Source organism: Mesorhizobium sp. CNPSo 4688, assembly GCF_057784295.1.
Genome location: NZ_JBWLUY010000005.1, coordinates 337,951 through 393,361, shown reverse-complemented (window position 1 = coordinate 393,361; position 55,411 = coordinate 337,951). Strand labels below are relative to the sequence as shown.

General features: G+C 61.6%; 55 protein-coding genes, 1 tRNA gene and 2 pseudogenes (2 of these 58 running past the window's edge). 27 read left to right on the top strand and 31 right to left on the bottom strand.

The genetic code is table 11. The features are described 5' to 3' along the window. The 3 genes from AC04SH_RS12130 to AC04SH_RS12120 form a co-directional block, all read left to right on the top strand. On the top strand, window positions 1-215 hold the 3' end of the coding sequence (locus tag AC04SH_RS12130; RefSeq protein WP_488575174.1) for an efflux RND transporter permease subunit. It extends 2,887 nt beyond the left edge of the window; the window shows 215 of its 3,102 coding nt (coding positions 2,888-3,102); its start codon lies beyond the left edge, outside the window; its stop codon occupies window positions 213-215. 74 nt (window positions 216-289) lie between these two features. Further along, window positions 290-703: a hypothetical protein gene (locus tag AC04SH_RS12125; RefSeq protein ID WP_488575173.1), complete on the top strand. Its 414-nt coding sequence runs from the start codon at window positions 290-292 to the stop codon at window positions 701-703. A gap of 25 nt (window positions 704-728) precedes the next feature. Further along, window positions 729-1,061 (top strand): hypothetical protein, encoded by a 333-nt coding sequence (locus tag AC04SH_RS12120; protein WP_488575172.1) that lies wholly within the window; start codon window positions 729-731, stop codon window positions 1,059-1,061. On the opposite strand, the gene AC04SH_RS12115 is transcribed toward AC04SH_RS12120, so the two are convergent. Further along, a complete protein-coding gene (locus AC04SH_RS12115) occupies window positions 1,037-2,566 on the bottom strand; it encodes a winged helix-turn-helix domain-containing tetratricopeptide repeat protein (protein ID WP_488575171.1) in 1,530 nt (509 codons plus the stop codon). The two genes, AC04SH_RS12120 and AC04SH_RS12115, sit on opposite strands and share 25 nt — an antisense overlap. Window positions 2,567-3,350: 784 nt before the next feature. Then, window positions 3,351-3,590, bottom strand: coding sequence for a YjiS-like domain-containing protein (locus tag AC04SH_RS12110; protein ID WP_488575170.1), 240 nt, complete (start codon window positions 3,588-3,590; stop codon window positions 3,351-3,353). Between the two features lie 171 nt (window positions 3,591-3,761). On the opposite strand from AC04SH_RS12110, the pseudogene AC04SH_RS12105 reads away from it, so the two are divergent. Continuing rightward, window positions 3,762-5,755 (top strand): annotated as a pseudogene (locus AC04SH_RS12105) (BTAD domain-containing putative transcriptional regulator); the annotation flags it as partial. Between the two features lie 684 nt (window positions 5,756-6,439). On the opposite strand, the gene AC04SH_RS12100 reads toward AC04SH_RS12105, so the two are convergent. Further along, window positions 6,440-8,302: an adenylate/guanylate cyclase domain-containing protein gene (locus tag AC04SH_RS12100; protein ID WP_488575169.1), complete on the bottom strand. Its 1,863-nt coding sequence runs from the start codon at window positions 8,300-8,302 to the stop codon at window positions 6,440-6,442. A gap of 488 nt (window positions 8,303-8,790) precedes the next feature. Here AC04SH_RS12100 and AC04SH_RS12095 point away from each other — a divergent pair, with 488 nt between their 5' ends. Continuing rightward, the gene (locus AC04SH_RS12095; protein ID WP_488575168.1) at window positions 8,791-9,528 is read left to right on the top strand and encodes an SMP-30/gluconolactonase/LRE family protein; all 738 of its coding nucleotides are present in this window, start codon (window positions 8,791-8,793) and stop codon (window positions 9,526-9,528) included. Between the two features lie 487 nt (window positions 9,529-10,015). On the opposite strand, the gene AC04SH_RS12090 is transcribed toward AC04SH_RS12095, so the two are convergent. Continuing rightward, window positions 10,016-11,773: an adenylate/guanylate cyclase domain-containing protein gene (locus AC04SH_RS12090; RefSeq protein ID WP_488575167.1), complete on the bottom strand. Its 1,758-nt coding sequence runs from the start codon at window positions 11,771-11,773 to the stop codon at window positions 10,016-10,018. 163 nt (window positions 11,774-11,936) lie between these two features. Between AC04SH_RS12090 and AC04SH_RS12085 the strand changes: the two genes are divergently transcribed. From AC04SH_RS12085 to AC04SH_RS12075, 3 genes and pseudogenes are all read left to right on the top strand, one after another. Beyond that, complete coding sequence (locus tag AC04SH_RS12085; protein ID WP_488575166.1) at window positions 11,937-12,347, top strand: hypothetical protein; 411 nt, start codon at window positions 11,937-11,939, stop codon at window positions 12,345-12,347. A gap of 39 nt (window positions 12,348-12,386) precedes the next feature. Next, window positions 12,387-13,277: an ankyrin repeat domain-containing protein gene (locus AC04SH_RS12080; protein ID WP_488575165.1), complete on the top strand. Its 891-nt coding sequence runs from the start codon at window positions 12,387-12,389 to the stop codon at window positions 13,275-13,277. Window positions 13,278-14,015: 738 nt separating this feature from the next. Next, window positions 14,016-14,180 (top strand): annotated as a pseudogene (locus tag AC04SH_RS12075) (JAB domain-containing protein); the annotation flags it as partial. Window positions 14,181-14,253: 73 nt separating this feature from the next. Here the strand turns inward: AC04SH_RS12075 and AC04SH_RS12070 are convergent. Both AC04SH_RS12070 and AC04SH_RS12065 read right to left on the bottom strand, forming a co-directional pair. Beyond that, window positions 14,254-15,033, bottom strand: a complete 780-nt coding sequence (locus AC04SH_RS12070) for an alpha/beta hydrolase (RefSeq protein WP_488575201.1) — start codon at window positions 15,031-15,033, stop codon at window positions 14,254-14,256. Window positions 15,034-15,229: 196 nt separating this feature from the next. Then, window positions 15,230-16,165, bottom strand: coding sequence for a LysR family transcriptional regulator (locus tag AC04SH_RS12065; protein WP_488575164.1), 936 nt, complete (start codon window positions 16,163-16,165; stop codon window positions 15,230-15,232). Between the two features lie 173 nt (window positions 16,166-16,338). Here AC04SH_RS12065 and AC04SH_RS12060 point away from each other — a divergent pair, with 173 nt between their 5' ends. The 7 genes from AC04SH_RS12060 to AC04SH_RS12030 all read left to right on the top strand — a co-directional run bounded on the left by AC04SH_RS12060 (window position 16,339) and on the right by AC04SH_RS12030 (window position 22,610). After that, complete coding sequence (locus AC04SH_RS12060; protein ID WP_488575163.1) at window positions 16,339-17,265, top strand: DMT family transporter; 927 nt, start codon at window positions 16,339-16,341, stop codon at window positions 17,263-17,265. Window positions 17,266-17,414: 149 nt separating this feature from the next. Further along, window positions 17,415-18,299, top strand: a complete 885-nt coding sequence (coxB, locus tag AC04SH_RS12055; protein ID WP_488575162.1) for a cytochrome c oxidase subunit II — start codon at window positions 17,415-17,417, stop codon at window positions 18,297-18,299. 19 nt (window positions 18,300-18,318) lie between these two features. Next, a complete protein-coding gene (ctaD, locus tag AC04SH_RS12050) occupies window positions 18,319-20,088 on the top strand; it encodes a cytochrome c oxidase subunit I (RefSeq protein ID WP_488575161.1) in 1,770 nt (589 codons plus the stop codon). Beyond that, on the top strand, window positions 20,085-20,789 hold the full coding sequence (locus tag AC04SH_RS12045; RefSeq protein ID WP_488575160.1) for a cytochrome c oxidase subunit 3: 705 nt from the start codon (window positions 20,085-20,087) through the stop codon (window positions 20,787-20,789). Before ctaD ends, AC04SH_RS12045 begins: the two co-directional genes overlap by 4 nt. Before the next feature lie 13 nt (window positions 20,790-20,802). After that, complete coding sequence (locus tag AC04SH_RS12040) at window positions 20,803-21,525, top strand: heme-copper oxidase subunit III family protein (RefSeq protein WP_488575159.1); 723 nt, start codon at window positions 20,803-20,805, stop codon at window positions 21,523-21,525. A 9-nt stretch (window positions 21,526-21,534) separates the two neighbouring features. Continuing rightward, window positions 21,535-21,939, top strand: a complete 405-nt coding sequence (locus tag AC04SH_RS12035) for a cytochrome C oxidase subunit IV family protein (RefSeq protein WP_488575158.1) — start codon at window positions 21,535-21,537, stop codon at window positions 21,937-21,939. Window positions 21,940-22,136: 197 nt separating this feature from the next. Further along, on the top strand, window positions 22,137-22,610 hold the full coding sequence (locus AC04SH_RS12030) for an aminoacyl-tRNA deacylase (protein WP_477231222.1): 474 nt from the start codon (window positions 22,137-22,139) through the stop codon (window positions 22,608-22,610). A 54-nt stretch (window positions 22,611-22,664) separates the two neighbouring features. Here the strand turns inward: AC04SH_RS12030 and AC04SH_RS12025 are convergent, their stop codons facing one another. The 4 genes from AC04SH_RS12025 to tig all read right to left on the bottom strand — a co-directional run bounded on the left by AC04SH_RS12025 (window position 22,665) and on the right by tig (window position 26,929). After that, window positions 22,665-23,483 carry a DUF2189 domain-containing protein gene (locus AC04SH_RS12025; protein ID WP_112564858.1) on the bottom strand — a complete coding sequence of 273 codons (819 nt, stop codon included), beginning with the start codon at window positions 23,481-23,483 and terminating at the stop codon, window positions 22,665-22,667. A 341-nt stretch (window positions 23,484-23,824) separates the two neighbouring features. Then, on the bottom strand, window positions 23,825-24,757 hold the full coding sequence (gene cyoE / locus AC04SH_RS12020) for a heme o synthase (RefSeq protein WP_488575157.1): 933 nt from the start codon (window positions 24,755-24,757) through the stop codon (window positions 23,825-23,827). A gap of 51 nt (window positions 24,758-24,808) precedes the next feature. Then, window positions 24,809-25,189 carry a c-type cytochrome gene (locus AC04SH_RS12015; RefSeq protein WP_488575156.1) on the bottom strand — a complete coding sequence of 127 codons (381 nt, stop codon included), beginning with the start codon at window positions 25,187-25,189 and terminating at the stop codon, window positions 24,809-24,811. A 264-nt stretch (window positions 25,190-25,453) separates the two neighbouring features. Beyond that, window positions 25,454-26,929: a trigger factor gene (tig, locus tag AC04SH_RS12010; RefSeq protein ID WP_192257266.1), complete on the bottom strand. Its 1,476-nt coding sequence runs from the start codon at window positions 26,927-26,929 to the stop codon at window positions 25,454-25,456. Window positions 26,930-27,269: 340 nt separating this feature from the next. Between tig and AC04SH_RS12005 the strand changes: the two genes are divergently transcribed. Continuing rightward, window positions 27,270-27,352, top strand: a tRNA-Leu gene (locus tag AC04SH_RS12005). Between the two features lie 99 nt (window positions 27,353-27,451). On the opposite strand, the gene AC04SH_RS12000 is transcribed toward AC04SH_RS12005, so the two are convergent. The 3 genes from AC04SH_RS12000 to AC04SH_RS11990 form a co-directional block, all read right to left on the bottom strand. Then, the gene (locus AC04SH_RS12000; protein ID WP_488575155.1) at window positions 27,452-28,900 is read right to left on the bottom strand and encodes an aromatic amino acid lyase; all 1,449 of its coding nucleotides are present in this window, start codon (window positions 28,898-28,900) and stop codon (window positions 27,452-27,454) included. 81 nt (window positions 28,901-28,981) lie between these two features. Further along, window positions 28,982-29,563 carry a GDYXXLXY domain-containing protein gene (locus AC04SH_RS11995; protein WP_488575154.1) on the bottom strand — a complete coding sequence of 194 codons (582 nt, stop codon included), beginning with the start codon at window positions 29,561-29,563 and terminating at the stop codon, window positions 28,982-28,984. Further along, entirely contained in the window at window positions 29,560-30,672 is a 1,113-nt protein-coding gene (locus AC04SH_RS11990) for a DUF2157 domain-containing protein (protein WP_488575153.1), read from the bottom strand. The genes AC04SH_RS11995 and AC04SH_RS11990 overlap by 4 nt, the downstream gene beginning before the upstream one ends. A gap of 233 nt (window positions 30,673-30,905) precedes the next feature. Between AC04SH_RS11990 and AC04SH_RS11985 the strand changes: the two genes are divergently transcribed. Continuing rightward, a complete protein-coding gene (locus AC04SH_RS11985) occupies window positions 30,906-31,046 on the top strand; it encodes a DUF1127 domain-containing protein (RefSeq protein WP_006335194.1) in 141 nt (46 codons plus the stop codon). A 51-nt stretch (window positions 31,047-31,097) separates the two neighbouring features. Continuing rightward, on the top strand, window positions 31,098-31,241 hold the full coding sequence (locus tag AC04SH_RS11980; RefSeq protein ID WP_112564748.1) for a DUF1127 domain-containing protein: 144 nt from the start codon (window positions 31,098-31,100) through the stop codon (window positions 31,239-31,241). 370 nt (window positions 31,242-31,611) lie between these two features. On the opposite strand, the gene AC04SH_RS11975 is transcribed toward AC04SH_RS11980, so the two are convergent. Beyond that, a complete protein-coding gene (locus AC04SH_RS11975; RefSeq protein WP_488575152.1) occupies window positions 31,612-32,511 on the bottom strand; it encodes a LysR family transcriptional regulator in 900 nt (299 codons plus the stop codon). 134 nt (window positions 32,512-32,645) lie between these two features. On the opposite strand from AC04SH_RS11975, the gene AC04SH_RS11970 reads away from it, so the two are divergent. From AC04SH_RS11970 to AC04SH_RS11955, 4 genes are all read left to right on the top strand, one after another. After that, complete coding sequence (locus AC04SH_RS11970) at window positions 32,646-33,125, top strand: carboxymuconolactone decarboxylase family protein (protein WP_488575151.1); 480 nt, start codon at window positions 32,646-32,648, stop codon at window positions 33,123-33,125. 58 nt (window positions 33,126-33,183) lie between these two features. After that, complete coding sequence (locus AC04SH_RS11965; protein ID WP_488575150.1) at window positions 33,184-33,936, top strand: SDR family oxidoreductase; 753 nt, start codon at window positions 33,184-33,186, stop codon at window positions 33,934-33,936. 63 nt (window positions 33,937-33,999) lie between these two features. Then, window positions 34,000-34,425, top strand: coding sequence for a cupin domain-containing protein (locus tag AC04SH_RS11960; protein ID WP_488575149.1), 426 nt, complete (start codon window positions 34,000-34,002; stop codon window positions 34,423-34,425). Between the two features lie 66 nt (window positions 34,426-34,491). Beyond that, the gene (locus AC04SH_RS11955; RefSeq protein ID WP_488575148.1) at window positions 34,492-35,508 is read left to right on the top strand and encodes a mechanosensitive ion channel family protein; all 1,017 of its coding nucleotides are present in this window, start codon (window positions 34,492-34,494) and stop codon (window positions 35,506-35,508) included. Here the strand turns inward: AC04SH_RS11955 and AC04SH_RS11950 are convergent. Beyond that, window positions 35,491-35,979 (bottom strand): RrF2 family transcriptional regulator, encoded by a 489-nt coding sequence (locus AC04SH_RS11950; protein WP_488575147.1) that lies wholly within the window; start codon window positions 35,977-35,979, stop codon window positions 35,491-35,493. The two genes, AC04SH_RS11955 and AC04SH_RS11950, sit on opposite strands and share 18 nt — an antisense overlap. 168 nt (window positions 35,980-36,147) lie before the next feature. Between AC04SH_RS11950 and trmFO the strand changes: the two genes are divergently transcribed. From trmFO to AC04SH_RS11935, 3 genes are all read left to right on the top strand, one after another. Next, window positions 36,148-37,557, top strand: a complete 1,410-nt coding sequence (gene trmFO, locus AC04SH_RS11945; protein WP_488575146.1) for a methylenetetrahydrofolate--tRNA-(uracil(54)-C(5))-methyltransferase (FADH(2)-oxidizing) TrmFO — start codon at window positions 36,148-36,150, stop codon at window positions 37,555-37,557. Between the two features lie 71 nt (window positions 37,558-37,628). Further along, window positions 37,629-37,919, top strand: coding sequence for a type II toxin-antitoxin system ParD family antitoxin (locus tag AC04SH_RS11940; protein ID WP_488575145.1), 291 nt, complete (start codon window positions 37,629-37,631; stop codon window positions 37,917-37,919). After that, on the top strand, window positions 37,903-38,235 hold the full coding sequence (locus AC04SH_RS11935) for a type II toxin-antitoxin system RelE/ParE family toxin (RefSeq protein ID WP_488575144.1): 333 nt from the start codon (window positions 37,903-37,905) through the stop codon (window positions 38,233-38,235). The genes AC04SH_RS11940 and AC04SH_RS11935 overlap by 17 nt, the downstream gene beginning before the upstream one ends. Before the next feature lie 2 nt (window positions 38,236-38,237). Here the strand turns inward: AC04SH_RS11935 and AC04SH_RS11930 are convergent, their stop codons facing one another. The 7 genes from AC04SH_RS11930 to yajC all read right to left on the bottom strand — a co-directional run bounded on the left by AC04SH_RS11930 (window position 38,238) and on the right by yajC (window position 45,189). Next, the gene (locus AC04SH_RS11930; protein ID WP_488575143.1) at window positions 38,238-39,188 is read right to left on the bottom strand and encodes a sterol desaturase family protein; all 951 of its coding nucleotides are present in this window, start codon (window positions 39,186-39,188) and stop codon (window positions 38,238-38,240) included. Continuing rightward, window positions 39,188-39,622, bottom strand: a complete 435-nt coding sequence (locus AC04SH_RS11925; protein ID WP_488575142.1) for a hypothetical protein — start codon at window positions 39,620-39,622, stop codon at window positions 39,188-39,190. The genes AC04SH_RS11930 and AC04SH_RS11925 overlap by 1 nt, the downstream gene beginning before the upstream one ends. A gap of 82 nt (window positions 39,623-39,704) precedes the next feature. Continuing rightward, window positions 39,705-40,526, bottom strand: a complete 822-nt coding sequence (locus tag AC04SH_RS11920) for a phytoene/squalene synthase family protein (RefSeq protein WP_488575200.1) — start codon at window positions 40,524-40,526, stop codon at window positions 39,705-39,707. 25 nt (window positions 40,527-40,551) lie between these two features. Then, window positions 40,552-40,941, bottom strand: a complete 390-nt coding sequence (locus tag AC04SH_RS11915; RefSeq protein WP_488575141.1) for an Mth938-like domain-containing protein — start codon at window positions 40,939-40,941, stop codon at window positions 40,552-40,554. An 11-nt stretch (window positions 40,942-40,952) separates the two neighbouring features. Continuing rightward, window positions 40,953-43,505, bottom strand: coding sequence for a protein translocase subunit SecDF (gene secDF / locus AC04SH_RS11910; protein WP_488575140.1), 2,553 nt, complete (start codon window positions 43,503-43,505; stop codon window positions 40,953-40,955). A 185-nt stretch (window positions 43,506-43,690) separates the two neighbouring features. Beyond that, window positions 43,691-44,785, bottom strand: a complete 1,095-nt coding sequence (locus AC04SH_RS11905) for a SecDF P1 head subdomain-containing protein (RefSeq protein WP_488575139.1) — start codon at window positions 44,783-44,785, stop codon at window positions 43,691-43,693. Between the two features lie 56 nt (window positions 44,786-44,841). Further along, the gene (yajC, locus tag AC04SH_RS11900) at window positions 44,842-45,189 is read right to left on the bottom strand and encodes a preprotein translocase subunit YajC (RefSeq protein WP_112564772.1); all 348 of its coding nucleotides are present in this window, start codon (window positions 45,187-45,189) and stop codon (window positions 44,842-44,844) included. 270 nt (window positions 45,190-45,459) lie between these two features. Between yajC and AC04SH_RS11895 the strand changes: the two genes are divergently transcribed. After that, window positions 45,460-46,335 carry an ATP-binding protein gene (locus tag AC04SH_RS11895; RefSeq protein WP_488575138.1) on the top strand — a complete coding sequence of 292 codons (876 nt, stop codon included), beginning with the start codon at window positions 45,460-45,462 and terminating at the stop codon, window positions 46,333-46,335. A gap of 3 nt (window positions 46,336-46,338) precedes the next feature. Here the strand turns inward: AC04SH_RS11895 and AC04SH_RS11890 are convergent, their stop codons facing one another. Next, complete coding sequence (locus AC04SH_RS11890; protein WP_488575137.1) at window positions 46,339-47,154, bottom strand: helix-turn-helix domain-containing protein; 816 nt, start codon at window positions 47,152-47,154, stop codon at window positions 46,339-46,341. Window positions 47,155-47,265: 111 nt separating this feature from the next. Here AC04SH_RS11890 and AC04SH_RS11885 point away from each other — a divergent pair, with 111 nt between their 5' ends. Next, window positions 47,266-48,156, top strand: coding sequence for an NAD-dependent epimerase/dehydratase family protein (locus AC04SH_RS11885; RefSeq protein WP_488575136.1), 891 nt, complete (start codon window positions 47,266-47,268; stop codon window positions 48,154-48,156). Window positions 48,157-48,283: 127 nt separating this feature from the next. Here AC04SH_RS11885 and AC04SH_RS11880 read toward each other — a convergent pair whose 3' ends face one another. From AC04SH_RS11880 to scpB, 8 genes are all read right to left on the bottom strand, one after another. After that, window positions 48,284-49,789, bottom strand: a complete 1,506-nt coding sequence (locus tag AC04SH_RS11880) for a peptidoglycan DD-metalloendopeptidase family protein (protein ID WP_488575135.1) — start codon at window positions 49,787-49,789, stop codon at window positions 48,284-48,286. Between the two features lie 117 nt (window positions 49,790-49,906). Further along, window positions 49,907-50,560, bottom strand: coding sequence for a protein-L-isoaspartate(D-aspartate) O-methyltransferase (locus AC04SH_RS11875; RefSeq protein WP_488575134.1), 654 nt, complete (start codon window positions 50,558-50,560; stop codon window positions 49,907-49,909). 26 nt (window positions 50,561-50,586) lie between these two features. Next, complete coding sequence (gene surE, locus AC04SH_RS11870; RefSeq protein ID WP_142865079.1) at window positions 50,587-51,348, bottom strand: 5'/3'-nucleotidase SurE; 762 nt, start codon at window positions 51,346-51,348, stop codon at window positions 50,587-50,589. Beyond that, entirely contained in the window at window positions 51,348-52,652 is a 1,305-nt protein-coding gene (gene serS, locus AC04SH_RS11865; protein WP_488575133.1) for a serine--tRNA ligase, read from the bottom strand. The genes surE and serS overlap by 1 nt, the downstream gene beginning before the upstream one ends. A 116-nt stretch (window positions 52,653-52,768) precedes the next feature. Then, entirely contained in the window at window positions 52,769-53,644 is an 876-nt protein-coding gene (tatC, locus tag AC04SH_RS11860) for a twin-arginine translocase subunit TatC (protein WP_477231245.1), read from the bottom strand. Further along, complete coding sequence (gene tatB, locus AC04SH_RS11855) at window positions 53,641-54,378, bottom strand: Sec-independent protein translocase protein TatB (protein WP_488575132.1); 738 nt, start codon at window positions 54,376-54,378, stop codon at window positions 53,641-53,643. The genes tatC and tatB overlap by 4 nt, the downstream gene beginning before the upstream one ends. 29 nt (window positions 54,379-54,407) lie before the next feature. Beyond that, complete coding sequence (locus AC04SH_RS11850; protein ID WP_023667688.1) at window positions 54,408-54,629, bottom strand: twin-arginine translocase TatA/TatE family subunit; 222 nt, start codon at window positions 54,627-54,629, stop codon at window positions 54,408-54,410. Window positions 54,630-54,809: 180 nt separating this feature from the next. Continuing rightward, a protein-coding gene (scpB, locus tag AC04SH_RS11845; protein WP_488575131.1) for an SMC-Scp complex subunit ScpB crosses the window boundary here: on the bottom strand, window positions 54,810-55,411 show its 3' portion. Its footprint extends 184 nt past the window's final position; the window shows 602 of its 786 coding nt (coding positions 185-786); the start codon falls outside the window, past its right edge; its stop codon occupies window positions 54,810-54,812.

Below are 55,411 nucleotides of genomic sequence, written 5' to 3'. Positions count from 1 at the left end.
CCGCCATCCTCGGCATGATCCCGATCGCGCCGACCGTGTTCTGGGGGCCGATGGCCTATGCGGTGATGGGCGGCCTGATGGTGGCGACCGCGCTGACGCTGATCTTCCTGCCGACGCTCTACGTCGCCTGGTTCCGCATCAAGGCCCCGGCTCAAACCCGGCAACCGGCGGAAGCCATTGAGGTGTCTGCCGAGCCGCAGGCCATTGCCGCCTGAGCCGCAACGCATCCTGACAAGCCACGGCGGAAACGCCGCCGTGGCGACCCCACTCAACCGAAAGGAAATCGACCATGGACCCCTTCTTTGGAAAGATTCTCGTGCGCTTCAACGCCGGCTTTCTGATCCTGGCATCAGTCGGCGGGCTCGCCACCGACATTGCCGGCTCGTTCTTCGGCACCGGTGCTGAAGCCGTCCTGCTTGGCAATGCGCCGGGCACCGGCATCGGCTTCATCGAGGCGCACGGCCTGGCCCTGATCATCGGCGTGACGCTCTGGCGCATCGCCTACTCCCGCACATGGCATGCCTTCCTGGCTGCCATGCACCTGCTGCTTGGGACCGCAAACCTCGCGTTCTGGCAGTTCTTCATCGCCGCCGACATGCTGACCGTCGGCTATGCGACAACCACGGCGCACTTCCTGTTCGTGGTTGCACACCTGGCGGCATTGGCGGGCTCGGCCCGGCTTGCCGCTTCATCCTCCCACTAGACTTTCAACATCTGGAGAAACGAAAATGTCTATGAATTCCCTAAGGAAAATCCGCTCGCTCGCTGCCGTTCTGGCCATAACATTCAGCGCCCTCGAGACCGTCGGCGCCGCCGTGCCAGCACTCGCGCTGGTCGGCGAGGCGCAGGCCCGTGTCGGTGCGCCGTGGACACCGCGCAGCGCCGCCGGCGTTGCCCGCCGCACCACCGCATGGCGCGTGCTGCGCCACACCACGGCCTGGGTCGCCACGCTGCCTGCAGGCTGCGTGCGCACCAAGGTCAACGGCTTCGACGTCTGGCGTTGCGGCGGCACCTATTACCGGGCCTATCAGGGCCGCTACATCGTCGTGGTCGTCGATTGACCCGGCTCGATCTCGCCGAGGGCAAGTCTGACGCCTTCGGCGAGATGCTCCGCATCCGCCTTGTTCTCGAACGGCACGCCGCGCAGTGCATAGTCGATCGGCGAAAACGGATCGCCCTCCTCGATCAGGGCGATCTGCCGCCGCGCCTTCTCCATCTCGCCCAGCTGGGCATAGCAGGCAGCCAGCCTGGTGCGGATCCAGGGCGCCGGGCGCGTTGCTAGTTCCAAGGCATCCGCCGCTTGCCGGTATTCCCCCATCATGTAGAGCGCCAGCGCGCGATCGAACTGGTACCAATGCGGGTGCAGGGGATCGATGCGAATGCCGCGCGCCAGCCAGGTCAGCGCCTCGAGCGGCCGGCCGCGCATGGTGAGCAGCATGCCCATTTGCTCGATGCTATCGGCATCATAGGGGTTGAGCTGCAGCGCGATGCGCATGTGCTGCTCGGCGGCTTCATGCTCGCGCATATAGAGCCGTATCAGTGATTGCACCCGATGCCCGGTCGGCTGGTCCGGAGATAGGGCCATGCCCTTGTCGGCGAGATCGCGCGCATTTTGCAGCACCGCATCGCTGGCGCGGCCGAACTCTCCATCCAAGGCCCGCACCAGAGCGAGATAGGTGTAGGCAAGGCCGTAGCCTGGATCCTTGGCGATCGCCGCCTCGAACAGGATTTCGGCGCTGCGTTGGTCGGTCTGGGCCGGATCGCGCAACATCGCAAAACCGCGCAATAGAAGCTCATAGGCCGCAAGGCTGGTCACCGGCTTGCGCGAGGCCTGTTCGAGACCGGCATTGGTGACGCGCGTGACCAGGCGGCTGACAATCTGCTCGACGATTTCGCGCTCGATGGCGAACAAGCCATCGCCCTGCGACTGGAACCGGTCGCCCCAGAGTTGGCGGGCGGTGGCGATGTCGACGAGGCTGACGGCCACGACGACATGCTCGCCCTGGCGGCGCAGCGACCCTTCCACCAGATAATCTGCGCCGATGCGGGCGCGGATTTGCGACCATTCGGAACGGCCGAAAGAAGCGAAGGAAAAGCTGGAGTTCCGCGCAAGCACGGTAACCGTGCCGAAGCGCGCGACGCCGTTGATGAGGTCCTCGGCAAAGCCATCGACCATAGCCTCGTCGGCCGGATCGCCGCTTTCGTTGCGGAAGCGCACAACGGCCACCACCGGCTGCGCGCCGATCTCGGGCGCGGTCTGCGCCTCTGCGGCAAGCATATAGCCGCGCTTGGAAACGGTGCGCACCATGTCATCGCCCAGCACCTTGCGGATTTCACGCACCGACTGGGTGAGCGAATCCTCGGTGACGTAGACGCTTGGCCAGACGACGTCCATCAGCTCTGCTTTCGGAACCACGCGGCCCATGTTGCGGGCAAGGTGCGAAAGCAGCGCATAGGCTTTCGGGCGCAGGAACAGCGGCTCGTTGACGCCGCGCAGCGTCCCCATCGACAGGTCCAGGGTGAACCCGCCGAAACGGAAAATCTGGTCGGCAATCGCCGTCGTCATAGGGACACCTCCCCGGACACCCGCGTATCAGACCGCATCGATCCCACATCGATACGGCACAAACGAACCGCATTATTGCCCAGTGCGCAATTTCGATCAAACTGCGGTTGGTGCTGGTCATCAGTAGGCTGACCCTTGATAGCCCGCCGCGTCAGAATGGTGATATCCCCAACGTTAGGAACCTATCGCGCTTTCCAAGATAAACCGCAGCTAGTGGCGCCGCCCGATTAAGGCCTGTTGAGATTCATCGCGAGTTTATGACGGCGGCGGCAAGATGGATGATGGCGTTGAAGCTCTGGTCGGTTTTGTCGGCCTGCCCCAGTCAACGGCACCACCTTTCCAGAAGCGGATCACAAGCGATTGATAAATAACATGTATCTGGTCATGGTGGTTTGATGCACAACGAACCCGCTCGATACCCGTCAGGCGTGCTGGATCACGCCGTGTCGCGCTCAAACTAAAATCGCTTTGAAAATGCGTGACTTAAGCATTTCTGTTCGCCGTCAAACTGGGCGCGCGACGGGTCGATAGAAAGCAAAATTAGCCAGTTGTCCCGTGAGGTCGTGATTTGGGAGAACGAGTCCTTCCCTGCCCCACAATGCAAAGCCGATTTCACGCCCCTGCCTGTAATCGGGACGACTGAAATGGCCGAAAGCTGACTGGCAGCTTCTGGCCTCAGATCGTCAACAGCGGACTTTTCAGTCAGCCGAGTATCGTCGTGACGTAACCCTAAGTGAAAGTTCGAGACCGAGCGCCCTTGACGCTAGGCGTCGGATCTTTTCCGCTAACGCATTGAGATCAGGTTGGTGACAAGGCCGGCTTTGACAACCAGCTCGGGCCGAGAAGGCTGAGGAAGGCCGACGTCCCGCAACTGGTCGGCAGTCAAACCGGCCAATGCGCTGCGTGTAGCCGTTGCGCGCTGCCACCTTCTGACAGCCGCGATCGTCGTTGCCATGCCGGTAAATGCGGACAATAGAGCGCGCTTTTTCGGCGCGCGATCATCGAGGTGCGTTGTCTCAGCCATTGTTCGTCTCCGCTTTCTGGATCACCTCCCGAGCTTCCCACCATGGCGCTTGGCCGCTGTTGGGCTGCCCGCTAACAAGACGGAAAAACCAGGCGATTTGCCGCTAAATCTCCGCTAAATCGGACGGCGGACTTGCTATTTTGCAGCTCAGGTCGAACTCTGGCGACGATGGTGCGCATCCGGTTGTTCGGCGGCATTGAAGTCATATCCCCAGGGGGCCAGGCCGTGCGCTTCGCCACCCGCAAGGCTGCGCTGCTTTTGGCAGCCCTGGTTCTGGCCGGCCGTCGCGGCCTGCGGCGGGAGCAGATCTCCGAAGCGTTGTGGCCGGGCCGCGACAATCTTCAGGCGCGCAACAGCTTGCGGCAGGCACTTGTCGACATAAGGCGTTCCTTTCCGAACGACGGCAGCGCCGACATCCGCATCGAGGGAGATCAGGAGACCGTCGCGCTCGTCGTCGCTCCGGATCATGCGGACGTCTCGCTCTTCGATCTGAAGCTTGAGGCCAGCCAGGCCGCCGATCTTGCCATTGCTGCGGATCTCTATCGCGGTGAATTGCTTGCGGGCGAGGCCATCCCGGATGGGCTGGACGAGTGGTTTGGGCCATATCAAAGCAGCTACCAGCGCAAGGCGTTGCAACTGGTGGAGCAACTCAGTCTTGCACAGGCTGTACCCGGCTCGGCGGAAGAGGCAGCTTGCGAGAGGCTCGCGGAGAGGCTGCTCGCTTCAGACCCTGCCGCGGAAGCCGCCCATCGGGCGTTGATACGCATCCACGCTCGCCGGGGGCACGAGAACCTGGCCTTGCGCCAGTTCGAGCTGTGCCGGACTGCCTTGAGAAAGCAGCTCGGCGTGGAACCGGAAGGGCAGACCAACTCCCTAGCCGCTGCTCTGCGATTGCGCGAAGAAGCCGAACATCTTAACGCTCCGGTCTCCGAGATCACGTCGCAGCAGGTGGCAATCCCGGCTCCGATGAAACAAGACGACCGCCCGTCGGTCGCGGTGCTGCCATTTCAGAATTTGAGCGGCGATGCCGAGCAGGAATATTTTGCCGACGGCATCGTGGAAGATATCGTCACCGCCCTCGCTCGCTTCCGCCACCTGTTCGTCATCGCCCGAAATTCGAGCTTCACTTACAAGGGGCGGGCCGTCGACACGAAGCAGGTTGGACGTGAGTTGTCGTCGAAGGAAGCGTGCGCCGGGCTGGTGAGCGTCTGCGTATCAGTGCGCAACTGATCGACGCCTCGACAGGCGCTAATCTATGGGCGGATCGTTTTGACGGACCGCTGGCCGATGTCTTCGATCTGCAGGACCAGGTCGCATCGAGCATCGTTGGCGCCATTACGCCGAAGGTGGAGGAGGCGGAGATCGAGCGTGCCAAGAGCAAGCCGACCGAGAGCCTCGACGCCTATGACTATTATCTCCGCGGTCTGGCGGTCTTTGACCGAACGGCCACCAGCAGGGCGGCCATAGACGAGGCTTTACAGCTTTTCATGCAGGCGATCGCTCATGACCCGGAGTTCGCCATAGCCTATGCGAGGGCTGCACGATGTTATGTCACCCGAAAGAGCAACGGCTGGATGGTCGATCGCGCAAAAGAGGTTACCGAAGCCATGCGACTGGCCAGGAAGGCAGTCGAGCTCGGGCGGGATGACGCGATCGCGCTGTCGTTCGGTGGATATGTGCTGGGCTACATTGGTGGAGAGCTCGAGGACTGTGCTGCCTGTATCGACCGGGCCCTTGTCCTCAACGCGAATCTGGCTGTGGCGTGGGGCTACAGCAGTTGGGCGAAGGCCTGTCTGGGCGAACCGGATGAGGCCGTCGAGCACGCAGCGCTTGCCATGCGTCTCAGCCCGTTGGACCCGCGTCTGTTCGCATGGCAGTTTTGCACTGCGCTGGCACATTTCTGCGGCGGCCGCTACGACAGCGCGGTCTCGTGGGCAAGAATGTCCTTGCTCTCCCAGCCCAACTACGCGAGCGCGATGCGCGTCATTGCGGCCAGTCATGCCCTTGCGGGACGACTAGGGAAAGCACAGGAAATGGTCGCCCACCTGCGCGTCCTCAATCCCACCCTCCGGCTTTCGAACCTCGCCGACGTGCTGCCGCCGTTCCGTCGAGCGGATGACCGCGATCGGTATATCGAGGGCCTCAGGAAAGCCGGGCTGCCAGAGTCACTTGTCCGCGAAATCGGGCTAGCGATCATTGCCCGAGGTCGAATCCGGATCAGGAGCGGCTGTCGAAGCAGCGCCAGCCTCATCGCCCACTTCTTCAACAATCGGCGCAACCGCGACTTCCAGAGTGGTCGCCAGCTATGTCCGCTTCCAGGAGGTGGCAAAGCTGACCTTAACGGCCGAAACCTGCCTGAGGCGCAAAGCTGCCGTTCACATCGTGGATAGCTTTCGGGTCAGACTCTCCCGTTCCCTACCGGTCCTTGCAGCACCGAGACAGGCCCATCACGCCCGACACTGTAGAAAATATCGCATGGTCTCCGAGCGGGGGGGAAAGGCGGTAGCGCTCTCCCGCTCCAGTCTACCTTTAAGCTATTGAAATCATAACAAAAACGCGGATTTATGGTAGCGCCCTGTCCGAAAAATCTTCAATGATTTCAAGGCCGAGCCTGCTACCTTACGGTTCCAACGAACGTCGCAGATACGCCAGAAGCGATCATCGCCGAGCAGATGTTGTGATGTCGCCTTTGGGGCCCGTAGCGGACTGGCAGCTTGTGGCGTCCCCGACGCCTATCCCGAGGGATGGCATCTATTTTTTCGCCGAAGCGGAAAATTCCGACGGAAGCCGCAGATTTGAGTTCATTTCGGTGGCGAGCCTCTCGGCAGCTGCAATACGGCCATCCGAACTCAGCAGGATTTGGCTGCTTGGCCTGCCAATTGCCTTGCTTTTCCACGTTCAATCAAAGCTTCGAAGCGCGGGTGGCTGTGTAGCGAAATGAGGTCGGTATCCTGCTTCACCCAGTTGACGAATTCAGGGGACATTTTGGGTATGCAGGATTCTAGCAGATCGAGTGCCTGGGCTGGCTCGTTCAATCGGGCCAACGCGCAGGCGACAGTGTAATGGCTCTTCGGATCTTCAGACTCCATGGTAAGCACCCGCGAAGCCCATTCCTTGGCGCGTCCTTTCTCGCCCAGGTAAGCTAGGAGTGCGGCACCATGCCCGACCGCATGCGCGTGGTCGGGCCGCAGTGCGATCTGCTTTTCGATACGCTCCAGGGCTCGGCGTGCAGTCGCATCGGCCTCTTGGTGACGACCGAGCTTTTCATAAGATTGGGCTGCGAAGCTCAGGCTGACATAATCCGATTCCACAAGTTGAGCTGCACGCTCGAAATTCTGGATTGCTCCCTCGTCGCGGCCGAGGAAGAAAAGGGTAAAGCCAAAGTACTGCCGAGTATCAAAGGAATCCGGCTCCAGACGTACCGATTCCTCATGCGCCGCAATAGCCCCATCGGAACGGCCAAGCCGGGATAAGACCCCACCCTTTACAGCGTGGGCCTCAGCCAAAGTGGGATCAAGGGAGAGCGCCGTCTCAGCGGCGAACAGACCCGATTCTTCTAAACTTCCCGCGTGGTTCAAAGACGCTTGGCAAAGCGCGACCAGCGCCCAGGCTCGAGCATAATTAGGGTCAATCTCCAACGCACGCTGGCCGAAGCGCAGAGCGATCTCCGAGCTCCTCGTGCTATGTTGCTGTGCGTAGTGCCGTCCGAGCAGATAGAGCTGGTAAGCATCGGGATTCGTGGTCGAGCGTAACGCAATCGTTCTCAGTTCTTCCGGAAGGAGCCGCACCCTGAGAGCAGTGACGACATTCCGCGCGATATCGTCCTGAAGCGCGAAAATATCCCCAAAATCTCGCTCATAGCGCTCTGCCCACACGTGTCCGCCCGTTTTTCCATCGATTAGCTGAGCGGTGATCCGAATTCGATTTCCTACCCTCCGGACGGCCCCCTCAACTAGGAATTCGACGTTTAGCTTGCGGGCCACTTGAACGATGTCCACGGCCTTGCCCTTCAAGGTGAATGCTGTATTCCGGGCGATGACGAATAGCGCCGAAACCTTCGAGAGGTCGGTGATGATGTCCTCAGTGATGCCGTCGCTGAAGTATTCCTGCTCGGGATCGCCACCTATGTTCGTGAATGGCAGAACGGCAACTGAGGGCTTGGCTATGGCTGCCATCGGCGCCGTCTTCGCAACGGCAGGCGTGCTGCCGACTGCATAGACTCGAACCGGCTCGACAATATTCTTCACCCGCTGCTCACCCAGAAATTCAAGCCCGGCATCAAGCTTGTTCCGGACGTGATCGTAGACGGTGCCCGAGATGACAATGCCGCCCGGCTCAGCGAGACTTTGCAGGCGGTTGGCGATGTTGACCCCGTCGCCGTGGCGATCCTTCCCGTCGATGATGACGTCGCCGAGATTGACACCGATTCGCAGGTCGATCCGCTCGTCCTGCATCACGCCTGCATTGCGCGTCGCCATCTCTTGCTGGACCACGACTGCACACTCGACCGCGTCGACGACGCTTGCAAACTCGGCCAGGAGCCCGTCGCCCATGAGTTTGAACACGCGACCATGGTGCTTCTTGATGTTGGGCTCGAAGAGTTCGATGTGTTGCGCCTTGAGCCGCGCATATGTGCCGTTCTCGTCGCGCTCCATCAGCGCCGAGTAGCCGACCACATCCGCAGCCAAAATCGCTACAAGCTTCCGGTTCATGACGAGGTTTGTCGCCACTGATCGCGCCTATCGCGCAATACGACTATGAGCCCGGCTGTTTACGCATGCAACACAGGGAAACCGCGCGGAACATCCACTTCGGGTCCGACTCCTGCTCTTATTCGCGGGGGCGGCCAGTGTCCACAGGTGGCGCAACGGAGACCTATAGCCCGGTGCGAGTAATGTCCGCTTCTGGAAACGACAGAGATTGTCTCAACGGCTGACATGAGGTGCTTTTCAGACAGGCGGCTTTTGGGCCGACAGCGGACTGTCGGCTTCTGGCTTCGAAAAAAGCGATAGCAGACAGTCAACCAAGTGCGATTGAAGTCTCGAATAGACCCATGCGCACCCTTTGCGCGTGTCCACTCTGGTACGAGATTGGTATTCGGGAACTCGGGTGCCCAAGATGATCGCAGGACGCGCCAGAGGCCGTCGCCGACCGGCTTCAACTCGACAATCAACCAAACTGGGTAGCAGGGAGAATGGGAATGGGATCGCGCATTTTCGCAGCCGATGTTGGCGCTCCAGAAGGTCCGGTCACGTTGCCTGACGGCTCAATGTACATAACAGAGATGTCGCACGACACGCTCAACGTCACGAAACTGACCCCAACCGGATCAAGGCAAGTTGTCAAGAAGACGGGCGGTCGCCCGAACGGCCTTGCCATCGACGGCGAGGGATTGATTTGGGTAGCGGAAGCCGGCCTCCGTGCCCTTGTCTGCATCGACCCGGACGGCCGAGAAGTGAAGCGGCTCGAGGGTGATGACAAACACGGCCGCTTCTATTTTCCGAACGATCTGGCCTTTGGTCCGGACGGCCTCCTGTACATGACGGATTCGGGCATGGCACTCGCCGATTTTCTGGATGGTGAGAACATCGTAGAGGGATATATGGACCTCGCATGGGATGGACGCGTTTACGCGATCAATCCCAAATCGAAAAAAATTGAGCGTCTAGTCGATAGCAGGATCCGCTTCACCAATGGCATAGCCTTCGATGCCGACGATGCACTCTACGCCAACGCTTCCTTCACTGGCGAAGTCTACCGTTACGATGTGTTCGGTTCGAAAACAGCGGTCCGCGAAGTTTTCGGTAACGTCTTACAAGAAGACGATCAGAAGGGGTTCAAAGGCCCCGACGGCATGAAGTTCGGTGTCGACGGCCGCCTGTATTGCACTGTCTATGGACAGCAGAGATGGCCGAGTGGCCGATCGGATGATGCTTGACGGTCCTTGCCCTACCAACCTCGCCTTTTCGCGAGATGGCAAAAAGATACTTGTCACGGAGGTCGCAAAAGGTCAGGTCGAGATCCTTGAGGCTCCTTGCGCGGGGCAGGCCTTACACTATCCGATCACACGTTAGGATCCGTCGCGCCAGTTTGCTAGGCCCCGATTGGGACGTCAGGAGCAGACCCCATCCAACGTCCCTATTCGGCGCAATGTGTCTGGGCCCGCAAATAGCATGTCGGCTTTTGTGAATGGCGGCGAGAATGACCGCAATGTGGCGCGTTGCAGATCGGCAGCATCGGGGCCGCATGCGGACTGGCAGTTTCGAGGTTCGGATTTTGAGAAGCGGACACTCCCGGTAGCCGCAGGCGTCGACGTGATCTCCCCGAAGCCGACATCGCCCCTGGCTCTTCCCGCATTGCTCTCGATCGCGTAATTGCACCTTGCGCGCCTATCCCGATTGTCGGATCGGAATTGAAGCCAGTTGCTAGTCGGGCAATCCTGCCAAGCGCATGCATTCGATGAGGTCGTCAGCCATCTTGGGGTCAACAAACATTGGATTCTTACGCAGGGCACGCAGCGAGTAGCGCGGAATCAGGCGCAGCAGCTCGTCCACGTAATGCTTGGCTTCCTTGGGGCGACCTTGACGAGCATAGGAACACGCCAATGTCACTAGCGCGCCGAACAGAGCGGGATCTTGTTGAAGCCCCTTCTTCGAAACGTCGATCGCTTTTTCATAATCGCCGAGGAAGAAATAAGCGTGTCCCATCGCGTCATATAGCCAGGTTCCGCGAGAATCGCGTGGGTTGCCGCGTTCCGCTCTTTGGCAAGCAGCCAAGCCACCTTCCAAATCGCCACGAAACACCAGGGCATGCCCCAAGACCGCGTAGGCTTCGGCATAGTTCGAATTGAGCTCTATCGCCCGTTGGGCCACCCTGATGGCCTGCTCTGTCTCTCCGGTCACCGCCAGCATGAACGCCAGAGACTGATTGGCCTGCGGGTTTGTTGGCGCCAGGTGAACCGCCTTCTCCGCCCAGCGCCGGGCCTCTTCGAAGGCCACGCGCGCCGGACGAATCCATCCGCGCAACCCGATGTGCACGTGGCATTGACCAAGCAGGGCGTGAGCATTGGCGAAATCGGGGTCGATCTCGATCGCTCTTCTGAGATCGGCAATCGCCGCTTCCACATCCTGCTTCGTCATCCTGTGATAGGCGGCGATCGCCCGCAAATAGTGGTCCCATGCACCGAGATCGTCCGGCCGTTTTCCTCGCGCCCGCTCGATCTCAGCCAACGTGATTTCGGGTCCGACTACCGACGCGATGCTGGCCACGATGTCGTCCTGCAACTCGAAGAGATCATCCATCTTGCGGTCATATCGCTGTGCCCATACATGGCGATCTGACTCCGCATCGATCAACTGGGCGTTGATTCGCACGCGGTCACCGGCCCGGCGCACACTGCCTTCGAGAATATACCGGACCCCGAGCTCCCGCCTAATCTTCTTCACGTCAACGGCCTTGCCCTTATAGGTAAAGGCGGAGTTGCGCGCGATAACAAACAACCATTCGAAACGCGAAAGTGCCGTCGTCAGATCTTCGGATATGCCATCCGAGAAATACTCTTGGGCATGATCATCGGACATGTTGTCGAACGGCAGGACGGCGATCGACGGTTTGGCCGGCAAGGGAATAGGGCCAGCCGGTTGGCTCGACACGCTCGCCGCAACCACTCGATACGTCCGTACAGGATCTGCGATATTTCTTACCTGGTGAGTTCCGAAGTCCTGGAACCCGGCGTCGAGTTTGCCTTTTACCTGGTCGAAGGCCATGCCGGAGATACAGATGCCGCCTGGGTCAGCCAGCTTTTCAAGTCGCGCCGCGACGTTGACGCCATCGCCATAGATGTCTTCGCCATCGATGATGATATCGCCTACGTTCACACCAATCCGAAAGGAGATCGACGCGCTATCGGGCATTGCGAGATTTCGTTCGGCAACGCGGCGCTGAATGCAGACTGCACAGTCCACCGCATCGACCGCACTGGCGAACTCAATCAATGCTCCATCGCCCATGAGCTTCACCAGACGCCCTCGATACTCGGTGAGGATCGGGCTTATCAAGTTGCGGCGCAGTTCCTTGAGCGCACTCAACGTTCCTGTCTCGTCCGCTCCCATGAGGCGGCTGTAGCCCACGACGTCAGCCGACATTATAGCAGCAAGACGCCGCTGAACGCGTTGCTTCGTCATTCCCTTCCGCCTCTGGCTAACGCTGGTCGCAAGTGTATCGCCCACTGCCTTGGTGTGTCTACGAAGGTCTCGTTTCCCCAAATTCGACAGGCCACCGCGCGATGCGGCGACTGGCGCGGATCCGTCAATCGGGCATGGTCCGCCGTGGAAGAAGGAGCGCGAGATGATCGCTGAGGTCGCTCATCGTAACCGGCGCCGTGTCTGGAACTGCTTGCCCAAACAGGTACATGCCGGGTGCCTCGACTACGCCGCCGTCGTGACGTGTCCGGCCTTTGCGACGACTTTAGAGAACGGCAGATTTGACAAATGCCATGGCGCCTCTCGAATGTCCGAGAAAGGTGCAAAGCTTTCGCGGCTCCAATCGGGAAGTGGAGCCGCTCTTGGTCAGACCTCCGTCGCCTCGGCGAACGCCGTTGCTCTCGAAGTAGGTTGGCGCGCCGACGGCCAGCATCCTGAAATCCGGGCCGACGCGAACCGCGATCATCCCGTCGGAGACCGGGTCGCTGCTGGTCTAAGCCGAGTGAAATTGATTTTACGCGGCAAGGTATTCGTATTAGCCTCGCGCCTTTCTTGAAGCGTGCCGCGTCCTCCAAGTTTGACAGAGGGGTGCCGAATGCGCGACGTTTTGCTTCCCATTTTGTTCGTGCTTTTGCACACTCCGATTGTATCGCATGCCGCCGCCATCCACGACGCCGCCATGGAGGGCGATGTCGCGGCTATCACGGCAGCGCTCGATGCGGGCGCCGGTGTAGATGAGAGTGATGGAACCGCAACGCCGCTCTATCTTGCGGTCTTTACGGGCCACATCCAAGCAGCAAAATTGCTCATAGAACGTGGTGCGGACGTCAACGCTCAGACGGCTTTTGGTCCCCCGCTGATGGCGGCTATGGGGAAAGACAAGATCGATCTCTTGAATCTATTGCTGGATGGGGGCGCAAATCCAAATTCCGAAAGTGGCGGCGAATTCGCCCTTCATGTCGCCGTCAATCTCGATTGTCTCGACTGCGTGAAGACACTGGTCGAGGCCGGCGCGGACGTGAATGCGAAGACTACGGGCGGCAAGACGCCGCTCCATCTGGCAAAAAGCAGGGGGCAACGCGAAGTCGCTGACTATCTCTTGTCGCACGGCGTCGTCTTGCCAACACCAGCCCCGATCTCGATGAAGTTGGCCTCTGCCGATGTCGAGAAAGGCCGAACCTACTTCACCCGCGTGTGTAGCAGTTGCCACAACGCCGAGCCACAGGGAGGGAAAAAAATTGGACCGAACCTGTGGAGCGTCGTCGGCCGCGACAAGGCATCCATGGCAGATATGCGCTACTCCGACACCTTGCTGGGCTGGGAGGGTGTCTGGACGTACGAGGATCTGAACAGATTTCTCTTCGGGCCCATGCTCACCACGCCGGGCGTCAAGATGGAGACTCCCGGTGTCCCGGACGAGACCGAACGGGTCAACATGATCGCCTACTTACGCACACTCAGTGACAAGCCAATCGCGCTACCCTGAACCCTCATCCCCAAAGCCGAGTTTACCGCTCAGCCCGGCCGCCGGAGTCGTCGATCACTGTCCGCTTCATGCTCGATCCGGCGCTTAGCGATCCGCCAGAACGCTCGCTGGCGCAGCTGGCTTACGTTGGACCGGACCTGTCCTACTCGTTGGTCACCGCCTCACGGTCTAAGATTGGCTGCGGAAATTGAGGGGCGTTCTGTGCTTATGCGGTCCTCCTTCCGCCCATTCCATTTGGAAGCTGACCCGGAGCGAAAAGCTGCCTTTTCTAAGACATAGCCTTGGCTGGACGGTATCGTCCAAAGAGTCATGTCTGTTTGCGGCGAAGGAGCCGTTCAGGTGATTCTGGTGTCAGCAGTGGGGCAACCTCGACCTACACCCGCGCGGATGTCTGCTTCTGGGCGGCGGTAACGACGCCATCAATGACCGACATAGGCGCAAAGCTGACATCATCGCTTGAGCCCTCCAATGCAGCACTAGGTTACAACGAGAAATTCAGGGGGATCCCGGCAGCATTCGCCTACGTCGAGGTCAGTCGTTCCGACGTCGCTGGTTTGAATAGGTAAGCGTTCGGAATCCGTGGTTGATCGGTACGTCTGAGTGCTGAGCAAATGCGACCGTGCCCAAGCGTGAAAGCTCACAAATGATCACTTGACACATGCCCCAATTAACGGCCCCCACGTTTCCTCAATAGGATAACAAGTAGTTGAAAAATATTACGAATATGGTCTCAGTAGTTTGATCCACAACCACCCCTCAGGCGACCCGACGCCGTCGCGCGCCGACATCGAGATGACCAAGCAGATCATCGACAGCGCCAAGCCGCTCGGCATCGCCGTCCACGATCACATCATTATCGGCAAGAAGGGCAATGCCTCGATGAAGGGCCTGCTGCTGATCTAAGCCTGACCCAAAGCAGCGCGGACGGAGGATGAGGCGGCTGATTTCCATGCCGCCCCAGATCCGCCCAATCCCGCTAGCTGAGCGACCCGGCTGCTTGCGAGATGAGCCCTGCGATCACGTCGGGGTGAGAGATCAGCGACAAATGGCTTGCCTTCACTTCGAGGGTCTTTGCGTTCATGCGCTTTGCCATGAAGCGTTCGAGATCCGGATTGATCGTGCGATCCTCGGTCGAGATCGCATACCAGCTTGGCTTCGAGCGCCAGGCCGCTTGCGTTGTCTTTCCGGCGAAAAGCTTGTCCGAGATCGGCCCCTGGACGGCGTAGAGGATGCGCGCTTTCTCGCGAGGAATGTCGCCGGCGAAATCCCGCAGGAAAGCCTCCTCGCTAAGCTTGCCATAGCCTTTGGACCAGACGAGCCCGGCGGAGGCGGGCGGCGCCGCAAAAGTCTTGGCGAGCGCCGTGTAATCTTCGCCCGCATCCGGCGCGCGCGCCGCGACATAGACGAGCGAGGAAACCTTTGGATCCATCCCTGCCTCGGTGACGATCATGCCTGCAAAAGAGTGTCCGACAAGGACCGTCGGTCCATCCTGGAGAGCGATCGCACGCCGCGTTGCCTCGACGCCAGCCTCCAGCGTGGTCAGCGGATGCTGGACAACGGTTGCGTTGAGGCCGGCCTGTTGCAGCAGGCCAACTACCTCTGACCAGCACGAGCCATCAGCATAGGCGCCATGGACAAGGACGACATTGCGAACCTTGGGGGCCGTCTGCGCTGACGTCGTGTGGGAGCTGGCCAATAGGCTCGTCGCCACCCCGGCGACGAGCGCGGTGGAGAAAGTACGCCTGTTTATCATGATCGTGAATTCCTTGAGAGGTTAGCGGATCGCGCCCAGACTTCGGCTGGGACGCGCCGCAAAATGTTTCGCCCGGCGCCTTCATCCAGTCTTCGCAGCCTGCCGAGCCTTCGTTACGGCCGTCACCGCTTCGTGATCGCATGCCTCGCCCCTCGCCGAGCTCGGGCTTTTTTGCGGGCTGAACCCGAACGCACGCGCTTCAGTTGGCGCGCCCCTCACGCGCGCCGCCGCCGAGCCTGCCTTCCAGAAGATCGCGCCGCTGCTGCAATTCGCCAGAGACGAATTTGGTAAAGGCATGCACGCGCGCCGTGCGGCGCAAATCGTCATGCACCAGCACCCACAGCGCCGAGCCTATCTCCTCGATCAGCCCTCCGACCCGCACAAGCCCGGGCAAGCTGTCGCCGAGATAACAGGGCAGTGCGGCGATCCCCATGCCGGCGCCGGCGGCGTGAGACATCGTCACCAGGGAATCGGCGCGCATGGCTATCTCGACATCCGGCAGCGACGACCGCATCCAGCGGGCAACGCCGGTGTTGGCCAGGCTGTCATCGGGCGCGATCCAGCGCAGCGCGCCAAATCTCGGCTCCGCCGGCAGCGTCTCGGCATAGGCGCGCGCCGCATAGGCGGCGAAGGCGACGCCGGAAATGCGCCTGCCGACCAGAATTTCCTGCGGCTGCGAAACCGGCCGGATCGCCACGTCGGCATCCCTGTGCGTTAGATTGGCGATGGAATTCTGCGTCATCGCCTCGACCCGTATGCCGGGGTGAACATCACGAAACGCCGCCAGGATCGGCGGCAGCACCGACGCCATCAGCGTGTCCGTGGTGGTGACCCGCAGCGTCCCTTCGAACCTGAGATCCTGCCCCGACAGCTTGCGCGTCAGTTCGTTGACCGTCTCGGCCATTGTGCGCGCCGCACCCAGCAGCTCTTCGCCGCCGGCGGTGAGCGCATAGCCCGTCGGCAGCCGATCGAAAAGACGGATGCCAAGCCGCGCCTCGAACGCATTGACGCGCCTCAGCACAGTGGTGTGGTTCACGCCCAGGATCCGCGCTGCCGCCGCCAGCGAAGCGCCCTCCGCGACGGCCAGCACCATACGCAAATCTTCCCAGTCGATTTGGTCGCGTGAGCTGTGCATTTCCGCAGATAGATAGAGGAAAGCGTTGCGATCTGCGAGCCGAAAGAAGTTTTGCGTGTGCGAAAACGCAGAGCGAATAGGCAAATCGGCAGATCGATCTGCGCCAGCGCGCACGCCATATGGAGCCGACGATACCGCTTGGCCGGTATGACCCAAATTTAGGAAGCACGATCGTGGAAATCCTCTTCATCCCTCTGGCGCTTGTCGCCGGCGGCCTGCTCGCGGTGCAGGCGGGCGCCAACGCACAACTATCAAAGGCCGTCGGCTCGCCCTTTGCCGCGACGACGCTTCAACTCGCCGTCGGCGCCATCGTGCTGCTGTCGATCACAGCCCTCACCGGAACAACACCGGCGCTGCGCGCCGTCCGCAACGCCGAATGGTGGCATGCGATCGGCGGCGTGGCTTCGGCCTTCTATGTCGTGTCGACCATTCTTCTGTTCCCTCGCCTTGGCGCTGTCGTGTCGGTCGGCCTCTTCATCGCCGGGCAAATGCTTGCGTCCTTCGCCCTCGACACATTCGGCTGGCTCGGCATTCCCGAAGCCGGACTGCGTGCCGGACCTGCCTTTGGCGTGCTTGTCGTGCTTGCAGGCGCGGCCCTCATTGTTCTGGGACAGAAGGGCGCGGCGGACAATCTCGCGCCTTCGAAGCTGGGCTGGATCGGGCTGGCGCTGCTGGCCGGCGCCGTGCTTCCGGTGCAAGGCGCGGTGAACGCCTTGCTCCGACACGACCTTGGCGGCGCGCCGTTTGCCGTCGGCACCATTTCGTTCCTGGTGGCGATGCTGGCTATGGCTGCCGTGCTTGTGGCCACGCTGGCCCTGAGCAAGACGCCCCGCCCACGCCTCGCAGGCCTGTCATCGATGCCATGGTGGGGCTGGCTCGGGGGCTTTGCCGGTGCCACCTATGTCACGACGGTGTTCACCGCCATCCCCGTCATTGGTGCTGCGGCAGCCGTCAGCCTGACGGTCGCCGGCCAGCAGGTCGCCAGCATCTTCGTCGACACGTTCGGCTGGTTCCGCCTACCGCAGCGGCCCGTGTCGGGAATCCGGCTCGCCGGCGTAGTCCTGCTCCTGGCCGGCTGCATCGTCATCAAGGCGCTCTGACCCTGTGCCGGGCCTGAGCCGCCGCCGCAAAAGCGATTTTTTGCCCCTTCCACAGCCGGCTCTAGAATTTCCATCGCAAATCACGCATTATGCACTTTGGTATTTCCAGAGATGGCTTCACGCCCCTGGAATATCGGGAGGAACGGGACATGCCCATCGTGGTTGTACTCGTTTTGATCGTCTTGGGCTCGGTGTTGTTCCACTTCCTGAGCCCATGGTGGTGGACTCCGATTGCCTCGAACTGGGACTATATCGACAACACCATCATCATCACCTTCTGGATCACCGGCGTCGTCTTCGCCGCCGTGGTGCTGTTCATGGCCTATTGCGTTTTCCGCTTCCGTCATCGCGAGGGGAGCCGGGCTGCCTACGAACCTGAGAACAGGCGGCTCGAATGGTGGTTGACGATCATCACCGGAGTGGGTGTCACCGCCATGCTGGTCCCCGGGCTGTTCGTCTGGAGCCGGTTCGTCAACGTTCCAAGCGACGCAACCGTGGTCGAAGTCGTTGGCCAGCAATGGCAGTGGAGTTTCCGCTTGCCCGGCAAGGACGGCAAGCTCGGCACATCCGACACCCGTGACGTTACCGCTGAAAATCCGCTGGGCGTCATCGCCAAGGATCCCAACGGCCAGGACGATGTCGTGGTCGAAGCGGCCGACCTGCATCTGCCGGTCGGCAAGCCGGTCAAGATGCTGCTGCGCTCGATCGATGTGCTGCATGATTTCTATGTCCCGGAATTCCGCGCCAAGATGGACATGATCCCGGGCTCGGTCACTTATTTCTGGTTTACCCCGACCAAGACCGGAACCTTCCAGGTTCTGTGCGCCGAGCTGTGCGGCCAAGGCCATCCGATGATGCATGGCATCGTCATGGTCGACACCCAAGAAGACTATGTAGCCTGGCTCGACCAGCAGCAGACGTTCGCGCAATTGTCGGCGCCCCAGCAGACGGGCTCGGCGGAACAGGCGCCGGGCAACGCGACGGTGTCAGCTTTGAAAGTTGCGGCAAAACTCGAAACTGTCGGGTCCCGCTGAAGGGCACGGAGGTGCTCCCATGGTCGATGTCACGCCTGCAGATGCCGTCCCGCCCGCCGAAGTGGCGGAAATGGAACTCTACCATCCGCACAGCTGGTGGACGAAGTATGTCTTCTCGCAGGACGCCAAGGTCATCGCGATCCAGTATTCGGGGACCGCAACGGCCATCGGCCTGGTCGCCCTGGTCTTGTCATGGCTGATGCGCCTGCAACTCGGCTTCCCCGGCACGTTCGACTTCATCACCCCGGAAGCCTACTACCAGTTCATCACCATGCACGGCATGATCATGGTGATCTACCTGCTCACGGCGCTCTTCCTCGGCGGCTTCGGTAACTATCTGATCCCGCTGATGGTCGGTGCGCGCGACATGGTCTTTCCCTATGTCAACATGCTGAGCTACTGGATCTACCTGCTTGCCGTGCTAGTTCTGGTGTCGAGTTTCTTTGCGCCCGGCGGACCGACAGGCGCCGGCTGGACGCTCTACCCGCCGCAAGCCATCATGACCGGCACACCCGGCGGCCAGGAATGGGGCATCATTCTGATGCTCGTCTCGCTGATCCTGTTCATCATCGGCTTCACCATGGGCGGCCTGAACTATGTCGTGACGGTGCTGCAGGCCCGCACGCGCGGCATGACAATGATGCGCCTGCCGTTGACCGTGTGGGGCATCTTCACCGCGACCGTCATGGCGCTGCTGGCCTTTCCCGCGCTGTTCGTCGCCTGCGTAATGATGTTGCTTGATCGCGTGCTCGGCACCTCCTTCTTCATGCCCGCAGTCGTTGAGATGGGCGAACAGCTGCAGCACAATGGCGGCAGCCCGATCCTGTTCCAGCATCTGTTCTGGTTCTTTGGCCACCCCGAAGTCTACATCGTGGCGCTTCCGGCCTTCGGCATCGTCTCCGATCTGATCAGCACGCATGCGCGCAAGAACATTTTTGGCTACCGCATGATGGTCTGGGCCATCGTCGGCATCGGCGCGCTGAGCTTCGTGGTCTGGGCGCACCACATGTATGTCAGCGGCATGCACCCCTATTTCGGCTTCTTCTTCGCCACCACGACATTGATCATCGCCATCCCGACCGCAATCAAGGTCTACAATTGGGTGCTGACGCTGTGGCGCGGCGACATCCATCTCACCATACCGATGCTGTTTGCCATGGCTTTCATCGTCACCTTCGTCAATGGCGGGTTGACCGGGCTGTTTCTCGGCAACGTCGTCGTCGACGTCCCACTGTCGGACACGATGTTCGTAGTCGCTCACTTCCATATGGTCATGGGAGTTGCCCCCATCCTCGTTATCTTCGGCGCGATCTACCACTGGTACCCGAAGGTCACCGGCCGGATGCTCAACGAGACGCTCGGCCGGTTCCATTTCTGGGTCACCTTCCTCGGCGCCTACCTGATCTTCTTTCCCATGCACTATATCGGCCTGATGGGCGTGCCGCGGCGCTATGCCGAGATGACCGATGTGACGGTGATGACGGAATCGGCTCACCACCTGAACTCGTTCATCAGCATCATGGCGTTCATCGTCGGCTTTGCCCAGATCGTGTTCCTGTTCAATCTGATCTGGAGCATCCGCCATGGCCGCGAGGCTGGTGGCAATCCATGGCGGGCCACGACACTCGAATGGCAGACGCCGCAGACGCCGCCGGCGCATGGCAATTTCGGCAAGGAGTTGCCGATCGTCTATCGCTGGGCCTATGACTACAGCGTGCCGGGCGCCAAGGAGGACTTCATTCCGCAAAACATGCCGGGCACCTTCGGCCCCTCCAGGGAGCCGGCATGAGCGTCATCCTGGTCTTCCTGCTCGTGATCGCCGGCTTTGCCGGCTGGTGGCTCTCGCATCAGCGGCTGATGACCAAGCCATGGCTTGAGCAAGGTGTGGCGGAAGATTTCGTCCCCTTCGACCGGTCTGGCCTGCCGACCGCCAAGATCGGCCTCGGCGTCTTCCTCGCCGTCGTCGGTTGCCTGTTTGCGCTGTTCACCAGCGCCTATTTCATGCGTATGGCGCTGTCGGACTGGCAGCCGCTGCCGGTTCCGCGTCTGCTCTGGCTCAACACCGGCATGCTGGTCCTGAGCAGCATCGCGCTGCAATGCGCCTCGGTGGCAGTGCGCAAGCGCCAGATGGACACGGTCAGGCTCGGCCTTGCCGCGGCTGGGCTCACCGCGATCGCCTTCCTCATCGGGCAGCTCATGGCATGGCGGGACCTGAGCGCCGATGGTTATCTTCTGGCCTCCAATCCGGCCAACAGCTTTTTCTACCTGATAACCGGGATGCACGGCCTGCACATAGTGGGAGGGCTGGTGGGCCTGAGCAGAACAACCGCCGGCGCCTGGAACGGCGCACGGCCGGAACGGCTTCGCCTCAGCGTCGAATTGTGCGCTATGTATTGGCATTTCCTGCTTTTCGTCTGGCTCGCCATCTTCGCTCTTTTGGCCGGTTGGGCCGCGACGTTCATCGATATTTGCCGGCAGTTGCTGACCTAGGAGGTCGAGGAGCATGGCAGAAACGACACTGACGCATAGCGGCCAAACGGAGTCCCGGCCCGCAGGCTGGCAAGGCATCGCCGCCGACTGGTCCTCGGATCAGCGCGCGTTCAAGAACGTGTCCTGGGGCAAGGCCATGATGTGGATCTTCCTGCTCAGCGACACCTTCATCTTCGGCTGCTTCCTGCTCTCCTACATGACTGCTCGCATCTCCACGCGGGTGCCGTGGCCCAATCCGAGCGAGGTCTTTGCGCTTCGTATCGGCGGTTCGGACATTCCATTGATCCTGATCGCCATCATGACCTTCGTGCTGATCTCGAGCAGCGGAACGATGGCCATGGCGGTCAATTTCGGCTATCGCCGCGACCGTCGCAAAACGGCAATCCTCATGCTTCTTACCGCAGCGCTCGGCGCGACCTTCGTCGGCATGCAAGCCTTCGAATGGACCAAGCTGATCACCGAAGGGGTACGGCCCTGGGGCAATCCCTGGGGCGCGGCACAATTCGGTTCGTCTTTCTTCATGATCACCGGCTTCCACGGCACGCATGTCACGATCGGGGTGATCTTCCTCATCATCGTGGCGCGAAAGGTCTGGCGTGGAGACTACGACGTCGGACGTCCCGGCTTCTTCACCAGCCGCAAGGGTCGCTACGAGAACGTCGAAATCATGGGGCTCTACTGGCATTTCGTCGATCTGGTCTGGGTGTTCATTTTCGCATTCTTCTATCTTTGGTGAGAGGCTGACATGGCTGAAGCAACCGCAAACGGCATGGGGCAACACGCACTTCACGCTGGTCATGCGCATGATGCGCCAGCGATCGGCGCCGCCCAGGCGGAGGTTCATCAGGAACACCCGATCAAGCTCTATCTGGTAGTCTGGGCATGGCTGTTCATCCTCAGCACCTGCTCCTATCTGGTCGATTATTTCGGCCTCCACGGCTATCTCAGATGGTCGCTGATCCTCATCTTCATGATCCTCAAGGCCGGGCTGATTGTCGCCGTGTTCATGCACATGGCCTGGGAGCGGCTGGCGCTGACCTATGCGATCATCCTGCCGCCGGTTCTGATACTGGTGTTCGTGGCGATGATGCTCTTCGAAGCGGATTACACGCTTCTCACCCGGATATCGTTTTTCGGCGCCGGACCCTGACGCGCAATCCGGATTTGAGGCTTCGCCCGCGGCATTTCCAGTCAGGAACCGCAGGATCCTGACTGCGGTCCGGGTCGACATGCTGCCGCCTTGAAACAAGCGGCGGCTGATCCATCTTGCTATTTATCGGAAACGATCGGAGGGGAATGATTGCCTTCGTTTCCAATGCGCCGCGAACTCTAGCAGGGAGGCCGAAGATGACGATCGCAAACAGACTGAAGGACTACATTGACGGGAGAGGAATCTCCTACGACACCGTCGCCCATCATCGCACATCGACGAGCAGGCAGTCCGCCATTGCCGCGCATGTGCCCGGCAGCATGATGGCCAAATCGGTGGTCGTTCACCACGAACTCGGTTATGCGCTGGCCGTGGTCCCAAGCACGCACAGAATCGAGCTCGGTACACTGCAGGACGTCATGGACAGGCGTCTTGGACTCGCCTCCGAAGACGAAGTGGTCTCACTCTTCGGCGATTGTGACACCGGCGCCATTCCACCGATCGGCGCGGCCTATGATGTCCCGGTGATCCTCGACGACAGCCTCGGCGAAGCCGCCGAAATCTATTTCGAGGGCGGCGACCACAGGACGCTGGTGCATGTGAGCGGCAAGGATTTCCGCAACCTGACCATGGGCGCACGTCACGCCCGCTTCAGCCACGCCGCCTACTGAAAAAATCAACCGTCTGCACCGGCACTCTCGCCGGTGCAGCTCAGCCGGATATCGTCAACTCGTCGGCCTGACCGGCGACGGCGGTTCCACAACCTTGCGGTAGACATGCCATGTGGCGTGACCGAGGATCGGCAGCACGACCGCCAGCCCGGCAAACACCGGCAGCGAGCCGATAATCAGGGCGACGGCGACGATCAGTCCCCAGACAGCCATGGTGATCGGATTTGCCAGCACCGCTCGCACCGAGGTGTGGATGGCTTCGTAGGCGCCGACATCGCGGTCGAGCAACAATGGGAAGGCGACGACTGTCGTGCACAATACCACCACCGCGAAGACGAAGCCGATGGCGTGCCCCAGGATAATCAGAGTCCAACCGCGCCCGGTGGCAAATATCTCATTGATGAAGCCGGATATCGATTCCGGCGGAGCCGGGCCGAAGAGATATTGGTAGAACATCTGTGCTGTCAAAAGCCAGGTGATGAAGATGGCAAACAGCATGATCCCGACCGCCGCGATGGCCGGCACGGCCGGAGAATTCCTGACCTCGAAAGCGTGCCTCCAGGAGGTGTCGAGCCCGGCTTCTCGTCTGCGGCTGATCTCATAGAGGCCGATCGCTGCGAATGGACCGATCAGCGCAAAGCCGGATACCAGCGGAAACAGCAGCGGCAACGCATTGGCGCCCGAAGTCCAGGCAGCAAGCACGACGCCGACAAGCGGATAGAGCAGGCAGAGAAAGACGATGTGCGACGGCTTGACCATGAAATCGTCAACACCGCGTTTGAGCGCATCGAAAAGATCGGAAATACCGATTTTTCGAATTTTGGTGTGTTCCAGCGTTTCGCTGGCGCCTGCAATCACGTGAAAACTTGCCATGCCCGTTCCTCCAGACCAGGTCCGGTACGGTCGCGGTTTCACGGTGCTGCCGTTCTGCATGACTGGCCACGCAAAACCGCGACCTGCACCGAAATCAACATACTCCATTGCCTGGAACTTGTCGCCCTTTTGTCACAAAGGCTCGGAAGGTCATGCGCTGGCTCTTGCAGCCCTTCTTCGATATCCTGTCCAATCGAAGGTGTAGGTCATGGACGGAAAAACCATTCTGCTGCTCGGCCTTGGCGTCGTCGCTCTGCTGGTCCTGGGATTCTGTGCTCTGCCATCGTGAGCTGATGCGCAATGTTCGGTGCAGCGATCACCAAATTGCCGTCTCGACCCGGTCAACCTCCGGCTGACATGAACGCGCGCATCGCGATGGTGTCGGCAAGCAGCATGGCAAAGATCGCGAAAAGATAGAAAATCGAATAGGCAAACAGCGCCTTTGCCGGCTTCATCTCCTTGTCGGGGAAGACCAGAACCTTCCAGGCGTACCAGATGAAACCCGAGCCCAACGCGGCCGAAACAACCCCATAGAACCCGCTCGCGAATCCGAACGCCCAGGGCAGCACGCCGATTGGCGCCAGGAGCAGTGAATAGGCGAAGATCTGCCTTCTGGTCGAGGCCTGGCCGGCCACGTTCGGCATCATCGGGATGCCGGCAGCGGTGTAGTCGCCTGCCTTGAACAGCGCGAGCGCCCAGAAATGCGGCGGCGTCCACAGGAAAATGATCAGGAACAGGATGAGGCTCTCGATGCCGATGGCGCCAGTGGCCGCCGCCCAGCCAATCATCGGAGGAAGGGCACCCGCCGCGCCGCCGATGACGATGTTCTGCGGCGTCGAGCGCTTCAGCCACATTGTATAGATGACGACGTAGAAAAAGATGGTGAAGGCCAGCAGCGACGCGGCAAGCCATCCCACCAGCACGCCGAGCGTCATGACCGCAAACGCGGAAAGCACCAAGCCGAAGCCGAGAGCTTCACCGGGCGTGACGCGGCCTGAGGGAACCGGCCGCTTTGATGTGCGCGACATCAGCGCGTCGATGTCCGCGTCGTACCACATGTTGAGCGCCCCGGCCGCTCCCGCTCCAACTGCAATTGCAGCTATTGCGATCACGGCGATGACCGGGTTCATCGCGCCGGGTGCCACCATCAGACCGACGAAAGCTGTAAAGACGGCAAGCGCCATGACCCGCGGCTTCAAGAGCGCAAAGAAATCGCCGGCCGTCGCTTCCGAGATGCGGACGCCGGTATCCTTGAGGCTTTCCTTGACCGACATTTGAGACGACCATCAATGGAAACGGGCAGTCTGGCCGACCGAAGAGCCAAGCTACTGGGAAAATTGCTTCAGATAGGCAATGACATTGGCGATGTCCTCGTCCTTCTTGAGGCCGGGAAACGCCATCTTCGTACCTTTGACCATGGCCTTGGGATCGTGAAGGTAGGTCGTCAGCGTGGGTTCATCCCATTTGACGCCGGATTTGCCGGCCGCGATCATGGCCTCGGAATATTTGAAATCCGGATGCGTGCCGGCCGTCCGGCCGATAACTCCGTGCAACGACGGACCGATCTTGTTCGTGTCTTGGTCTGCGACGTGGCAGACCTTGCATTTGGTGAAGACCTTCTCGCCCGCCGCAGCATCCTGTGCCCGCGATGGATTGGAGATGAAGGTTGCAACAGATACGACAGCGAAACACACAACCAAGCGCATGGCATTTCCTCCCTGATCGTCAAATTTGCCCGAGACGATCTTCGCATGCCGATACCGCCAGCATGCGCGTTGCACGACAGAACGGATTCTCCGCTTCTCCCCCCAAATGGAATTGCGGCACCTGTGTACCACAGAATCTGGCCGGCAGGTAGAACAGGTCGACCGTACAAAGGTTTAGGTGATCTGCGGTGGCTCAAGGCACATCCGCCACCAACGAAAAAGGCCGCCTCGAGGGCGGCCTTTTCTGATCTTGTCGTCAAGCGCTTATTCGGCGTCCTTGGCAGCCTTCTTCTTCGGCGCGGCCTTCTTCTTGGGCTCTTCCGCGTCGTCGGCCTTTTCAGCCTTGTCGGCCTTCTTGGCAGCGGCCTTCTTCGCCGGCTTGGCCTTGGCGGTGTCGGTCTCCTCGTCGTCTGCCATCAGCTCTTCCTTGCTGACCTTGACGTCGGTGACCGAGATCTGGCCGAGCAGATGGTCGACGACCTTCTCCTCGAACATCGGCGCGCGCAACGTGTTCAGCGCTTCCGGATTGCTGCGGTAGAACTCGAAGGCTTCCTGCTGCTGGTTGGCCGGGTAGCGGCGCACCTGCTCGAACAGACCGCGCTGCAGTTCCTCGTCCGAGACGGTGACGCCGGCCTTTTCGCCGATCTCGGCCAGAACCAGACCGAGACGCACGCGGCGTTCGGCAAGGCGCAGATATTCGGCGCGTGCCTCTTCTTCCGTCGTTTCTTCATCGGCGAAGGTCCGGCCGGCAGCTTCGAGGTCGCGGTTGACCTGAGTCCAGATGTTGTTGAACTCGGCATCGACGAGCTTCGACGGCGCCTCGAACGAATAGGCCGCGTCAAGCTGGTCGAGCAGCTGGCGCTTGACCTTCTGGCGGGTCATCGAACCGAACTGGTTCTCGATCTGGCCGCGCACCACATCGCGCAGGCGCTCCAGCGATTCCAGGCCGAGATTCTTGGCCATCTCGTCGTTGATTTCCAGCGCGCCGGGCTTGGACACTTCCTTGACGGTGACGTCGAAGGTCGCTTCCTTGCCGGCCAGATGCGCCGCCTGATAGTTTTCCGGGAAAGTGACCGTGACCTGCTTCTCGTCGCCGGCCTTGGAGCCGATGAGCTGGTCCTCGAAGCCCGGGATGAATTCCTTGGAGCCCAGAACCAGCGGCTGGTCGGTGCCGGCACCGCCGGAGAAGGCCTCGCCGTCGATCTTGCCGACATAGTCGATCGAAACGCGGTCGCCTTCGGCGGCCTTGCCGGTCTTCGGCTCGAAGCTGCGTGCCGATTCGGCGACGCGCTGGACCTGCTCGTCGATCTCGCTGTCCGGCACTTCGAACACCTGGCGCGTCACCTTGATGTCGGAGAAATCCTTGATCTCGATCGCCGGGATGACCTCGTAGTTGAGGCGGAATTCGAAGTCGGCGCCACCGGCCAGGATCTTCTCGGCCTCTTTCTCGTCCTCGGTCATGATCACTTCGGGCTGCATGGCGGCCTTTTCGCCGCGCCCGGTGATGATCGAACGGGTCGAATCGTTGAGGATCTCGTTGACCACTTCGGCCATGAACGACTTGCCGTAGACCTTGCGCAGGTGCTGGACCGGCACTTTGCCCGGACGGAAGCCGTTGATGCGGACCTTGTTGCGGGCGTCGGACAGCCGCGCCATCAGCTTGGCTTCCATATCACCGGCCGGCACGGTGATCTTGATCTCGCGCTTGAGACCGGAGTTGAGCGTTTCGGTGACCTGCATCGTAAAACCTTTATCTTCACCAAAGAGACTGCCACGGCCTTCTGCCGTTCACAGCCTGCCGGTACAATCTTGCCGGGAATGGCTTTTGGTACGGAACCTGGCGATTTGACCGAAATTACGGCTCAAATTCTTCCAAACTGCGTTCCAAGATGTGAATAAGTTCTTGTTTTTCCTACTTCTTATCACATTCTGCAGAAGCGGATCGGCGCGTCCCGTCACATTTGACACGCCTTTTGTCACAGGCGAGGGTAATTTTCAACCATCTTCGCGTTGCAGCGAATAGGCGCCATTTTCGCCCCGACATTGACAGAATGATGGCTACATGGGATTGCCGGGCCACGCGGGTATGGCGGAATTGGTAGACGCACCAGATTTAGGTTCTGGCGTGAAAGCGTGGGGGTTCGAGTCCCTCTACCCGCACCACCCTTCGCTCTGACTAGCCTCGGGTGGCAGGCCACCTGAGGCTAGTCAGAGCAAAGGGTGTCCTCCGAAGCCTTGGCGTAGGAGGACTGGCGCGACGCCCTACACTTCAAACGCTTGGCTCGTGAACCACTGCGCCAGCTTCGCCAGTTCCGGCCCCAGCACCCTATCGGCATCGACCGGTGGCACGATGCTTCTTATATCCGCGACGAAAGCCTGCAGCGCCGGCGGTGCGGCGCGATTGGTGACGTAGAGCGCCTGCGAGGCGATCATGGCCAGCATCGCCATTGCCGCGTCGAGGCAGCGGCCGGCGGTTGCTTCCTTGGTCCAGGCGAAGAATGCCGTGGTGGCGACATCGTCCTGGCCGGCGCCGGCCGATTCGGTTCCCGGAATGAAGGTGCGCTGCGCCGCGAGCTTGGCCTGTTCGAGATAGCCGGTAATCGCCATCGGGACATAACCGACATTGCCGTGGCCGTCGCTGTCGGCCCAATGCCGCCCTGTCATCAACAGGTCGGGCAGCAGCGACACCTTGCCGTTCAGCAGTTTTGAGGCGTGGCGGTCGCAGAGCAGGCAGAGATCGGCCCAGATCGCCGCCAGATCGTCCAATGCCGGCGTCGCCATGGCATTGTGATAGCCGCCGGTCGAGATGCAGCGCCCCAGTGGATGCGCCTCGTCGGGCGGGATATAGGCCGGATTGTCCGAGATCGAGGCCAGCGAAACGGTCGCCGCCTGCTCGGCGCCGGCCAGCGCGCGATGCGCATGGCCGAGCACGCGCGGCACGATGCGGTAGCTGACCGGCGCTTGATAATTGCGCCGCCCATCACCGGCGCCGACCAGAAACTGCCGCAACCCGCGCAAGGCCGCCGCCTCGTGTTCGTCGCCCCAGAGCCCGTCGAGGGCGGCATCATAATGCTCGAGCGGGGCGCGAAACGCCTCGATCGACAGCGCAAACACCTTGTGCGCCATGGCGATGCGCCGGCGTGCGGCAAGTGCCGCGTCAGCCACCAGTGCCGCCGCGCAAGGAGAGCCGTTGATCAACGAACCCCGCTCCTTCACTTCGAGCTCCAGGCCAGCGGTGAGCTCGGCAAACAGCGGATAGAGGGCCAGGATCTCGCCCGCGCCGCCCTGCCCCTGCGACGGCACCACCGGCATCGGGCCGCCATCCAACATCGCCGCGACGGCCTGCGCGATACGCGGCGTGGTGGCGGCATTGCCTTCGATGAAATTGGTCAGCCGGGCAAGCACGATCGCCCTGACGACGCGCTCGGGCAACGGCTCGCCGAAGGAGGTGGCCGCAGCAAAAGCCTTGATGCGCGCATGGCGGTCGCGCTCGTCAGGTTCGAGCTTGCGGCTCGCCAGTTCGCCCATGGCGGTGGTGACGCCATAGATGACCGGCGGCGGATCGGATTCGATGAGTTTGAGGAACGAGGCGCGGCATTCGGCAATGCGTTGCAAGGCCTTGTCGCTGATGGCGACCGTGTCGTTTTTCCAGGCGACGCGAAACACAGCATCGAGATTGATGTCTTCGCGCGTCGTCAGCGTAATCGTCATGGTTGCTCGCCCCGCCTGGTCTGGATGCATCTGGGCGAAGCGATCGATGTCTACCGAAATCCGTGCCCTGGGTAACGTCTTTTAATAGAGCGGTTCCTCGAACAATGTCTTGTCGCCGTCCATCAGCGCCTTGATCTGCGCCTCGCCATTGGCGGCAAGCGCGATGCGCACCCCGAATGGCCGCACCCGCATGTCGTTCTGGATCGCGATGCCCTGTCCCTCCGGCAGATAGAAGCGGTCGATGCCGTATTGCGGTGCGATTGTGGATTCGGGATCAAGCGTCCAGCCCGGCGCGACCTGGCCGACAATATCGGCTTCGTCGGCGGCCGGCGGCGTCGGCGCCTTGCCGAACCAGGCTGTGGTCGCATGCCAGTAGCCCTCGGCGCCCGGCTTCAGCCGGACCACGATCGGCGTGTTCTCGGTGCTGAGTTGTCCGGCCGGAATGTTGGCGATCAGCTTCACCGGCAGGCGCGATATCTCGTAGCCGAGGATAATATAGTCGCCGCGCAACAGGTCGCGCGGATCGACCGGCTCGATCTTCAGCAAGACCTCCTTGCCGTTGCGCAGGATCGCGGCCCGGCCGGCGATGATCCAGCTCAGGAAGCCGATCTGCGCCAGCGCCAGGATCAGCGCCGAGATGACAAGTTTCTTTCCCGACATCATGCTGCCGCTCCTTCCGGGGCCTTCATGCGTTTTTCCACGCGGATGATGACGAGGGCGAGGATGCCGAACAGCACCGCCGCGGCCAGGAAGAAGCCGGCCGTGTCGAGCATCGACTGCAAGGTCACCACGTAGATGATGGCGAGTTCGAAGGCAAAGCCGGCATAGGCGACCCAGCGCAGCCCCCTGCTCTCGCGCCCGCCCAGCATGACCGCCGCGGCAATGCCGGCCAGCGCCACGACCGAGGCGATGGCAAAGCCGCCGTTGAAGGTGCTGTGATCACCCAGTTCGAACTGGATCATCGCCAGGCCGGTGAGAAAGCCGATCAAGGCATGCAATGGCAACCGCCCGCCAAGCTGCAGAACCCGGTCGACTTGCTCAGCGGCGAAGATTGCCACGGCAAACAGCAGCGCCGACACCACGACCAGCGGGATGGCCAGCAAAAGCGTGTTGTGGTCCGTGCCGCGCACCGCAATATAGAAGATGACCGAGAGAATAATCAGATGTCGGGCCGGCTGGCTGCGCGTCCAGAACGAGACGACAAACAGCGCCAGTGCCATGATGACGAAGAAGTTCGGGAATTCGGTGCGGTTGTAGAAGTCGAACTCGCGCACGAACAGCCAGGCCACGGATATGCCCACTGCAGCGACGGTCAGCGGGTTCGAGCGCAACGCCACCGCGGCAAGTGCTGTGCCGATGCCCCAGGTGACAATGGCCGAGGCCTCGTCGCCCGTGAGATGGTACATCTGGCCGATCAGCGCGATCGAACCGCCGAAGGCCGCGGCCGCCACGATCCACAGTGCCTCGCCGATCGCCGCCTGGTCGCGGTTCTTCAGCACAGCGCCGCCGACATAGCCGGCGAGAATGACGGCAAACAGTGCCGCGACCCGCACCAGCCGCGGGATGGCCTCCCAGTTGGAAGCGACGAAGAGCAGGATGGCGGCGCCAAACAGCAGCGCCGCCATCATCGCCAATATGGTGCCGAAGCTCAGCGATTTGCGTTCGTTTGCGTCGATGTCGCGCGTCAGCGCATCGGCCGTCTTCGCGTCGATCAGGCCGGCCTGCAGCCAACGCCCGATATCCGTCCTCACCCGTGACGAATAGCTCGCCATGCCGCTCCCCCCAGTTTCGGCCTTTTGTCAGCCGATGCGGTCAAACCGCTGACGCTACGACATTTTCCGATTCGGGTTTCTTTATGTCGAAGCCGTGAACGCGCGTTAATGTTGCATTGCACAATTTGCATTGCTGCCATGCGTCAATGGCACTTTTAAATCGATATAGGTCCGCCTATTTTCCATTCGTACACAAACGGAATGATCCGAAGAAAGACGAAACGAGTACTACCATGAACCTGATCCGCAACTACCGCAACTGGCGCCGCTACCGCGACACCGTCTCCGAGCTGAGCCGCCTGTCGAACCGTGAACTGACCGACCTCGGCATCAGCCGCAGCGACATCCACTACGTCGCCCGCAAGGCGGTTTAATCCGCTTCGGATCGCAAATGATCCGAACCAGTTTTGAAAAAGAGAACGACAATGAACCTGATCCGCAACTACCGTAACTGGCGCGTTTATCGCGACACCGTTACCGAGCTGGGTCGCCTTTCGAACCGCCAGCTCCATGATCTCGGCATCGTCCGCGACGAGATCAAGATCGTCGCCCGCAAGGCGACCTTCTAACGGCAAGAATTTCGCCAGGGTCGACCTCCTCCCCGACCCTGACGGATACGGCCAACCCTTACCTCCTCCCGAGGGTTGACCACCAAAACGGCGCCCGCCGCACCTCCTCCCGCGGCGGGCGCTGTTTCCAAAGCGAACGCAGTTCGTCTTTCAAAGCGAACGCAGTTCGTCTTCCAGGGGTTTCGCCCCCCTTGATCCGGTGAAAAGAATTTCGTCAAAGCCGACCTCCTCCCCGGCGATGGCGAATACGGCCGATCCCCACCTCCTCCCGAGGATCGGCCCCCAAAACGACACCCGCCGGATCCTCCCCCGGCGGGTGTTGTTGTTTCTGGGGTAGGCTTTCAGCTGAGCAAGCAGTCGACCAAGGCGCTTATGCCGCCATCAAAGCATCGTCGCGGACGGACTGGACAAGAAAGTCGAGCACCGTCGTCACCCGCAGCGGCATGTTCTTGCGGGATGGATAGACGACATTGATCGGCAGCCGCGTCGGCGGGAAATCCGGCATCAGCTTGACCAGCCTGCCGGCTTCGATGTCCGGCCCGGCCAGGATATGGGACAGCACCGCAAGCCCGGCCCCGGCCAGCGTTGCCCGATGAACCGCCATTGAATTGCTGGCGACCAGGCGAGGCTCAACCCGCAGAACAACATCGTCCGCCCCGTCGGAGAACGACCATGACCGGCCATCGCCGGCACGGCTGTAACAAATGCAGCGGTGATCCCTGATGTCTTGCGGCGCTTGCGGCGTATCCCGTCCCTCGAGATAGCATGGCGAGGCCACGAGAAAGGCAGTCGTCCAGCCGATCCGGCGGCAGATCAGGGTGCTGTCGCCGACCGGGCCGAGGCGCACCTCGAGATCGATGGCATCAGCGACGAGATCCGAGGGTTCCTCCCGCAAGATCAGTTCGACGGCAAGATATGGATGGCTCTCCAGCAGCCTTGCAAGGCGGTCGCCGATAAACAACCCGAGCGGCGTAGGCAGGCTAAGCCGCACTTTTCCCGATACGGTTGCGCCCTCAGTGCCGCTCGCTTCGCTCAGCGCGTCGACCGCTTCCACCACGCGCAGCGCCATCGGCAGCATCTGTTCGCCCTCCACCGTCAAGGCAAGCGCGGTTGTGGTGCGATGCAGAAGGCGCGTCTTCAGATGCGCTTCCAGCGCGGAGACCTGCCGGGACACGGCCGGCTGCGTCAAATTGAGGTCGATCGCGGCCGCGGAGAAGGACCTTGTCTGCGCCACCCTCAGGAACGTTCGCAATGCCGATACGACGTCCATCCTTACCCTCATTACCTTTCGACATATGCCTTATGTCCGCATCCTAGGCGGCAGGCGCTTTACTGTCCAGCTATTATGGATATTAATTGTCCTTAAGGACACAAAATATCCTCAAACCCTCAAAAGGACTAGCCATGACACAGCGCCTGAACGCCGCCCAACAATCGCCCGAACTGTTCAAGAAGCTTTCCGACCTCAGCATGGCCGAGGCGCACGGCGCCATCGAGGAAAAGATCCGCGATCTCGTCCATATCAGGGCTTCGCAGATCAATGGCTGCGCCTTCTGCCTCGACATGCATGTCAAGGAAGCAAAGATCCACGGCGAGAGCGAGCTGCGGCTCTACCATGTCGCCGTCTGGCGGGGATCGACCCTGTTCATTCCGCGTGAGCGTGCCGCTCTTGCCTGGACGGAAGCCGTCACGAAACTCCCCGAAGGCGGCATTCCCGACGAGCTCTACGAGCGTGTGCGCGGTCAGCTTTCGGAAAAGGAAATCTCCGACCTGACCTTGTCGATCATGACCATCAATGCCTGGAACCGCCTCAACGTCGCCTTCAAGACTGTGCCCGGTTCGGCGGACAAGCTCTACGGGCTCGGCAAGGCCGGCCTGAACTGACCCTTCCCCAATCATCAATCGATGCGGCGTGACAGCGCGGCCGCAAACGGAGAGCATCATGAAAATCGTCATCATCGACGGCACCGGCCTCATCGGCACCAAAACCACCGAACGCTTGCGCAAGCAGGGCCACGAAGTGATCGCGGCCGCGCCGAACACCGGCGTCAACACCATCACCGGCGAAGGGCTGAAGGAGGCGCTTGCTGGCGCCGAGGTCGTGATCGATCTCGCCAACTCGCCGTCCTTCGAAGACAAGGCCGCGATGGAATTCTTCGAGATTTCGGGCCGCAACCTGCTGGCGGCGGACAAGGTTGCCGGTGTCAGGCACCATATCGCGCTCTCGGTTGTTGGAACCGAACGCCTGCAGGATGCCGGCTATTTCCGCGCCAAGCTCGCCCAGGAAAAGCTGATCAAGGCCTCGGGCATTCCCTACACCATCGTTCATTCCACGCAATTCATGGAATTCCTGCCCGCCATCGCCAAATCCGGCGCGGTCGGCGAAGCCGTGCATCTGTCGCCGGCCTATGTGCAGCCCATCGCATCCGATGATGTCGCCGATGCCGTGGCCAATGTCGCGCTCGCCGCGCCGGTCAACGGCACGATCGAGATTTCCGGCCCGGAGCGCGTGCGTATGAGCGAGCTCGTCGCTCGCTACCTCAAGGCTTCCGGCGATCCCCGCAAGGTCGTGACCGATCCGGAGGCGCTCTATTTCGGCGCCAGGCTGAACGACAATTCGCTCGTCTCCGACAACAATCCCCGCCTTGGCCACATCAGCTTCGAGCAGTGGTTCGCCACCGCGGCGCGGAAATGACCGCCAGGCTGCGCCGCGGCCCAGGCGCAGCGCATTGTTCAACACAAGAAAAGGAGTTTCGAAATGATCAGGTCCATCGCCGCAGCCGTCATCGTGACGGCAGCCCTGGCCAACCCGGCCGGAGCCAAGGATGCTCACGCCGGCGAGAAAGCCGCCAAAGTCACCCTTGTCTATGAACATGAACTGCCGAATGTGCCGGGCAAGAGCATCAAGGGCATCCTGGTCGAATATGATCCCGGTGGCGTCTCCGAGGCGCACACCCATCCGAGCTCGGCCTTCATCTACGCGACGGTTCTGGAAGGCTCCATCCGCAGCCAGGTCAACGACGATCCGGCCAAGGTCTACAAGGCCGGCGAGAGCTTTTCGGAGATGCCGGGCGACCGCCACAGCGTGAGCGAGAACGGCTCCAAGACGAAGCCCGCAAAGCTGCTGGCCGTCTTCGTGGTCGATACCGCCCAGAAAGAATTGACCTATCCGGTCACGAAGTAGGCCGAAAGGGCCGGACGCTATCCTGGTGCCCGGCCCTGCCTGGAAGCCGTATCCTAGCGGGGACCCATGTTCGGCGATCATCACTTCCTTGCCCTGGTCTTGATCAATCTGCTGGGGCTTGCCGGCATTGTCGTCTGGTGTTTCCAGGGCCGTGGGCGCCCGATGGCACGCCTGGTCGTCCAGATCCTGTTCTTCGCCGGCATGACTGCCGTGCTCTGGCTCAGCGGAATCCTGCCGCATTGGGTGGCTGAGACCGATCTTCAGGGCGCGTATCTGGCAAAGTCGGCACGCATCCTTTGGTGGATACACCTTGCCTGGACGCTTGTCGGCTTTGTGCGCCTCTATATCGTCGTGGAACATCGGCCGCGAGAAGCGCGCCTGCTCCAGGAACTGGTCGTCGCGGTCATCTATCTCGGCGTGGCGCTGTCGATAACGGGTTTCGTCTTCGGCGTTCCCGTCGCAACGCTGGCGGCAACGTCGGGCGTGGTTGCCATCATCGTCGGGCTTGCGCTGCAGAACACGCTTGGCGACGTCTTTTCCGGCATTGCGCTGACGCTGGGGCGTCCCTACACGCTCGGCGACTGGATCATGCTGGGCGACGGCACGGAAGGACGCATCGTCGAAACAACCTGGCGCTCCACGCATCTGCTTACCGGTGCGTCCAACATTGTCGTCCTGCCCAACAGCGTGTTGGCGAAGGTCAGCCTGACCAATCTCAGCCGTCCCGACGAGAGACAGCTGATCAGCGTAAACGTGCGGATTGCCAGGACGCAGGCGCCGCATGTCATCGAGGGAGCTATGCGCGAGGCCCTCGGAAACTGCGAGCGGATCGTCAAGGACCCGGCACCGCTTGTCGCGCTCAAGGACATCGACGCGGTGGCAATCGGGGTGGACCTGTTCTTTTGCGTGGCCGGTCCGGCCGACCGGTTGCTTGCGAGGAATGAAGTGATCGACTCTGTCCATCGCCATTGCGAGGCGAATGGTCTTTCCCTGGCTATGCCGCCGCAGAGCTATGCCATCCTGCTGCCGGCGACGGGAGACCAGCCGCAAGCGAAGCTCATGCGCTCAGCCGGCGCGCTCTAGCACCCATTCGAAGCTGTTCTTCCAAAGCTCCGCCGGAATCTCCTGCGCCAGCGCTGCGGTGAGGTCGGAAAGTCGGACACTGCGCAGTTTTGACCGCCAGGCCTCGTCGGCTTCCCACATGATGCGAGACACCGCGCAAGGACCGCTTTCGCAATAGCCCTGCGGACGGCAAGGATTGTTTTCGCGGATGTTGGTGCACACAAACGTCCGCGATTTGCCCTCCACGGCTTCCACGATCTCAAGGAAGGTCAACTCGGCCGGCGGCCGCGCCAGCCGGTATCCGCCTGACGGACCGAGCGTCGTATCGACCAGGCCCGCTTGCGACAGGCTTTGCAGTGCCTTGGAAAGATACTCCTTGGGAAGGCCGTGGAATTCGGCGAGCGCTTTTGTCGAGAGATAACGCCCGGCAGGTAGGCCTGCGAGAATGGCGCAGCAGTGCAGCGCCCATTCGACTTGGCTTTTCAGGATCATCAATGGATTCCGGGTCGATACCGATCAAGCTTATATTAAGGATATGAAATATCCCTATTTTCCTGCTGTGTAAACAGACGGTCTGGCGCAGTGGTTACGGGACGGCTACAGCCCATGCGCGCAGACGGCCAATTGCAAACAGCGCGCCAAGCGATTATTCCGGCGCTCATGAGCAGAAATCCAATCCACATCATCGGCGGCGGCCTCGCCGGCTCCGAATCGGCATGGCAGGCTGCACAAGCCGGCGTGCCGGTAGTCTTGCATGAGATGCGCCCGGTGCGCGGCACCGATGCCCACAAGACCGACGGGCTGGCCGAGCTCGTCTGCTCCAATTCGTTCCGCTCCGACGATGCCGAAAACAACGCCGTCGGCCTGCTGCACGCCGAAATGCGGCTGGCCGGCTCGCTGATCATGAGCGCCGGTGACGCCAACCAGGTGCCGGCCGGTGGCGCACTGGCCGTCGACCGCGACGGCTTCTCCGACGCAGTCACCAAAAAGCTCGAAGCACATCCGCTGATCACCATCCAGCGCGAGGAAGTGGCCGGCCTGCCGCCGGCGGAATGGGACCAGGCGATCATCGCCACCGGCCCGCTGACCGCGCCTTCGCTTGCGCAGTCGATTGCCGAAGCGACCGGCGCCGATGCGTTGGCATTCTTCGACGCCATTGCCCCGATCATTCATTTCGACACCATCGACATGGACACCTGCTGGTTCCAGTCGCGCTACGACAAGGTCGGGCCTGGTGGCACTGGCAAGGACTACATCAACTGCCCAATGGACAAGGAGCAGTATCTCGCTTTCGTGCAAGCGCTGGTCGAGGGCCAGAAGACCGAATTCAAGCAATGGGAAGGCACGCCCTATTTCGACGGTTGCCTGCCGATCGAGATCATGGCCGAGCGCGGCGTCGAGACGCTGCGCTATGGGCCGATGAAGCCGATGGGGCTGACCAATGCCCACAATCCGACGGTAAAAGCCTATGCCGTGGTGCAGCTGCGCCAGGACAATGCGCTGGGCACGCTCTACAACATGGTCGGTTTCCAGACCAAGCTGAAGCATGCCGAGCAGGTTCGCGTCTTCCGCACCATTCCGGGTCTGGAAAACGCCGATTTCGCTCGGCTGGGCGGCTTGCACCGCAACACCTACATCAATTCGCCGACGCTGCTCGACGCCTCGCTGCAGCTGAAGTCGCGGCCCGGCCTGCGCTTCGCCGGCCAGATCACCGGCTGCGAGGGCTATGTCGAGAGCGCGGCCATCGGCCTGCTCGCCGGCCGCTTCGCCGCCGCCGAACGGCTCGGCCACGCGCCGTCGCTGCCGCCGCTCACCACTGCCTTCGGCGCGCTGCTCAACCACATCACCGGCGGCCACATCGTCTCCGACGACGAGCCGGGCAAACGCTCCTTCCAACCGATGAATGTCAATTTCGGCCTGTTCCCGCCAGTGGAAGCACCGAAGATCGAGGGCAAGCGCCTGCGCGGCAAGGACAAGACGGTTGCCAAAAGGCAGGCCATCACCTCGCGCGCGCGGGCTGATTGCAGAGAGTGGCTGGGGCTGCCGGCACAAGCGCAGGCTGCTGAATAACGAGCCTTTCGGATGGACCCACGGCAAGGAGTAGGATACTATCCTACTTTCTGCCTGATAGGAGTCATTCCATGGAATCCGCCGAGAAACTGTCCGTCACCGTCACGCCAGCCATGGCGCGCATGATCCGCGAAAAGGTCGAGGATGGTTCCTTCGGATCGGCGAGCGAAGTTATCCGCGCAGCGCTGCGCGCCTTCCAACGCGAGGAAGATGAACACGCCGAGCGCATGGCTTCGATCAGGGCGCGTGTGAAGGCGTCAATCGAGGACCCGAGGCCAGGGCTTTCAGGGGAAAAGGTTCGCGACCATCTTCAGGAGCTCGCCGCTCAATATTCGAGTCGCAGCGATGATTCAGCGGCTTAGGGTTGAGTATGGCGAAAGCGCCAGGAACGATCTGGCAGAGATTTTCAGACATATCGTCAATGCCGGCGGGAGTTCTGACGTCGCGTTGAAGTTTACATTGCGCATTGAAGATCGCTGCCAAAGTATCGGCAATGCACCGCGCGGTGGTCGCTCCCGCGACGATATCGCGCCAGGGTTGCGAATGGTCCCTTTCGAGCACTCGGCCGTCATTGTCTATGTCATCGCCGACGATCTCGTCCGCATCGTCAACATCTTCTACGGCGGTCGCGACTACGAGACATTGATGCGCGACAGTGGTTCGAGCGAACCCTCTTAGCGCTACTCCGCCAGTTCAGCCCCTGCAATCGGCAGCCCCGGCTTCCCAGCCTCGCCCGGGTTCCGCCTGACATAGGCCGCCTTCAAACTCTCCGAAGTCTCGCGCGAGCCGTCATGGCTCCAGCCCGGCGGCTTGATCAAATAGTTGATGCGATCGCTGGGCGTCAGCCCCGGCGCGAAGGCATCCCTGAACATGCCGATCCATTCATGGAACGCCACTTTCAGCGGGTTGAACGTGCCGAGATTTTTCACGATGCCGTAGCGCGGTCGATCCTCTTCCAACTCCTCGACGAAGGTGCCGAACATGCGGTCCCAGATGATCAGCGTGCCGGCATAGTTGGCGTCGAGATAGCGCGGATTGGTGGCGTGGTGGACGCGGTGGTGCGAGGGCGTGTTGAAGATGAATTCGAACCAGCCCCACATCTTGCCGATCGCCTCGGTGTGGATCCAGAACTGCCAGACCAGGTTGAAGCCGAAGGTGAAGGCGATCACAGCCGGATGGAAGCCGAGCAACACCAACGGCGCCTGCAGCACGAACATGAAGGTGAACAGCCCGGTCCAGCTTTGCCTGAGCGCCGTCGACAGATTGTAGTGCTGGCTGGAATGGTGATTGACATGCTCGGCCCACACCCAGCGCACCCTGTGCGCGATACGGTGATAGACGTAGTAGCGCAGGTCATCGAGCAGGAAGGCGGCCAGGAACACCCATACCGACAGGCCGAGATTGAAGAAGCGGAACTGCCACAGCCACAGCAGCGCCCAGTAGGAAACGGCTCCGAGCAGCAGGCCGGCAACGACATTGCCAGTGCCCATCATCAGGCTGGTCAACGTGTCGCGCGTCTCGAACGAGCCCTTGGCGCGGCCGGTCCGCACCAGCCAGAGCTCGATCAGGATTGCGGCGACGAAGAACGGAATGGCAAGCTGGGTCACTTCAGGGAAATTGTAGTCGTCCATCACGCGGCCTCCTTCGCTAGGCACGGCTTCTGCGGCCCAAGCGCTGCCGCGACAGCCTTGGCGTCAGCCTTGTCGGTGAAGGCGAAGCGTCCGCCTTTCCAGGTGAAGTCGGCCAGCTTCAGCGCAATCGCGCCGGCTTCGTCGACGTCGAGGGCCAGGACATCGTGTGGCGTGACGATGCGGGTCAAGAAGCAGTCGCCGACGCTGTGGACGATGCCGCAGTGCCCTTGCCCGAGATCGAGGAACGCCGTCCTGCTATCCGCAGTCAGGCGCACCGCTCCCGCTTTCTCGTCCGGAAAATCATCCGCAAACCGGCTGAGCGCCTGATCCGCACCGGCAAGCGTCGCAATTTTGCTGCCGCCGGTGAAATGCACGGCCAGCACCGACAGCGCAATGCCGATAACGACGAGTGCAACCAGCACAGGCAGGCTCATAAACAGAAATCTCCTCCGGACCGGTCGCGTCTTTTGGCGACGATTTCGGGTCGACAAATCTCTAGCACGATTGACGTTTACGTCAAATGGCTGGCCAGCCTCGCATTGCGCGTCTGAGCGACAGCCAATGCCGGCGCAACGCCGAAAGCCGCGCTACGCCGGCCAGGGGCGCCTGGCGACCACTCGCCATCTTGCCGAGATAGGCGCTGGTCAGGGCCAGCGGCAAAAATGCCGGGCGCAGCGTCTCCGGCAGGGCCGAAGCCCCTTGCTCGAAAGCGCGGAGATGCTCCTGCGCCAGCGCGATCATTGCAGCCACCGCCCGCGCCGCGCCGGGTCCGCCATCGCCGCTGACGAACTCTTCCGGCGACGAACCCGCCGCCGCCAGGATATCCGCCGGAACAAAACATTGGCCGCGCTGGCGATGCAGCGGCAACAGCAGCAACAGGCCGGTCATGGCCTGAGCACAGCCCGCCCTGCCCGCCAGTTCGGCAAAGCGCGGCGCCTCAATGGGATCGAGCACCATCGCCGCCAACTGGATCAGCGCCGCCGCCGTCTCGCCGCAATATCCCTCGAGATCGGTGCGCGATGGCATCGGATCGTCATAGAGGTCGAAGATGCGGGCTTCGAGCATGTTGTCGAAGGCAGCTTTCGGCAGGCCGCGATCGGCAATCGTCGCCTTCAGCGCGTCGGCGAGCGGGTTGCCGCTGGCTGCCGCCTCAGTGGCGATGACATCGCGCCACCACTGCAGCCGCACTTCGCCAGGCAGCGCGTCATGGATCCGATCGCGGACAGACGCGATCTCGGCGTTGAAGGCGTAAAGCGAAAACAGCGCCTGGCGCTTGTCGGCAGGTGCATAGAGCGCGCTGACATAGCGGTCATGGTCGCCGGCGCGCACCGCCTCCATGACGATGTTGGCGGTATCGGTCACATCAGTCGACGGCGATAAGGGCTGCGGCCACGGCGCGGTCTTCGGCAAGCAGCACATTGTAGGTCCGCACCGCAGCTCCCGTCGACATCGGGTCGGAGGCAATGCCCGCCGCTTTCAATGCCGCGCGCAGTGCCACCGGCAACGGACGCAAATCCTTGCCGGTGCCGACCAGCAGGATCTCGACCTTGCCGGCCTCGGCCAACAGCAGGCTGAAATCCGCCGCCGTCAGCGCCAGCGGATCGGCCGGCTCCCAGCCATGGATGCCCGTGGGCAAGCACAGCAGCGAACCGCGATGCGACATGTCGGCGAAGCGGAAGCCGCCATTGCCATAGGCCTCGATCGGCGCGCGGCCGGGGAAATGCGCTTCGCGAATGACAATGCCTTTTGCCACCTCAGTGGCCGTCAGGTCGCCACGGCCTTGCCGCCACCCACCGGCTTCTCATCATCGGCGGTCGTGGCCTGCGGCCGCAACCTGAACAGGATCAGCAAGGGAGCTGCGATGAAGATCGACGAATAGGTGCCGAAGACGACGCCGAACAGCATCGCCATGGTGAACGACCGGATCACTTCACCGCCGAACAGCACCAGCGCCAACAGCGCCAGGATCGTCGTCACCGAGGTCAGCGTCGTTCTCGACAGCGTCTCGTTGATGGCGTTGTTCAGCAATTGCGGCAGCGGCATCTTTTTGTATTTTCTGAGATCCTCACGGACGCGGTCATAGACGACGATCGTGTCGTTCAGCGAATAGCCGATGATGGTCAGGATCGCCGCCAACGACGACTGGTTGAACTCGAGCCCGGTGATGACGAAGAAGCCCAGCGTCATCACCACATCGTGCACCGTCGCCACGATGGCGCCGACGGCGAACTGCCATTCGAAGCGGAACCAGACATAGACCAGGATGCCTATCAGCGCGACCAGCATGGCAATGGTGCCTTGCTTGGCCAGTTCGCCCGAAACTGTGGGACCCACCACTTCGACGCGGCGGAAATCATAATTATCCTGCAGCTCACCGCGCACCTTGTCGATGACGGTCTGCTCGGCATTCTCGCCACCCTCCTGGGTGCCGACGCGGATCAGCACGTCGTTGGGGGCGCCGAACTGCTGCACCTGCACTTCACCGATGTTGAGCTCCGACAGCCGGCTTCTGATATCGCCGATATCGGCGTCGCCTTGCTTGGACTGCACCTCGATGATCGAGCCGCCCTTGAAATCGATGCCGTAATTGATGTCGATGGTCAGGAATCCAATAACCGACAGGACCGACAGCAGGCTGGACAGCGCGAAGGTCCAGCGGCGGATGCCCATGAACGGGATTTTTGTGCCCGGCGGAATGAAGGTCACCGGCGCGCGCGGCAATTCCTTCGGGCGCGCGCGGCGCAGCCAGATCGACACCAGCAGACGGGTGAAGGTGAAGGCGGTGAACACCGTGGTCAGAATGCCGATGGCATAGGTGATGGCGAAGCCCTTGACCGGGCCGGTGCCGAGATAAAACAGCACCACGGTGGCGATCAGCGACGTCACGTTGGAATCGACGATGGTCGCCAACGCCTTCGAGAAGCCGGTATCGATCGCCTGGATCACCGAGCGTCCGGCGCGTCGCTCCTCACGGATGCGCTCATAAATCAGCACGTTGGAATCGACCGCCATGCCGATGGTCAGCACGATACCGGCAATGCCGGGCAAGGTCAGCGTCGCACCAAGCAACGACAACAGACCGACGATCATCGCCACGTGCACGGCAAGCGCAATGTTGGCGAGGAAGCCGAGGAAGCCGTAGGCGACGAACATGAAGGCGACGACAAGGATGGAGCCGATAATGCCGGCGACCTTGCCGGCATGGATCGAATCCTGGCCAAGGCCCGGGCCCACCGTGCGTTCTTCGATCACGGTCAGCTTCGCCGGCAGCGCGCCGGCGCGCAGCAGCACCGCGAGGTCGTTGGCGCTTTCAGCTGTGAAATTCCCCGAAATCTGGCCGCTGCCACCAAGGATCGGTTCGCGAATGACCGGCGCCGAAATCACCTGATTGTCGAGTATGATGGCGAATGGCTTGCCGACATTCTGCTGGGTCGCCTGGCCGAACCGGGTCGCGCCCCGCGAGTTGAAGGTGAACGAAACCACCGGCTCGTTGGTCTGCGAGTTGTAGGTTGCCGTCGCCTTGGCGAGATCTTCGCCGGAAACGATGACGCGATTTTCGACCAGATACGGAACCGGCGGATCATCCTGCGAGTAAAGCACCGAGGAGCCTGCCGGCGGGCGGCCATTGAGCGCATCCTGCACCGACATCGAGGTGTCGACCATCTGGAAGGTCATCTTGGCGGTCTGGCCGATGATCTCCTTCAGCCTTTGCGGATCCTGCAGGCCGGGCACCTGGACCAGCACGCGGTCGTCGCCCTGCCGCTGCACGATCGGCTCGGTGGTGCCGAGTTCGTTGACGCGGCGCTCGACGACTTCGATCGACTGCGCCAGCGCGGCCGAGGTGCGGTATTTTACGCCGGCATCGGTGACGGTGAACTTGAGCACGCCGGCTTCGGAATCATCCAGCGACATTTCCTGGATGGAACCACCGGTGAACAGGCCGGCGGCGACCGGATCTGTCAGCGGCTTGAGCGCCGTCTTGGCGGCATCAATCTGATTGGGGTCCGTTATGCGCACCTGCACGGTTTTGCCGGTGCCGCCAAGGCCGGTATAGCCCACCTTCGCGTCGCGCAGCAGCGTGCGGATTTCGTCGCGCGTCGTCTCCAGTTGCGCCTTGACCAGATCGTTCTGGTCCATCTGCAAGAGGATATGCGAGCCGCCCTGCAGGTCGAGACCGAGCGTCATCTGCCGCTTCGGCACCCAGCTGGGCAATTGTGCCAATGTGCTGGCGGGGAAAAGGTTGGGCGCGGCAAGGATGAACGTGGCGGCCACGGCCAGCCAGATCAGGATCATCTTCAGGCGCGAAAAATACAGCATATGGCGTCGTCCGTCAGGGCATACTGGCGGATCGTTCCGCCGACAATTCGGTTATTTCTTGGCGTTGTTATTTGCCACCGGCTCGCCCTTACCCTGCACATCGTCGATTGTCGAGCGCGCTAAGGTCAATTCGGCGCTGCCGCTGGCAGCGGTTTCAGCGTCAATCGCCTCTGTCGATTTCCATTCTAATTCTGAACGCCGCCGGGCGCTATCGTTCGCACGTCGACTATTTTCAGCTTTGCCGGCATGGGGCCCGAGCGCAGGAGCAGAGCAAGATCGTCGGCGCTCTCCTTGGTGAAGTTCCCTGATATCTGACCGGTACCGCCAAGGATAGGCTCGCGGATGATGGGCGCCGAAAGCACCTGATTGTCGAGGATTATCGCAAACGGCTTGCCCACATTCTGTGAGGTCGCTTGAGCAAAACGCGTCTCGCCCTTGGTATCGAAGGCGAACGATACAACCGGCTCATTCATGGCCGAGTTGTAGGTTGCCTGGGCATTGACGATGTTGTCGCCGGAAACAATGACGCGGTTTTCGACCAGATACGGAACCGGCGGATCGTCCTGCGAATAAAGCACCGAGGAGCCTGCCGGCGGACGGCCGTTGAGAGCGTCCTGTACCGGCATCGTCGTATCGACCATCTGCAAGGTCAAATTGCCGGGCTGCCCCAGAATGTCAGTAAGCCGAGCTGGCGTCTGGAAGCCGGGCACCTGAACAAGGATGCGGTCATTGCCTTGCGGCTTCGCGATCGGTTCGACACCGATGCCGTCGCTAACCCGGCGTTCGACGACTTCCATCGATTGCGCCAGCGCCATCGACGTCCGCAGCTTCACGCCCTCATCCGTCAGCGTGAGCCTGAGAAGTGCGGGTTCCGGTTCATCAAGCAGCATCTCCCTGACCGGATTATCCCCGGCGACCGGATCGGTGAATATTTTCAGGGCTGCCTTTGCGGCATCGACTTGTGCTGGTTCCCTAACGTTGAGATGTACCTCGCGGCCAGCCTGACCAAGCCCCTTGTAACCAACTCGAGCATCGCGCAGCAGCATGCGAATGTCGTCAAGCACTGCCTCGAGACGAGACTTGACCACATCGTCCTTGTCGATTTCGAGCAGCAACTGCGAGCCGCCCAGCTGCTCGAAGCTCGCGTGCCGCTTGGGCAGCCAAGCAAGAAGATCGTCGAGCGTCCCGTCCGGCTTCAGGGAGCGCGCGCCAAGCAGCACGCCCAACACCACCACGACCACCAGCCCGATCAGGATCTTCGTAAGGCGCGAAAACCGCATATGGCGTTGCCCGTTGCTGGTCTACCCTGCCCCAAAATCCGGTTCTGTTCTGGACCTTACTTCTTGGCGTTCTGGTTGGCCACCGGCTCGCCCTTGACCCGCACGTCGGCGATCGTCGAGCGCAGCGCCGTCACCTTGGTGCCGCCGCCGAGGTCGATCTCGAGCTCATGGTCGTCGATCACCTTGGTCACCTTGCCGACGAAGCCGCCGCCAGTGATGACCGTGTCGCCGCGGCGCACGGCCGAGAGCATCTCCTGGCGCTTCTTCAGCTGCGCGCGCTGTGGCCGGATGATGAGGAAATACATGATCACGAAGATCAGCACGAATGGGAGTATCATGCCGATATCCCCGAACGGACCAAGCGGAGTTCCGGTGGCTTGGGCGTATGCCGGTGTGACGAACATCAAGAACTCCTGGTTACGAAGAAGGCCATAAGGCGGCCTCGCCAAATTTGGCCGGAATATAGTGGGTAAAGTTGCCAATGCAACTGGACGGCCCGGCTTTCGGCTGCTTTTCCGGCCGGTTGACCCGTGTTAGAGCATGCTCCCGGATAAAGGGCGTGGTTTGCACAAAAGATCACGCTCAAACAAAAGCTTGGAACCAGTTCCTATCTCGCCCGGACCAGGACGATTTCCGCCCCTGCGCACGTTTGCAGAACAACAAAAGACCGAGACATGACCGAAAGCACCATCGAGGCCCTGAACCAAAAGCTCGACCGCCTCATCGAAGCGGTCACCCGCCTCGCCCCGCCGCCGGTGCCGCAGACCGATCTTGCCGTGGCCGACTGCTTCGTCTGGCAGGCCGATCCCGGCTATCTCGAACCGGTGCGCAAGGTCAATCGCGTCGACATCGGCCTGATCCGCGGCGTCGACCGCGTGCGCGACATTCTGGTCGAAAACACCGAGCGCTTCGCCGCCGGCCACGCCGCCAACAACGTGCTGCTGTGGGGCGCGCGCGGCATGGGCAAGTCGTCGCTGGTCAAGGCCGTGCATGCCGAGATCAATGCCAAGGCCAAATCCGACCTGCCGCTGAAGCTGATCGAAATCCATCGCGAGGACATCGACACGCTGCCCAGGCTGATGGGCCAGTTGAAGGCGGCGCCCTTCCGCATCATCCTGTTTTGCGACGATCTGTCGTTCGATCATGATGACACGTCCTACAAGTCGCTGAAGGCAGCGCTTGAAGGCGGCGTCGAGGGCCGCCCGGCCAATGTCATCTTCTACGCCACGTCGAACCGCCGGCACCTGTTGCCGCGCGACATGATCGACAATGAGCGCTCGACCGCCATCAATCCGTCCGAGGCGGTCGAGGAAAAGGTCTCGCTGTCCGACCGTTTCGGCCTGTGGCTCGGCTTTCACAAATGCTCGCAGGACGAATATCTCGACATGGTCAACGGCTATGCCAGCCATCACGGGCTGGAGATCGACCCGGAGCAGCTGCGCGCCGAAGCGCTGGAATGGGCAACGACGCGCGGCAGCCGCTCCGGCCGCGTCGCCTGGCAGTTCACGCAGGATCTCGCCGGCCGGCTCGGCAAGCCGCTGAAGGATTGAATGTCACTTGGGCGGCTGCGCCCGTCGCAAGTCGCGCGGCGTCTGGCCGATCTCGCGGCGCATCCAATACGCCAGGTGTGATTGGTGCGCGAAGCCGGTCAACGCCGCTATCTCGCTCGTGCTGAGATCGCCGCGCCGCAGCAGGACGCACGCCCTTTCCACGCGGCGTCGCAACACATAGCGATGCAAGGTGACGCCCATCGCCGCCTTGAACCATGTGCGCAGATGCGAACTGCTCGCGCCGGCCACCCGGCTCAAGTGATCGATCGAAAGCGGCTCGTCGAGAGCGGCCTCGATGTGTTCGAGGACACGCTTGAGCTGGGCGTCAGACAACCGGTTCGCTCGAACCATGTCAGGGCCATCGAGGTCGAGCAGCCTCACCGCAAGCGCGGCGCCGATGCTTTCGGCAAACAAAGGGCCACTCGGCGCGCCTGCGGCGAGATCGCTCTGCAGCGCTCGAGCCAGATGCTCGATCCGCTGGTCACGCAGCAAATGTCGTGTGTCCAGCCGCGATGCTCGCGCCTTGCCGCCAAGTTCCGCGGCGACCCTTTCCATTAAGGCCGGCTGCAAGACGATCTCCATCGTGTCGAACGGGGTTTCGGCCTCGAAACCGCCCTCCTCGCCGGCCGGCACAAGGTCGATGTCGCCGGCGCGCCTGACGAAATATCGCCCGGCCTGATTGCAGTAGGAACGCGTCGCCGCGCTTGCATGCACCATGATGCGATGGTGCGCCGCGCGGGGCAGCCGATGGACGCCTGCCTCGATATGCCGCCAAACCATCGTGACGTCGGACGAGGCCGGAGCGAATTGCGGAAGCATGCTCTCTCGATTCATGGCGAAACCTGTTCAAGATTTGGCAATTCCCGCGCGATTTTCAACGCCGCGAACCTGTACTCCCGCCTCTCCTTTTAACACGGAAGAGAGGTTGCGATGAGTTCGTATGTTGTTGTCGGCGCGGGCCCGGTTGGTCGCGAGACGGCTCGCCTTCTTGGCGAGGAAGGCCATGATGTCATCCTGACCAGCCGAAGTATCGGTTCGAACGTGTTGCGGAATGTGCGGTCGATACAGGCCGACGCCACGGACGCCTCGGCGCTGTCGCGTGTGTGCCAGGGCGCCGATGCCGTTTTCATGTGTGCCATGGCCACATATCATCGCTGGCCAACAGACTTTTTCCCCATAATCGACGGCACCGTGCGCGCCGCGGAAGCAGTAGGCGCCAAGCTCATCGTGCTTGGAAACCTCTATGGTTACGGCAGGAATGGCGAAAACCCGCTGCGCTCCGACATGCCGCTGGACCCGAATTCGAAGAAGGGAACCGCCAGGACGATCATGTGGCAGCGGGCGGCCCGCGCCAGCGTGCCGGCGATCGAAATCCGGTCCAGCGACTATCTCGGGCACGGCGCGATCAGCTACTTCTCGCTGATCGCGCTGCCTTCCATCATCGAGAGCAAGCCAACCGCTTTCATTGGTGACCTCGACGCCACTCATGCCTGGAGCTTCACCAAGGACGTCGCCAGGACGCTCGTCGCCGCCTCACGCTACACCGGCGAATGGGGACGGGCGTTTCATGTCCCCTCGCAATACGCCTCGCCCAACGAGCTTATCCGCAAGACCGCGGCGATGCTTGGCCGGGATATTGCCGAGACGCACTCCTATTCCATCCCCGAGATGGAAGCGCTCGGCATGCATGAGCTGATCGAGATGAGGTACCTCTTCGAGACCCCCTTGCTGATTGATTCCTCCGACGCGGAGACGCTTCTGGGCGTTAAGGCCAGCAGCCTCCAGGAGATGATCGCCGACACCCTCCAGGATTATCTTTAAGTCCGGTCGTCAGGCAATCTTCCGCAACTGAAAAAGCCCGCCCCTTGGCAGGGCGGGCTGAGCCGGCGGGCCGGACTGGAGGTCAGACGGCCTGCAATCGTTTATTGTTCTATTCGAAACAGCGCGACTATTCGAGATAGCCGGACGGATCGACCGGGGCCGAATTCTTGCGCACTTCGAAGTGCAGTTTCGGCGAGTCGGTGGTGCCGCTCATGCCCGACAGCGCGATTTCCTGGCCGCGCTTGACCTTCTGGCCGCGCTGCACCTCGATCGAACTGGCGTGGCCATAGACGGTGACCAGACCGTTTTCGTGGCGCACCAGCACCGTGTTGCCGAATTCCTTGAGGCCGTCGCCGGCATAGATGACCACGCCGTTCTCTGCCGCCTTGACCGGCGTCCCCTCAGGTACGGCGATGTCGACACCGTCCTTGCCGCCACCAAAGCTGGAGATGACGCGGCCACGCACCGGCCAGCGCATCTTGCCGATGCCGGTGACATCCGGCGCGACAGCGTCGTCGTCCTCGGCCTGCTGGATGACCTTGGCGTCCTTTTTCGGCGGCGTGTAGGTGGCGAGCGTCTCCGTCGGCTTTGCCGCCGGCTGGGTGGTGGCCGTCGTCACCGGATCGACCTTTGCCGGCTTGGCGCTGGCGACCGTTGCGGTGCCGCCGGCCGGAACCTTCAGCGTCTGGCCGATCTTGAGCAGACCGTCCTGCATGCCGTTGGCCTGCTTCAGCGCGACGACGCCGACGCCGGTCTTCCTGGCGATGGAGGACAGGCTATCGCCCTGCTGTACCGTGTAGGTTCCTGCGCCGGCCTTGGGCGCGGCGGCGGCAGTCTGCGCCGACTGGTCGGTCTTCGGCTTGTTCGCGGCAGCCGAAGCGTCGACCTGCGCGACGGATTTGCCGTCCTTGAGTTTCGGCTGCTGCGGCAGCACGGCGACCTTCTCCGGCGCCGGCGCCTTGGGGCTGTTCGCCGGCTTGCCGTCGGCAAGTTTGGGCTCGGTCCCCTTGCTCGAATAGGCATAGGCCGGGATGACCAGCTTCTGGCCGGTCTTCAGCCCCTTGGTGGCGCTCAAGCCGTTGACCTTCATGATCACATCGGCCGGCACGTGATAGCGCTGCGCAATGCCGGAAATGGTCTCGCCATCCTTGACCACGATCTCGGTGGCATGCGGCGTGCCGGCGGCCGGCTTCGGCGCGTAAGGCTCATCGGCATTCTTGAACGGCCTTGCCGGCTGGACAGTGCCGGTCGTCGTCGTCCTGTCGACATGCGGTGCCGGTGCAAGTGCCGGCGCGGAAGCGGTGCGCATCGGCGCCGCCGCGGGCTGGCTTGGCGGCGGCAGCTGCTGCACGGTGACCGGCTCCAGGCTGGAGCGGCTGACCGACTGGCTATGGCTGCCATCGACGGGTGCCGCAGCGATCGGTGCCGCCGAAACATCGCCCGGATAGGGCTGCGCGGTGCTCTGCTTGTCGATGATGGCGCGCTGATTGTTGGTCGAGGAGGTGAAGACGTCGTCGACACCGTTGAACCGCGAGGCCTGGGAGCTACACCCCGCCGCCACGCCGGCTAGCATGAGAACAGCGCAACCCCGCGACAGAGTACGCCCGTTTGCCTTCAAAACACTGAATTGCATCGCACTAACCCGCACAGACCCGGTACACACTGGTCATGATTAAAGCGCGTTAATGTTACTGGCGGGTTAACCCATTAGAATCCGACGCAAATTTTCTTAAAATATTCGAGCGTGCTGCTAGAGGACGGCCGCAACGCTGCGCAGGATCGGCTGCAGGCGCACGGTTCCGATATCCTCGCGCTCGAAACGGCTGCCGACCTTGGTCAGCTTGGCCAGCACCTGCTCGCCCTCTTCCGGCCCGATCGGCGCAATGACGATGCCGCCGGACGACAACTGGTCGAGCAGGAAGCGCGGCAGGCTGTCGAATGCCGCCCAGGCGACGATGCGGTCGAACGGCCCTTCATTGGCAAGCCCGTTCGAACCGTCCGCTTGGCGCACGACGACATTGCCGATGCCGAGCGCCTCGAACCGTTGCTTCGCCTGCTCGGCCAGCGTCTTGTAGCGGTCTATGCTGACGATCCGCGCCGCCAGCCGCGACATCACCGCCGCCGTGTAGCCCGACCCCGTGCCGATCTCGAGCACACGGTTGCCGGGCTCTACTGCCAATGATGCGATCACCGCCGCCTGCAGGTCGGCGCCTTCGATCGCCTCGCCGCATTCGATCGGCAGCATGCCGTCCGACCAGGCGATGGAATGGTACTGGCCGTTGAGGAAGCCGCGCCGCGGCGTCGCCTCGAAGGCGGCGATCAGCGCCTTCGGCACCGCGCCGCGGCCACGCAGGCGCAGCAGGAAAGCGGCAAAACCCTCGCGGTCGTCGAGCGGCAAGTTCATGCAAAAACCTCGTTCATGCCAAAACCTTAATCAGACAGAGCCTTGGTCAGTTGATCGCGGATTTCATGCGCGGTGAGGTCGAGCTGCAGCGGCGTCACCGACACCAGCCGGTTGCGCAGAGCATGGAGATCGGTGCCCTGTTTGCCTTCGACCGGCTCGCGGCCGAAGCGCAGCCAGTAATAAGGCAGGCCGCGCCCGTCGCGGCGCTCATCGACCCACAGGCTGTGCACCAGCTTGCCTTGCGAGGTGACCACAGTGCCAGCGACCTCGTCAGGCAGGCAGTTGGGAAAATTGACGTTGAGCAGCACGCCGTCGGGCAGCGGCATGGCGACGAGCTTCTTCAGCAGCGCCGGCGCCAGCGTCTCGGTGGTCTCGTAGGGAACAACGCGATCCTCGCCGACATAGGAATAGCCCTGGCTGAGCGCGATCGAGCGGATGCCGAGCAGCGCGCCTTCCATGGCGCCGGCTACGGTGCCGGAATAGGTGACGTCGTCGGCGATGTTGGCGCCGGAATTGACGCCCGACAGGATCAGGTCGGGCGCGCCGGGGAGGATTTTCTTGACGCCCATGATGACGCAGTCGGTCGGCGTGCCCCGCACGGCATAGTGTTTCTCGCCAATCTTCCTCAGGCGCAGCGGCTCCGAGATCGACAGCGAATGCGCATAGCCCGACTGGTCCTGCTCCGGCGCCACCACCCAGACATCGTCCGACAGCGTTCGGGCGATACGTTCGAGCGACGCCAGGCCCTCGGCGTGGATGCCGTCATCATTGGTCAGAAGAATGCGCATTATTTCGATTCGATCTTCGCCAGACCACCCATGTAAGGCCGCAGCACTTCAGGAATGGTTACGCTGCCATCCTCATTCTGGTAGTTTTCGATGACAGCAATAAGCGCGCGGCCGACGGCGGTGCCCGAACCGTTCAGCGTGTGCACGAAGCGGTTGCCCTTGCCGTCTCTGTCCTTGTAGCGGGCGTCCATGCGCCGGGCCTGGAAATCGCCGCAGACCGAGCAGGACGAGATTTCGCGATAGGCGTTCTGGCCGGGCAGCCAGACCTCGATGTCGTAGGTCTTGCGCGCGCCAAAGCCCATGTCGCCGGTGCACAGCACCATGGTGCGAAACGGCAGTTCCAGCCGCTTCAGCACTTCTTCGGCGCATTGCGTCATCCGCTCATGCTCGGCCAGCGAAGACTCCTGGTCGGTGATCGAGACCAGCTCGACCTTGTAGAACTGGTGCTGGCGCAGCATGCCGCGCGTGTCACGACCGGCCGATCCGGCTTCCGAGCGAAAGCACGGCGTCAGCGCTGTATACCGCAGCGGCAGTTTCTCATGCGCGGTGATTTCTTCGCGCACCAGATTGGTGAGCGGCACTTCCGCCGTGGGGATCAGGCCCAGCCGGCCATCGCCATGCTGCGTGAAGAACAGATCGTCCTCGAATTTCGGTAGCTGGTTCGTGCCGAACAGAACTTCGTCCTTGACCATCAGCGGCGGGATGATTTCCTCATAGCCGTGCTCGGTCGTATGCAAATCGAGCATGAATTGGCCTATGGCGCGCTCCATGCGTGCCAGCCCGCTCTTCAGCACGGTGAAGCGCGAACCCGACAGCTTTGCCGCCCGCTCGAAATCCATCATGCCGAGCGCTTCGCCGATCTCGAAATGCTCCTTCACCCAATTCGGGCGGGTCGGTATCTCGCCGACGATGTGTTTGACGACATTGTCGTGCTCGTCCTTGCCGACCGGAACGTCGTCGAGCGGCACGTTGGGCAGCACCGCCAGCGCGTCGTTCAGCGCCTTGTCGAGCTCGCGCTCGCGCGCCTCGCCATTCTGGATGAAGGTCTTGATGTCGCCGACTTCGGCCTTGAGCTTTTCGGCAAGGGCTGCGTCGCCCGAGCGCATGGCGTTGCCGATCTCCTTCGAGGCGGCGTTGCGGCGCTCCTGCTTGGTCTGCAATTCGGTGACGTGCTCGCGACGCGCCTCGTCCCTGGCGATCAGATCATCGACCGTGGACTGCGCCTCGTCAGCCGACCACGAGCGCTTGGCCAGCGCCTCGACAAGGGCCTTCGGGTTGTCGCGAATCCATTTGATATCAAGCATGGGTAGTACGCTCCTGAGCTAGGCCAGAGGGCGTAAACCGCATCCTTGATCGATGCAAGACGAGCGTTCAGCGACCGTCGCGTTTTTCCGCAGACGCGGACACCAGAACGGTGCGTCTAGGAGGGAGCCTGCGTCGAGGACGCTTTCGCTGCCTTTTCGGCCACGGCTTCGGCAGCTTCCTGCTTCTCGCGCGCCAGCTTCTGTTTGACCTGATCGCGCTCGATGAACCGGGCCGCCCAGATCGACACTTCGTAAAGCAGGATAGTCGGGATGGCCAAGCCGATCTGGCTCATCGGATCGGGCGGCGTCAGCACGGCCGCGACGACGAAGGCGATGACGATCGCCCATTTGCGCTTTTCGGCCAGCGCCTTCGACGACAGCATGCCGACGCGCGTCATCAGGCTGGTCACCACCGGCAGCTGGAACACCAGGCCGAAGGAGAAGATCAGCGTCATGATCAGGCTGAGATATTCCGACACTTTCGGCAGCAGCGAAATCTGCACCTGGTCGTCGGTGCCGGCCTGCTGCATGGCGAGGAAGAACCACATCACCATCGGCGTGAAGAAGAAATAGACCAGCGACGCGCCCATCAGGAACAGGATCGGCGAGGCGAACAGGAACGGCAGGAAGGCGTTGCGTTCGTTCTTGTAGAGGCCGGGCGCGATGAATTTGTAGATTTGCGTGGCGATCAGCGGAAAGGCGATGACCATGCCGCCGAACATGGCGAGCTTGACCTGCGTGAAGAAGAATTCCTGCGGCGCCGTATAGATCAGCTCGACCTTGTGCGGATCGAGCCCTGCCCATTGCGTCGCCCATTTGAACGGGATGACCAAAAGGTTGAACAGCTTTTTGGCAAAGAAGAAGCAGACGAGGAAAGCGACGAAGAAGCCGCCGATCGACCAGATCAGCCGCCGGCGCAATTCGATCAGATGCTCCATCAGCGGAGCCGACGACTTCTCGATCTCGTCCTTTTCGCTGTCCGAAATGCTCACTTGGCGGCTCCGGCCGTCTTCTTGGGCGCAGGCTTTTTGGCCGGCGCAGGCTTCGGGTCAGCCTTTGTAGCTGCCCTTGGTGCAGCAGCTGATTTACTGGCTTTTGCCGGCGCCACCTTGGTGGGCGCTGCTGACGGCTTGGCCGAAGCCTTCGCCGCAGGTGCGGCCTTTGCCGGCGCTGCCTTGGTTGCCGCTGTTTTGGTTGCCGGGGCCTTGGATGCCGCTGCCTTCTTTGCAGGCGCTTTCTGTGGCGTTGCCGTTGCAACAGCCGGCGTTACCACGGACTCGTCGGTCATGGCCGGAAAGATCGGCGCCGCCGGCGCTGCTTCCGGTCCGTCGACACCGGGCATCACCGTCGCGCCGTTCTTGAGCGGCTCCGCTGCCTGCGGTGTCTCTGCCGCCGGCGTCGAGGGATCAACCGCAGGCTTCGGCTTCATCACCGCATCGACGCCGGAGCGCACATCGGCTGCCGCCTGTTCGAACGGATTGAGCTGCTTGCGGATTTCGGCTGCCGGATTAAGGCTTCGCAGACTATCGACCGACTTCTTGACGTCGTCGAGTTCAGCTTCCTTCAGCGCCTCGTTGAACTGCTTCTGGAAGTCGGCGGCCATGGCGCGCAGCTTCGCCGTCGTGCGGCCGAAGGTGCGCAGCATATTGGGCAAATCCTTGGGCCCGACGACCACGATCATGACGATCGCGATCACCAGCATTTCGGTCCAGCCGACTTCAAACATGGCAATCTGTTCCGACTAGAACCTTGGGCTCAGCTCTTGCTGGCCTTTTCCTTCACGGCCGAAACGGTCTCGTCGGGGCGGTGCTCGACGGTGCGCTTGTCATCGGCGGTGTCGTCGTCGGCCATGCCCTTCTTGAAGCTCTTGATGCCCTTGGCCATGTCGCCCATCAGCTCGGGAATCTTGCCGCGGCCGAACACCAGCAGCACGATCACCAGCACGATCATCCAGTGCCAAATCGAAAATGAACCCATTGTAACTCTCTCTCGAATGTTTTCCCTGGCGATGATCTATGCGTTTTCGCGTTGGGATTCAAACACAACCGCGACAAAGTTTATGAAGGCGCGGCTTATGTCACGCATTTTCGGTGAAGCTGCCCGCTACCAATCGGCGCATCTACAGCCGCAATGCAGCTTTTTGACAGCGGCTCGCGGTCAATCTTCCGTGACGCGGGGCGTCAACAGGCCGAGTTCCTCGAGGTCGATGTCGGTCAGCGCGTCCTCATCCTCGGTCAGTGCGTCCGGATCGGCCGGCGGCAGCGGAATGGCGAAATTCGACGGCATGCGGCCGGAAAGCAGCCCTGCCCCCTTCAATTCGTCCATGCCGGGAAGATCGCGGATCTCCTCCAGCGCGAAATGGTCGAGGAAGCTGTCTGTCGTGCCGTAGGTGACCGGACGGCCGGGCGTGCGGCGACGGCCGCGCATGCGCACCCATTCCGTCTCCAGAAGCGTGTCCAGCGTGCCCTTCGACGTCTCGACGCCTCTGATGTCCTCGATCTCGGCACGCGTCACCGGCTGGTGGTAGGCGATGATCGCCAGCACTTCGAGCGCCGCGCGTGAGAGCTTCCTTTGCTGAACGGTATCCCTGCTCATCAGGAAGGCGAGATCGCCGGCGGTGCGGAACGCCCAGGCGTCGCCGACCCGGACCAGATTGACGCCGCGCCGCGCATAGATCTGCTGCAGCTCGGCCATCGCCGCGGCAATGTTGATGCCGTCGGGCAGTCTGGCTGCGAGCTGTTTTTCACTGACCGGCTCGG

Excerpts from the sequence above, each read along its gene's own strand:
- AC04SH_RS12045 (WP_488575160.1), top strand. The coding sequence starts at position 20,085 with ATGAGCGTCATCCTGGTCTTCCTGCTCGTGATCGCCGGCTTTGCCGGC.
- AC04SH_RS12040 (WP_488575159.1), top strand. The coding sequence starts at position 20,803 with ATGGCAGAAACGACACTGACGCATAGCGGCCAAACGGAGTCCCGGCCC.
- coxB (WP_488575162.1), top strand. The coding sequence starts at position 17,415 with ATGCCCATCGTGGTTGTACTCGTTTTGATCGTCTTGGGCTCGGTGTTG.
- AC04SH_RS12000 (WP_488575155.1), bottom strand. The coding sequence starts at position 28,900 with ATGACGATTACGCTGACGACGCGCGAAGACATCAATCTCGATGCTGTG.
- AC04SH_RS11980 (WP_112564748.1), top strand. The coding sequence starts at position 31,098 with ATGAACCTGATCCGCAACTACCGTAACTGGCGCGTTTATCGCGACACC.
- AC04SH_RS11850 (WP_023667688.1), bottom strand. The coding sequence starts at position 54,629 with ATGGGTTCATTTTCGATTTGGCACTGGATGATCGTGCTGGTGATCGTG.
- AC04SH_RS12025 (WP_112564858.1), bottom strand. The coding sequence starts at position 23,483 with ATGGCAAGTTTTCACGTGATTGCAGGCGCCAGCGAAACGCTGGAACAC.
- AC04SH_RS11875 (WP_488575134.1), bottom strand. The coding sequence starts at position 50,560 with ATGAACTTGCCGCTCGACGACCGCGAGGGTTTTGCCGCTTTCCTGCTG.
- AC04SH_RS12125 (WP_488575173.1), top strand. The coding sequence starts at position 290 with ATGGACCCCTTCTTTGGAAAGATTCTCGTGCGCTTCAACGCCGGCTTT.
- serS (WP_488575133.1), bottom strand. The coding sequence starts at position 52,652 with ATGCTTGATATCAAATGGATTCGCGACAACCCGAAGGCCCTTGTCGAG.
- surE (WP_142865079.1), bottom strand. The coding sequence starts at position 51,348 with ATGCGCATTCTTCTGACCAATGATGACGGCATCCACGCCGAGGGCCTG.
- AC04SH_RS11975 (WP_488575152.1), bottom strand. The coding sequence starts at position 32,511 with ATGGACGTCGTATCGGCATTGCGAACGTTCCTGAGGGTGGCGCAGACA.
- AC04SH_RS11920 (WP_488575200.1), bottom strand. The coding sequence starts at position 40,526 with ATGGAGGCGGTGCGCGCCGGCGACCATGACCGCTATGTCAGCGCGCTC.
- AC04SH_RS11935 (WP_488575144.1), top strand. The coding sequence starts at position 37,903 with ATGATTCAGCGGCTTAGGGTTGAGTATGGCGAAAGCGCCAGGAACGAT.
- AC04SH_RS12095 (WP_488575168.1), top strand. The coding sequence starts at position 8,791 with ATGGGATCGCGCATTTTCGCAGCCGATGTTGGCGCTCCAGAAGGTCCG.
- AC04SH_RS11905 (WP_488575139.1), bottom strand. The coding sequence starts at position 44,785 with ATGCGGTTTTCGCGCCTTACGAAGATCCTGATCGGGCTGGTGGTCGTG.
- tatB (WP_488575132.1), bottom strand. The coding sequence starts at position 54,378 with ATGTTTGAAGTCGGCTGGACCGAAATGCTGGTGATCGCGATCGTCATG.
- AC04SH_RS11960 (WP_488575149.1), top strand. The coding sequence starts at position 34,000 with ATGATCAGGTCCATCGCCGCAGCCGTCATCGTGACGGCAGCCCTGGCC.
- AC04SH_RS11985 (WP_006335194.1), top strand. The coding sequence starts at position 30,906 with ATGAACCTGATCCGCAACTACCGCAACTGGCGCCGCTACCGCGACACC.
- AC04SH_RS11890 (WP_488575137.1), bottom strand. The coding sequence starts at position 47,154 with ATGCTTCCGCAATTCGCTCCGGCCTCGTCCGACGTCACGATGGTTTGG.
- secDF (WP_488575140.1), bottom strand. The coding sequence starts at position 43,505 with ATGCTGTATTTTTCGCGCCTGAAGATGATCCTGATCTGGCTGGCCGTG.
- AC04SH_RS11955 (WP_488575148.1), top strand. The coding sequence starts at position 34,492 with ATGTTCGGCGATCATCACTTCCTTGCCCTGGTCTTGATCAATCTGCTG.
- AC04SH_RS12100 (WP_488575169.1), bottom strand. The coding sequence starts at position 8,302 with ATGAACCGGAAGCTTGTAGCGATTTTGGCTGCGGATGTGGTCGGCTAC.
- AC04SH_RS11885 (WP_488575136.1), top strand. The coding sequence starts at position 47,266 with ATGAGTTCGTATGTTGTTGTCGGCGCGGGCCCGGTTGGTCGCGAGACG.
- AC04SH_RS12080 (WP_488575165.1), top strand. The coding sequence starts at position 12,387 with ATGCGCGACGTTTTGCTTCCCATTTTGTTCGTGCTTTTGCACACTCCG.
- AC04SH_RS11995 (WP_488575154.1), bottom strand. The coding sequence starts at position 29,563 with ATGATGTCGGGAAAGAAACTTGTCATCTCGGCGCTGATCCTGGCGCTG.
- AC04SH_RS11970 (WP_488575151.1), top strand. The coding sequence starts at position 32,646 with ATGACACAGCGCCTGAACGCCGCCCAACAATCGCCCGAACTGTTCAAG.
- AC04SH_RS11950 (WP_488575147.1), bottom strand. The coding sequence starts at position 35,979 with ATGATCCTGAAAAGCCAAGTCGAATGGGCGCTGCACTGCTGCGCCATT.
- AC04SH_RS12035 (WP_488575158.1), top strand. The coding sequence starts at position 21,535 with ATGGCTGAAGCAACCGCAAACGGCATGGGGCAACACGCACTTCACGCT.
- AC04SH_RS11990 (WP_488575153.1), bottom strand. The coding sequence starts at position 30,672 with ATGGCGAGCTATTCGTCACGGGTGAGGACGGATATCGGGCGTTGGCTG.
- yajC (WP_112564772.1), bottom strand. The coding sequence starts at position 45,189 with ATGTTCGTCACACCGGCATACGCCCAAGCCACCGGAACTCCGCTTGGT.
- AC04SH_RS11940 (WP_488575145.1), top strand. The coding sequence starts at position 37,629 with ATGGAATCCGCCGAGAAACTGTCCGTCACCGTCACGCCAGCCATGGCG.
- ctaD (WP_488575161.1), top strand. The coding sequence starts at position 18,319 with ATGGTCGATGTCACGCCTGCAGATGCCGTCCCGCCCGCCGAAGTGGCG.
- AC04SH_RS11925 (WP_488575142.1), bottom strand. The coding sequence starts at position 39,622 with ATGAGCCTGCCTGTGCTGGTTGCACTCGTCGTTATCGGCATTGCGCTG.
- AC04SH_RS11895 (WP_488575138.1), top strand. The coding sequence starts at position 45,460 with ATGACCGAAAGCACCATCGAGGCCCTGAACCAAAAGCTCGACCGCCTC.
- AC04SH_RS12085 (WP_488575166.1), top strand. The coding sequence starts at position 11,937 with ATGATCGCTGAGGTCGCTCATCGTAACCGGCGCCGTGTCTGGAACTGC.
- AC04SH_RS12110 (WP_488575170.1), bottom strand. The coding sequence starts at position 3,590 with ATGGCTGAGACAACGCACCTCGATGATCGCGCGCCGAAAAAGCGCGCT.
- AC04SH_RS12065 (WP_488575164.1), bottom strand. The coding sequence starts at position 16,165 with ATGCACAGCTCACGCGACCAAATCGACTGGGAAGATTTGCGTATGGTG.
- AC04SH_RS11930 (WP_488575143.1), bottom strand. The coding sequence starts at position 39,188 with ATGGACGACTACAATTTCCCTGAAGTGACCCAGCTTGCCATTCCGTTC.
- AC04SH_RS12090 (WP_488575167.1), bottom strand. The coding sequence starts at position 11,773 with ATGACGAAGCAACGCGTTCAGCGGCGTCTTGCTGCTATAATGTCGGCT.
- AC04SH_RS12115 (WP_488575171.1), bottom strand. The coding sequence starts at position 2,566 with ATGACGACGGCGATTGCCGACCAGATTTTCCGTTTCGGCGGGTTCACC.
- AC04SH_RS12120 (WP_488575172.1), top strand. The coding sequence starts at position 729 with ATGTCTATGAATTCCCTAAGGAAAATCCGCTCGCTCGCTGCCGTTCTG.
- AC04SH_RS11880 (WP_488575135.1), bottom strand. The coding sequence starts at position 49,789 with ATGCAATTCAGTGTTTTGAAGGCAAACGGGCGTACTCTGTCGCGGGGT.
- AC04SH_RS12030 (WP_477231222.1), top strand. The coding sequence starts at position 22,137 with ATGACGATCGCAAACAGACTGAAGGACTACATTGACGGGAGAGGAATC.
- tig (WP_192257266.1), bottom strand. The coding sequence starts at position 26,929 with ATGCAGGTCACCGAAACGCTCAACTCCGGTCTCAAGCGCGAGATCAAG.
- cyoE (WP_488575157.1), bottom strand. The coding sequence starts at position 24,757 with ATGTCGGTCAAGGAAAGCCTCAAGGATACCGGCGTCCGCATCTCGGAA.
- AC04SH_RS12015 (WP_488575156.1), bottom strand. The coding sequence starts at position 25,189 with ATGCGCTTGGTTGTGTGTTTCGCTGTCGTATCTGTTGCAACCTTCATC.
- AC04SH_RS11965 (WP_488575150.1), top strand. The coding sequence starts at position 33,184 with ATGAAAATCGTCATCATCGACGGCACCGGCCTCATCGGCACCAAAACC.
- trmFO (WP_488575146.1), top strand. The coding sequence starts at position 36,148 with ATGAGCAGAAATCCAATCCACATCATCGGCGGCGGCCTCGCCGGCTCC.